51 protein-coding genes (1 of these 51 running past the window's edge) are annotated in these 57,671 nt (G+C 45.4%); 26 read left to right on the top strand and 25 right to left on the bottom strand.

Features of this window, described 5'->3' with window-relative positions:
- Positions 1-123: the start of a GTP cyclohydrolase II gene (locus tag H6F98_RS02825; protein ID WP_192217162.1), read on the bottom strand. 1,143 nt of this gene lie to the left of the window's left edge; only the first 123 of its 1,266 coding nucleotides appear in the window; its start codon is at positions 121-123; the stop codon falls past the left edge of the window.
- Positions 124-533: 410 nt separating this feature from the next.
- Here H6F98_RS02825 and H6F98_RS02820 point away from each other — a divergent pair, with 410 nt between their 5' ends.
- From H6F98_RS02820 to H6F98_RS02775, 10 genes are all read left to right on the top strand, one after another.
- The gene (locus H6F98_RS02820; RefSeq protein WP_192217161.1) at positions 534-1,316 is read left to right on the top strand and encodes a Uma2 family endonuclease; all 783 of its coding nucleotides are present in this window, start codon (positions 534-536) and stop codon (positions 1,314-1,316) included.
- A gap of 246 nt (positions 1,317-1,562) precedes the next feature.
- On the top strand, positions 1,563-1,970 hold the full coding sequence (locus H6F98_RS02815; RefSeq protein ID WP_313929784.1) for a prevent-host-death family protein: 408 nt from the start codon (positions 1,563-1,565) through the stop codon (positions 1,968-1,970).
- A gap of 3 nt (positions 1,971-1,973) precedes the next feature.
- Positions 1,974-2,864 carry a hypothetical protein gene (locus H6F98_RS02810; RefSeq protein WP_192217160.1) on the top strand — a complete coding sequence of 297 codons (891 nt, stop codon included), beginning with the start codon at positions 1,974-1,976 and terminating at the stop codon, positions 2,862-2,864.
- 199 nt (positions 2,865-3,063) lie between these two features.
- Positions 3,064-3,564: a hypothetical protein gene (locus H6F98_RS02805; protein ID WP_192217159.1), complete on the top strand. Its 501-nt coding sequence runs from the start codon at positions 3,064-3,066 to the stop codon at positions 3,562-3,564.
- A gap of 51 nt (positions 3,565-3,615) precedes the next feature.
- Positions 3,616-5,106, top strand: coding sequence for a TldD/PmbA family protein (locus H6F98_RS02800; RefSeq protein ID WP_192217158.1), 1,491 nt, complete (start codon positions 3,616-3,618; stop codon positions 5,104-5,106).
- A gap of 369 nt (positions 5,107-5,475) precedes the next feature.
- Complete coding sequence (locus H6F98_RS02795; RefSeq protein WP_192217157.1) at positions 5,476-6,705, top strand: RNA-guided endonuclease TnpB family protein; 1,230 nt, start codon at positions 5,476-5,478, stop codon at positions 6,703-6,705.
- A gap of 263 nt (positions 6,706-6,968) precedes the next feature.
- The gene (locus tag H6F98_RS02790) at positions 6,969-9,767 is read left to right on the top strand and encodes an EAL domain-containing protein (RefSeq protein WP_192217156.1); all 2,799 of its coding nucleotides are present in this window, start codon (positions 6,969-6,971) and stop codon (positions 9,765-9,767) included.
- A 219-nt stretch (positions 9,768-9,986) separates the two neighbouring features.
- Entirely contained in the window at positions 9,987-11,333 is a 1,347-nt protein-coding gene (locus H6F98_RS02785; protein ID WP_192217155.1) for a TldD/PmbA family protein, read from the top strand.
- A gap of 139 nt (positions 11,334-11,472) precedes the next feature.
- Positions 11,473-12,063: a Uma2 family endonuclease gene (locus tag H6F98_RS02780; RefSeq protein WP_192217154.1), complete on the top strand. Its 591-nt coding sequence runs from the start codon at positions 11,473-11,475 to the stop codon at positions 12,061-12,063.
- Between the two features lie 23 nt (positions 12,064-12,086).
- Positions 12,087-12,641 carry a Uma2 family endonuclease gene (locus tag H6F98_RS02775; RefSeq protein WP_192217153.1) on the top strand — a complete coding sequence of 185 codons (555 nt, stop codon included), beginning with the start codon at positions 12,087-12,089 and terminating at the stop codon, positions 12,639-12,641.
- A 33-nt stretch (positions 12,642-12,674) separates the two neighbouring features.
- Here H6F98_RS02775 and H6F98_RS02770 read toward each other — a convergent pair whose 3' ends face one another.
- Both H6F98_RS02770 and speD read right to left on the bottom strand, forming a co-directional pair.
- On the bottom strand, positions 12,675-12,971 hold the full coding sequence (locus H6F98_RS02770) for a DUF6464 family protein (RefSeq protein ID WP_192217152.1): 297 nt from the start codon (positions 12,969-12,971) through the stop codon (positions 12,675-12,677).
- A gap of 295 nt (positions 12,972-13,266) precedes the next feature.
- Positions 13,267-13,665 (bottom strand): adenosylmethionine decarboxylase, encoded by a 399-nt coding sequence (gene speD / locus H6F98_RS02765; protein ID WP_192217151.1) that lies wholly within the window; start codon positions 13,663-13,665, stop codon positions 13,267-13,269.
- Positions 13,666-14,035: 370 nt separating this feature from the next.
- Between speD and H6F98_RS02760 the strand changes: the two genes are divergently transcribed.
- Positions 14,036-14,380: a Dethiobiotin synthetase gene (locus tag H6F98_RS02760; RefSeq protein ID WP_192217150.1), complete on the top strand. Its 345-nt coding sequence runs from the start codon at positions 14,036-14,038 to the stop codon at positions 14,378-14,380.
- A 60-nt stretch (positions 14,381-14,440) separates the two neighbouring features.
- Here the strand turns inward: H6F98_RS02760 and H6F98_RS02755 are convergent, their stop codons facing one another.
- The 3 genes from H6F98_RS02755 to H6F98_RS02745 all read right to left on the bottom strand — a co-directional run bounded on the left by H6F98_RS02755 (position 14,441) and on the right by H6F98_RS02745 (position 16,584).
- Positions 14,441-15,148, bottom strand: a complete 708-nt coding sequence (locus H6F98_RS02755) for a hypothetical protein (protein WP_242058305.1) — start codon at positions 15,146-15,148, stop codon at positions 14,441-14,443.
- A 2-nt stretch (positions 15,149-15,150) separates the two neighbouring features.
- Positions 15,151-16,185: a zinc-binding dehydrogenase gene (locus H6F98_RS02750; protein WP_192217149.1), complete on the bottom strand. Its 1,035-nt coding sequence runs from the start codon at positions 16,183-16,185 to the stop codon at positions 15,151-15,153.
- Between the two features lie 195 nt (positions 16,186-16,380).
- The gene (locus tag H6F98_RS02745; protein WP_192217148.1) at positions 16,381-16,584 is read right to left on the bottom strand and encodes a hypothetical protein; all 204 of its coding nucleotides are present in this window, start codon (positions 16,582-16,584) and stop codon (positions 16,381-16,383) included.
- Positions 16,585-17,226: 642 nt separating this feature from the next.
- On the opposite strand from H6F98_RS02745, the gene H6F98_RS02740 reads away from it, so the two are divergent.
- Positions 17,227-20,223, top strand: coding sequence for a response regulator (locus tag H6F98_RS02740; RefSeq protein ID WP_192217147.1), 2,997 nt, complete (start codon positions 17,227-17,229; stop codon positions 20,221-20,223).
- Between the two features lie 87 nt (positions 20,224-20,310).
- Here H6F98_RS02740 and H6F98_RS02735 read toward each other — a convergent pair whose 3' ends face one another.
- The 7 genes from H6F98_RS02735 to H6F98_RS02705 all read right to left on the bottom strand — a co-directional run bounded on the left by H6F98_RS02735 (position 20,311) and on the right by H6F98_RS02705 (position 28,013).
- Complete coding sequence (locus H6F98_RS02735) at positions 20,311-21,204, bottom strand: prohibitin family protein (RefSeq protein ID WP_192217146.1); 894 nt, start codon at positions 21,202-21,204, stop codon at positions 20,311-20,313.
- 273 nt (positions 21,205-21,477) lie between these two features.
- Complete coding sequence (locus H6F98_RS02730) at positions 21,478-22,911, bottom strand: ATP-binding protein (protein ID WP_192217145.1); 1,434 nt, start codon at positions 22,909-22,911, stop codon at positions 21,478-21,480.
- A 54-nt stretch (positions 22,912-22,965) separates the two neighbouring features.
- Positions 22,966-24,360: an ATP-binding protein gene (locus H6F98_RS02725; RefSeq protein WP_192217144.1), complete on the bottom strand. Its 1,395-nt coding sequence runs from the start codon at positions 24,358-24,360 to the stop codon at positions 22,966-22,968.
- A gap of 85 nt (positions 24,361-24,445) precedes the next feature.
- A complete protein-coding gene (locus tag H6F98_RS02720; RefSeq protein WP_192217143.1) occupies positions 24,446-24,832 on the bottom strand; it encodes a type II toxin-antitoxin system VapC family toxin in 387 nt (128 codons plus the stop codon).
- Positions 24,832-25,062, bottom strand: coding sequence for a type II toxin-antitoxin system Phd/YefM family antitoxin (locus H6F98_RS02715; protein ID WP_192217142.1), 231 nt, complete (start codon positions 25,060-25,062; stop codon positions 24,832-24,834). Before H6F98_RS02715 ends, H6F98_RS02720 begins: the two co-directional genes overlap by 1 nt.
- Before the next feature lie 125 nt (positions 25,063-25,187).
- Positions 25,188-26,885 carry a response regulator gene (locus H6F98_RS02710; protein WP_192217141.1) on the bottom strand — a complete coding sequence of 566 codons (1,698 nt, stop codon included), beginning with the start codon at positions 26,883-26,885 and terminating at the stop codon, positions 25,188-25,190.
- 417 nt (positions 26,886-27,302) lie between these two features.
- Positions 27,303-28,013: a DUF2259 domain-containing protein gene (locus tag H6F98_RS02705; RefSeq protein ID WP_192217140.1), complete on the bottom strand. Its 711-nt coding sequence runs from the start codon at positions 28,011-28,013 to the stop codon at positions 27,303-27,305.
- 211 nt (positions 28,014-28,224) lie between these two features.
- Here H6F98_RS02705 and H6F98_RS02700 point away from each other — a divergent pair, with 211 nt between their 5' ends.
- The 3 genes from H6F98_RS02700 to H6F98_RS02690 all read left to right on the top strand — a co-directional run bounded on the left by H6F98_RS02700 (position 28,225) and on the right by H6F98_RS02690 (position 30,413).
- Positions 28,225-28,605, top strand: a complete 381-nt coding sequence (locus H6F98_RS02700) for a helix-turn-helix domain-containing protein (protein ID WP_192217139.1) — start codon at positions 28,225-28,227, stop codon at positions 28,603-28,605.
- Positions 28,606-28,779: 174 nt separating this feature from the next.
- Entirely contained in the window at positions 28,780-28,998 is a 219-nt protein-coding gene (locus H6F98_RS02695) for a hypothetical protein (protein ID WP_192217138.1), read from the top strand.
- A gap of 293 nt (positions 28,999-29,291) precedes the next feature.
- Positions 29,292-30,413 carry an endonuclease/exonuclease/phosphatase family protein gene (locus tag H6F98_RS02690; RefSeq protein ID WP_192217137.1) on the top strand — a complete coding sequence of 374 codons (1,122 nt, stop codon included), beginning with the start codon at positions 29,292-29,294 and terminating at the stop codon, positions 30,411-30,413.
- Between the two features lie 228 nt (positions 30,414-30,641).
- Here the strand turns inward: H6F98_RS02690 and H6F98_RS02685 are convergent, their stop codons facing one another.
- From H6F98_RS02685 to H6F98_RS02655, 7 genes are all read right to left on the bottom strand, one after another.
- A complete protein-coding gene (locus tag H6F98_RS02685; RefSeq protein WP_313929783.1) occupies positions 30,642-33,224 on the bottom strand; it encodes a phospholipid carrier-dependent glycosyltransferase in 2,583 nt (860 codons plus the stop codon).
- Between the two features lie 83 nt (positions 33,225-33,307).
- Entirely contained in the window at positions 33,308-34,546 is a 1,239-nt protein-coding gene (locus H6F98_RS02680; protein ID WP_192217136.1) for an RNA-guided endonuclease TnpB family protein, read from the bottom strand.
- A 195-nt stretch (positions 34,547-34,741) separates the two neighbouring features.
- Entirely contained in the window at positions 34,742-35,179 is a 438-nt protein-coding gene (locus tag H6F98_RS02675) for a GNAT family N-acetyltransferase (RefSeq protein ID WP_192217135.1), read from the bottom strand.
- 141 nt (positions 35,180-35,320) lie between these two features.
- Positions 35,321-36,976 (bottom strand): glycosyltransferase family 39 protein, encoded by a 1,656-nt coding sequence (locus tag H6F98_RS02670; RefSeq protein ID WP_192217134.1) that lies wholly within the window; start codon positions 36,974-36,976, stop codon positions 35,321-35,323.
- The gene (locus tag H6F98_RS02665; RefSeq protein WP_192217133.1) at positions 36,976-38,529 is read right to left on the bottom strand and encodes a glycosyltransferase family 39 protein; all 1,554 of its coding nucleotides are present in this window, start codon (positions 38,527-38,529) and stop codon (positions 36,976-36,978) included. Before H6F98_RS02665 ends, H6F98_RS02670 begins: the two co-directional genes overlap by 1 nt.
- A 41-nt stretch (positions 38,530-38,570) precedes the next feature.
- On the bottom strand, positions 38,571-40,229 hold the full coding sequence (locus tag H6F98_RS02660; RefSeq protein WP_192217132.1) for a glycosyltransferase family 39 protein: 1,659 nt from the start codon (positions 40,227-40,229) through the stop codon (positions 38,571-38,573).
- A gap of 289 nt (positions 40,230-40,518) precedes the next feature.
- Positions 40,519-41,028, bottom strand: a complete 510-nt coding sequence (locus H6F98_RS02655; protein ID WP_192217131.1) for an MAPEG family protein — start codon at positions 41,026-41,028, stop codon at positions 40,519-40,521.
- A gap of 133 nt (positions 41,029-41,161) precedes the next feature.
- Between H6F98_RS02655 and H6F98_RS02650 the strand changes: the two genes are divergently transcribed.
- The gene (locus H6F98_RS02650; protein ID WP_192217130.1) at positions 41,162-42,013 is read left to right on the top strand and encodes a helix-turn-helix transcriptional regulator; all 852 of its coding nucleotides are present in this window, start codon (positions 41,162-41,164) and stop codon (positions 42,011-42,013) included.
- 6 nt (positions 42,014-42,019) lie between these two features.
- Positions 42,020-42,805 (top strand): 5-formyltetrahydrofolate cyclo-ligase, encoded by a 786-nt coding sequence (locus H6F98_RS02645; protein ID WP_192217129.1) that lies wholly within the window; start codon positions 42,020-42,022, stop codon positions 42,803-42,805.
- 62 nt (positions 42,806-42,867) lie between these two features.
- On the opposite strand, the gene H6F98_RS02640 is transcribed toward H6F98_RS02645, so the two are convergent.
- Complete coding sequence (locus H6F98_RS02640; protein ID WP_192217128.1) at positions 42,868-43,248, bottom strand: hypothetical protein; 381 nt, start codon at positions 43,246-43,248, stop codon at positions 42,868-42,870.
- 263 nt (positions 43,249-43,511) lie between these two features.
- Here H6F98_RS02640 and H6F98_RS02635 point away from each other — a divergent pair, with 263 nt between their 5' ends.
- The 4 genes from H6F98_RS02635 (at position 43,512) to H6F98_RS02620 (ending at position 47,359) form a co-directional block, all read left to right on the top strand.
- Positions 43,512-44,801: a pentapeptide repeat-containing protein gene (locus tag H6F98_RS02635; RefSeq protein WP_192217127.1), complete on the top strand. Its 1,290-nt coding sequence runs from the start codon at positions 43,512-43,514 to the stop codon at positions 44,799-44,801.
- A 37-nt stretch (positions 44,802-44,838) separates the two neighbouring features.
- Positions 44,839-44,985, top strand: coding sequence for a hypothetical protein (locus H6F98_RS02630; RefSeq protein ID WP_192217126.1), 147 nt, complete (start codon positions 44,839-44,841; stop codon positions 44,983-44,985).
- Between the two features lie 123 nt (positions 44,986-45,108).
- Positions 45,109-46,263, top strand: a complete 1,155-nt coding sequence (locus tag H6F98_RS02625) for a mannosyltransferase family protein (RefSeq protein ID WP_199348256.1) — start codon at positions 45,109-45,111, stop codon at positions 46,261-46,263.
- Between the two features lie 136 nt (positions 46,264-46,399).
- Positions 46,400-47,359 (top strand): glycosyltransferase family 2 protein, encoded by a 960-nt coding sequence (locus H6F98_RS02620; RefSeq protein ID WP_192217125.1) that lies wholly within the window; start codon positions 46,400-46,402, stop codon positions 47,357-47,359.
- A gap of 129 nt (positions 47,360-47,488) precedes the next feature.
- On the opposite strand, the gene H6F98_RS02615 is transcribed toward H6F98_RS02620, so the two are convergent.
- Complete coding sequence (locus H6F98_RS02615; RefSeq protein ID WP_192217124.1) at positions 47,489-48,136, bottom strand: class I SAM-dependent methyltransferase; 648 nt, start codon at positions 48,134-48,136, stop codon at positions 47,489-47,491.
- Positions 48,137-48,378: 242 nt separating this feature from the next.
- On the opposite strand from H6F98_RS02615, the gene H6F98_RS02610 reads away from it, so the two are divergent.
- The 4 genes from H6F98_RS02610 (at position 48,379) to H6F98_RS02595 (ending at position 53,933) form a co-directional block, all read left to right on the top strand.
- Positions 48,379-48,984, top strand: coding sequence for a DUF1517 domain-containing protein (locus H6F98_RS02610; protein WP_192217123.1), 606 nt, complete (start codon positions 48,379-48,381; stop codon positions 48,982-48,984).
- A gap of 179 nt (positions 48,985-49,163) precedes the next feature.
- The gene (locus H6F98_RS02605; RefSeq protein WP_192217122.1) at positions 49,164-50,048 is read left to right on the top strand and encodes a hypothetical protein; all 885 of its coding nucleotides are present in this window, start codon (positions 49,164-49,166) and stop codon (positions 50,046-50,048) included.
- A gap of 400 nt (positions 50,049-50,448) precedes the next feature.
- On the top strand, positions 50,449-53,610 hold the full coding sequence (locus H6F98_RS02600) for an MFS transporter (protein ID WP_192217121.1): 3,162 nt from the start codon (positions 50,449-50,451) through the stop codon (positions 53,608-53,610).
- A 143-nt stretch (positions 53,611-53,753) separates the two neighbouring features.
- Positions 53,754-53,933: a hypothetical protein gene (locus H6F98_RS02595; protein WP_192217120.1), complete on the top strand. Its 180-nt coding sequence runs from the start codon at positions 53,754-53,756 to the stop codon at positions 53,931-53,933.
- 79 nt (positions 53,934-54,012) lie between these two features.
- On the opposite strand, the gene H6F98_RS02590 is transcribed toward H6F98_RS02595, so the two are convergent.
- Both H6F98_RS02590 and H6F98_RS02585 read right to left on the bottom strand, forming a co-directional pair.
- Positions 54,013-54,555, bottom strand: coding sequence for a Uma2 family endonuclease (locus H6F98_RS02590; RefSeq protein ID WP_192217119.1), 543 nt, complete (start codon positions 54,553-54,555; stop codon positions 54,013-54,015).
- Positions 54,556-54,649: 94 nt separating this feature from the next.
- Entirely contained in the window at positions 54,650-55,999 is a 1,350-nt protein-coding gene (locus H6F98_RS02585; protein ID WP_192217118.1) for a TMEM143 family protein, read from the bottom strand.
- Positions 56,000-56,182: 183 nt separating this feature from the next.
- Here H6F98_RS02585 and H6F98_RS02580 point away from each other — a divergent pair, with 183 nt between their 5' ends.
- Positions 56,183-56,839 carry a DUF938 domain-containing protein gene (locus tag H6F98_RS02580; protein WP_192217310.1) on the top strand — a complete coding sequence of 219 codons (657 nt, stop codon included), beginning with the start codon at positions 56,183-56,185 and terminating at the stop codon, positions 56,837-56,839.
- 62 nt (positions 56,840-56,901) lie between these two features.
- Here the strand turns inward: H6F98_RS02580 and H6F98_RS02575 are convergent, their stop codons facing one another.
- Positions 56,902-57,660, bottom strand: coding sequence for an RNA-guided endonuclease InsQ/TnpB family protein (locus tag H6F98_RS02575; protein WP_396810320.1), 759 nt, complete (start codon positions 57,658-57,660; stop codon positions 56,902-56,904).
- Between the last annotated feature and the right edge of the window lie 11 nt (positions 57,661-57,671).

Raw genomic sequence — 57,671 nt, 5'->3', positions numbered from 1 at the left:
TGGCCCCCGTTCCAGAGGGTCGCTTTTTCCCCAATTAATGCGTAGAGGTTTCGAGGCAAAACGACCGGGATGAGACGTTAAAACAATATGCTTCGGTTTGGATGCGATTTTCGGCTCTTGCATAAATGCCCCTAGTAGAATGCACAAATAACTACCGAATCTAGATAATTTCCAACTCGGTAAATTAAAAGAAGCTCTAATCATAGCAATCAGATTTTCTCTATTGAAGTATCCAGTGCATTAAAGTTTGAGGAATTGCTAAATGTCTTATGCAGAGGTAGTGACACAGCCGTTACGATACGTTTCGACTTTGCCTGAGCCGACTTCCCTGCCTTCCATCTCCCCACTCCCCACCTCAAAGAGGATGGCTGATGCTTAAATCCACCAGGCAGTTGACTGAATACCATAGTTTCATAGAAGCTCGCCAAGGCTAGGAGATTTCAGCCTCCACGCTAATTGTCAAATGCCTTCTGTTGAACTAGCTGTGCAGTCGTTACAAGACCTTATCCAAACTATAAAATCACGATATTGATATGAGCCAAATAACCACATCTGTAGATCCGTCAACTGATTTGTCTCCCACGGCTGGGTTACCAGCTTCGCTGCCGGATCATACCCAGCTTCCTGACTCGGATGGAAACTTTGTGAAAAACTTTCAAGAACCGCCAGAAGGAGACCTGCTAACTGACTGTATTACCCCAATTTTGCAGCAACGCCATCCTGATGGACAGTATTGTATTGGTCGGGATTGTGGGATTTACTGGGGTTTAACCGAACCACCGGAACCACCAGAAAAAGGAGCTGAGGCACCCGATTGGTTCTATGTCCCCGATGTGCCACCAACACTAAATGGAGAATATCGTCGTTCTTATGTTTTATGGAAGGAATTCGTAGCACCGTTGATTGTGTTGGAATTCGTTTCTGGAGATGGAACAGAAGAACGAGACAAAACTCGATATAAGGGTAAGTTTTGGGTTTACGAGCAAGCGATTCGCGTCCCTTTCTATGGCATTTATGAAGTCAAGCGATCGCAAGTGGAAGTATATCAATTGGTAAATGGACGCTATCAGTTAATGCCAGCGAATCAGCGAAACCATTACCCCATAGAGCCTCTGGGGGTAGAGTTAGGTATTTGGCAGGGGCAGTATCAGAATATGGTGTTTCCCTGGTTGCGCTGGTGGGATGCTCAAGGGCATCTATTGCTAACAGCGGAGGAACGCCTTGAACAAGAGCAACAACGTACTGAACAAGAGCGGCAACGTGCTGACCGATTAGCGGCTCAGTTACGGGCGTTGGGAGTTGAACCGGAAGTGTAGGAGATTAGGAAGCGATCACCTATTCCTTACAATTTTGGTCAACCAATCAAGATCTAGGGAAAAAGCGATCGCTTATGGCTGTGAGCTAGAGAACGTCTAAAGGTGAAACTCCTGCTGTAAAAGCATCATGGGCTGAAAATGTAAAACTTGACTACTTTGTAAATTAACGCTATGTTGTCTTACAAGCCTTGATTAAGTTAAATACCACAGTAGTACAAAAATACTACTAAATTAAGAGGAAAGCCTGTGAGTTCTTTCAAGCAGCTCCCACTGTCTGACCTAAGAGAGAGCCTGCCAAAATTTAAACGTCAGGTTCAGCTAGGGATGAAGAGAATTGCTGCTACCTATTACGGTCAAGTAGTTGCATTCTTAGTTCCTTTAAAGGATTTGGAAGAAGCTGAAAAAGATGGTGCAATCAGTAAGAGTGAGGAAATGTCTTTATCGGATTTCCGGCTACATATGACGGAATGTTGGGAGCGTTTACAGGTTGATGTTGATTGCATTTATGTGACGTATCACACGCGCAGAGCTGTTGCCTTTGTTAGTCCTCGTCTCGCTAATTATCTTCCAATCCCAATTTCAGAGGTCGCTCACAAACTTCTTGCCATAGAGAGCGGTCTTATTAAACTAGAAAATTTACTAGAGGAGAAATGATTGATGTTCAAAATTTGCGCCGATTCAGAGCTTCAAAAAAAGCTGAAACATCCAGAGAAGTATTTCCCTTCTGAAGTCTGTCAAGAGCTAAATCAGTTTCTAGAGATTCTGAAAAGGGATGGTCAATTCAGCAAGACAGATTTCTACGATGTAAACACCAATAAGATTTCTGGAGTAACTTGCAACTTATTCTACAGACCTGACTTTGCTAAGCATGAAGTGTTACTAATTGACGTGAAGGTGAAACCAGCAGACGTGTTTAGACAAAGATTTAAAATTGCGGACGACTGGGATGACAAGAATGTTGTAGAGTCCCACCCTCAGTATGATCAACCAAAAAAGATAGTTAAGGCTATTGTATTGGTTCATCAAGGGGTAACAGATTCATATGATTTGGGTCACGCACTAGGGCATAAAGGAAAAAAGAAAGAATATATTTCGCGGCACGGACAGTATGCAAAGCACACTTTAGAGCAACTCAAGCTGATTACGAAAAATCGGCAGGGTAATAAATGGATAACAAAAGTGACAGAAAAAGGAAGGCTAATTGCTGAAGCACCAAATGAGGACTTGCAATTCAGGTTACTTATTGAAGCTATGTTAAATTACCCTCCTGTTTGGCGAGTTCTTGCTGCTGTTTCCGAAAGAGGCGGGCAACTGCATGATGGACTTGTACTAAATGATGAACTAGTTAAAAATTTAGCTTTTCCAGAAATATTGCGAGGTGCTGATACAAGTAATCGCCGTTCGCAAACCTTGAAGAATTGGATAAAGTGGATTTCTCGATACTGTGGAATTCCTATCCATATTCATGAGGGTGGTGTACAGCTCACAATTCCAATGTTGTATGGCGAAGGTGGAGCAGATGAAGATGCAAACCCAGATAAAGAGTAAGATATATCCCTCTTCTGTCACTCTCCGGTTTTTCCTATTATTAATATTTTCTACAAAGGAGGTATATTAGGGAATACAGCGTTTGCCCATCTAATTTTGGCAATTTCCCTACTCGGATCAATTTCTATGAAGGAAAAAGTCTGCGATCGCCTACCATAGGTTAGTTCTAGACTTCAGCAATGGCAAAAGTTTTCGGAGAGTGACAGAAGAGGGATATAATTTCAAGAGCCAAGAATCTATAGGTAAACACGGTGAGGGAATACTTGATAAATGGCTTGATTCTGCTTACAAAATTTTAGATGTTTCTGGCATTAAGAAATATCAGGAGAATTGTATAGATAGAATCTTGATGCGTCCAGATGGAACCACAGTCAGTGTTGAATATAAGTTTGATTTAGCATCATCTAGAACAGGAAATCTGTTTTTTGAAACTGTTTCTGTAGATAATCAAGATATTCCTGGTTGGGGATGGCGCTCACAAGCTGACTACTGGATATTTCTACTTCCTTCGATGGAAATTCTGGTAGTTGAGCCGGGAAAGCTGAGAAACCTTATCTGGCGATATCGTTTGGAAGCTAAGGACAAAGAAGTTCAGAACGTAGGCTACAAAACTTTAGGCATTCCTATTTCCTTATCTAAGGTTAGAGAGGTTGCTTATTACACTGTTCAGCTAGATCAAGAAATTCCAGACTTGAAGTAAACAAATAGCGGAGAAGGGTAAAATACGACATAAAGCTGCCAAAAACTTCCTATGGTACAAGCACCTGACTCGCCGATTACGACTACTGACTTGCCGACGTTAGCGATCGCGTTAATTACCCGTGCTGGGTGTGAGTATGGGGATGTTCGTTTTTGCACTTACCGCACTCAGAATCTTTACGCACGCGATCGCTCTTTGAGCCAACTTTCAGATAATGTGAGTTCTGGCTTTGGGGTGCGGGTTCTACTTAATGGGGCATGGGGATTCGCCGCTAGCCCTTATAAAACCCCAGCCGAAGTTGAACGACTTGTCGCCCTTGCTGTCGATATTGCCAAAGGTAGCCGTCTTTCCCAACAAACACGGGTGCAATTAGTGCCAGTAGAAGCTTACCAAGATACTTACACCACTCCAATTGAAATTGACCCCTTCACAGTGCCGATTACCGAGAAAGCCGAGTTGCTGTTGCGGTTGAATGAGCAACTCTTAAGTTATGGGGAGCGTGGCATCAAAAAAGCTTATTCTTACCTGCGTTTCACTCGTGAAGACAAGATTTTCGCTTCTACAGAAGGCTCTCTAATCCAACAAACTATCTACCGCAGCTATCCAGGTATGGGATGTACGGCTGTTGCTAATGGTGATGCCCAAAGTCGTAGCTACGAACGTCCACCGCTAAACATTGGTTATGAGCATATCAATGCGCCAGACCTCTTGAGCCAGGTAGAGCGTGTTGCTGAAGAAGCGATTGAAAAAGTTCATGCCCCTAAGAGTCCCTCCGGTATTCGTAGCACCCTCATCCTCAAGCCGACTAACTTGTACCTAACCATCCACGAATCTGTTGGACATCCCACTGAACTCGATCGCGTGTATGGCTACGAATCTAACTTTGCTGGTACCAGCTTCGCCACAACTGATAAATTAGGCAAGCTTCAATATGCTGCACCTTGGGTTAACTTCCGTGCCGATCGCACCCAACCTGGAGGACGCAGTACCTTGGGCTATGACGATGAGGGAGTCCCTGCACAAGATTGGTTTGTTGTCAAGGATGGTGTTTTAACAGACTACCTCACTGACCGCGAAACAGCCTATCGTCTCGGTCGTCCGGCGAGTAACGGTTGTGCCTACGCCGATAGCTGGTATAGTGTGCCGATGGTACGCATCCCCAATCTTGGGCTGGAACCGGGTTCAGATGGAGGCAGCCATACAGCAACTCTCGCTGAAATGATTGCAGATACCGAGGAAGGAATTTTAATTGACGGTGTTGGCAGTTTCTCGATCGACCAACAACGGCGTAACTTCCAGTTTGGTGGCGATGCTTTCTGGAAAGTAGAGAAGGGCAAAGTAGTAGGGATGCTTAAGGATGTGACGTATCATGCTATGACCACTGACTTCTGGAACAGCGTCGATGCCATTGGGTCCGCTTCCGAACGAGAGCAATGCGGTACTAATATCTGCGGGAAAGGGGAGCCGATGCAAGTGGCTCAGATGTCTCATACGTGTGTGCCAGTACGAGTGCAGAATATCCAGATTGGAGGAGCTTCTTAGCTTGAAGTAGAACTTGCTTGAGATCCAGGAGAAACAGCTTTTGACCAAAGCTAGCCATCTTGTGAAAGAGATGGTACTTTTAGCACGGGTGACCATAAGGTATGTCCCCTAACTCAGTAATATCAAGTCCACTTATTACTAGCTCCTTACGGGAGCTGTTGCAAAGCGCGTTTATAAACTTGGGTGATTTGTTGAGTAGAGAGGCAGTGAGTTGCGCTCGTACAGGGTTTAGCTGCAACAAACACGCAAGAGATAACTTTTAACTTTTATGAGTCGTGATGCGTAAAACCGCCTCTATTTATAGGGCGGATCTAAGCGGATAGCCGAATTGATTCGGCATACTTATGCTGCTCATGGTAGCATAAACAGATGATAATTTATGAGTTTAAAGTTAAAGCAAAACCTGCACAATGCCGCGCTATTGATGAGGCGATACGCACATCCCAATTCATTCAGAACAAGTGTCTTAGATACTGGATGGACAATAAGGGTGTGAATAAGTATGAGCTCAACAAGCATTGCGCGGTGTTGGCAGCAGAGTTTAGCTTTGCCTCAGAACTCAACTCTATGGCACGTCAAGCGTCAGCCGAACGTGCGTGGAGTGCAATCTCTCGCTTCTACGACAACGGCAAGCGGAAGGTTAAGGGGAAGAAGGGGTTTCCCAGGTTCAAGCGCAACTGTCGCTCGGTCGAATATAAGACGAGTGGCTGGCGGCTTGATGACAACAGGAAAGCCATCACCTTTACCGACAAGAAAGGGATAGGTCGGCTTAAGCTCAAAGGCACTCGTGACCTTAACTTTTATTCACTTGAGCAGATAAAGCGAGTCCGGCTGGTGCGACGAGCCGATGGCTACTACGCCCAGTTTGCAATAAGCGTTGATGTACGAATCCAATCAGAACCCACCCATAAAGTGATCGGATTGGATTTAGGACTCAAATACTTCATTGCAGGTAGTGATGGCAGTGTAGAGCCTGTTCCACAGTTTTACCGCAAGAGTGAACGCCAACTGAGTCGCGCCAACCGTAAGAAATCGAAGAAGTACTCTCCAGAGAAAAAAAAGGAGAAAATCCCTCAATCCAAGAACTATCACAAAAGCAGGAATCGGTACGCCCGGAAACATTTAAGAGTAAGTAGGCAGCGAAAAGAGTACTGCAAGCGAATTGCATACTCCGTGATTCAGTCTAACGATCTGATTGCCTACGAAGATTTGAATGTTAAAGGGCTAGTGAGGAACCGACACCTGTCTAAGTCGATAAGTGACGCGGGGTGGTCAATATTCCGTCAGTGGTTGGAGTATTTCGGGCATAAATATGGGAAGGCAACAGTTGCTGTGCCTCCCCATTACACAAGCTCTGACTGCTCGAACTGTGGGACACGAGTCAAGAAAGCTTTGTCTACTCGAACTCATGTGTGTCCTGCTTGCAACTACGTGGCGGATAGAGATACAAATGCGTCTCGCAATATCTTGGAGAGAGGACTTTTTACCGTAGGGCATACGGGAAACTACGCTTGCGGAGATTTGCCCTCTTGGTCAATTGGCGTAAGCCTGTTGGCTAATGGCGAGTCTGTGAACCAAGAATCCCCGCTGCTTGATTGACGGGGAGTGTCAAAGGTTAACGATAGCAACATAAAGACATCGGCTTAGCTTAACGGCTACTGTAGAAAGCAGTAATCAAACGGATTTGATATGACATCACCCCTCAACCCATTTTCAGGTAGAACTGAAGCGATTAATTTCAGGTTGTGGCTTGATGAGGGTCATATTCTGGAAGCTTTCAGGAAATTTTGTAAATAAAAATTGCTTAAGCTTTTGTCAGTCATCCAGGGTTTGCTGCTCTGTGTGTCATAAAACTCTTTGTCATGGATAAAACCAGCGATTTAATTTTCACTCGCTCGGATCTAGCTTTGCTCGATATATTGCGATCGCCTATCTGGATTTTTGATATTGAGCAGATGAAAATGTGGTGGGCAAACCAAGCGGCATTGAGCTTGTGGAACGCTGGCAGCTTGGAGGAACTGCTTAATCGTGACTGGAGCGATTTTTCCGAGGGAACAAAAACTCGTCTTCAGGGCTATCTTGAAGAGCTTAAGCAAGAAAAAACAGTTATTGAACAGTGGACGTTCTACCCCAAAGGACGTGCTTTATCGGTGCGATGTGTTTGCTCTGGGATTCGGATTGAAGGCGGATACCTCGCGATGCTCATAGAGGGGGTTACCGATGTTGTAGAGCACATTGACTCGGATACGCTGCGCTCGATTGAAGCTCTTCGCCACACAACGCTGATGGTTTCTCTCTATACCTTTGATGAGATGCCGTTGATGCAAAATCCTTCAGCGCTGCGTTGCTACGGTGACGAAAAAAATGCGCCTCAGACAGACAACAAAGCGTTTAGAAGACGCTTTGTTGATGCTAGCGTCGCTGAGCAGGCAATCAGTTGCATTGCCACTGGAGATGTTTTCAGTATAGAAACACAGGTGAATACCTTGAACGGTATCCGGTGGCACAAGGTTGATGTACGCCGCACCAATGACTCTAGCACGGGAGTATTGATGATTCTGGTCAATGAGAAGGACATTACAGACCTACAGCGGATGAAGTTGGAGTTGCGTCAGCGCGATCGCTTATTAGAAGGAGTAGCCAAGGCAACAAATCAACTATTAACAATAGGCGATCGCAATCTAGGAATTAATCGAGCGTTAGAGGCATTGGGTCGAGCAACGGCGGTTGATCGAGTTTACATCGTTCAATATCATATCCATCCCCTGACAGGCGAACATCTGATGAGCAAGCGCTGGGAATGGTTAAGCCAAAGAGTAAGTGTCCAAATCAAAAAACCAAAACTTCAGAATCTCTCCTATCGAGCAATGCTGCCTAGCTGGTATCAAAACCTGGCGATGGGAAAACCAATTATCGGTTTGGTGCGAGATTTTCCCTCACCTGAACGAGAGTTTCTCGAATCACAAGACATCCGCTCAATTTTGGTAGTGCCGCTCCGGATCGAGGGGCAATGCTGGGGCTTCATCGGGTTCGACGATTGCTATAAGGAACATCAATGGTCTGAAAGTGAAACATCAATCTTGATGGGGGTAGCAGGAAGTATCAGTGGTGCGATCGCTCATTCCTCAGCTGTAGCAAAACTGGCAAAGTTAAACGCTGACTTGGAAGCAATCATTGAGGAACGCACCGCCGAGTTGAAGGTGGCAAATGAGCAACTACGTCAGGAAATCTGCGTTAGCGAAACTGCCGTCAAGCATCGCCAGCACATTGAAAAACGCTTACGGCACAACGCCTTTCATGACGCTCTCACCGGGCTGCCCAACCGAGCCTTATTAATCGAACACCTGGAGCGTGCCTTAGAGCGGACAAAACAACACCCCGAATATTTATTTGCCGTTCTGTTCCTAGATCTCGATCGCTTCAAAGTCGTCAACGATAGCATGGGGCATACGATTGGAGATAGACTTCTAATCGCGTTCGCCCAACGACTACAGCATTGCCTACAAGAAGATAACAGCCTCATCGCTCGTCTCGGTGGGGATGAGTTCGCCATCCTCCTAGAGGACATCCAAGAATTGAGCGATGCCAATCGAATCGCAGAGCAAATTCACAAGCAACTAACCCATCCTTTCCTCCTAGATGGACAAGAAATCTTCACCAGCGTCAGCATTGGTATTGCCCTGAGTTCAACAGGTTATAACCGACCCGAAGAGTTATTACGTGATGCTGATATCGTGCTGTATCGCGCTAAGGCTCAGGGACGCTCTCGCTACGAAGTATTTGATTTGGCAACCCACGAGCGTATTGTGGCGCTCCTGAAACTCGAACAAGACTTGCAGCGAGCAGTGCAAGACCTTGAGGCTGGGCAAATGGCAATTTGGGAACTCAACCTCATTCCTCAATTTCAGCTTTACTACCAGCCGATTGTGAACCTCAAAACAGGTCAGCTTGTCGGCTTTGAGGCGCTTGTACGCTGGCAACCGATAGAACAGGAATTCATTTCTCCTGGAGAATTTATCCCAATCGCGGAAGAAACCGATTTAATTGTCCCTCTAGGAGCGTGGGTACTCCGTCAGGCTTGCCTTCAACTACGAACTTGGCAGAAGCAATTTCCCCATGCACAGCCTTTAACAGTAAGTGTTAATCTTTCAGGGCGCCAGTTTTCCCAATCTGATTTAGTTGTCCAAATTGATCAAATTCTCCAAGAGACTAATCTAGATGGCAGGGCGTTGAAGTTAGAGATTACAGAAACCGTAATTATGGCTAATCCTGAGTTGGCAGCCGCCATGCTATTGCAGTTGAAACGCCGTAACATTCAACTGTGTATTGATGATTTTGGCACCGGATATTCATCCTTAAGTTATCTGCATCGGTTTCCTCTAGATACGTTAAAGATCGATCAATCCTTTGTGAGACAAATGGCAGTTGAGGCAGAACATACAGAAATTGTTCAAACCATTGTCACCCTTGCTCACAATTTAGGAATGGAGGTAATTGCAGAGGGAATAGAGACTCAAACTCAGTTAGAAAAGCTCCAAGGGTTCAACTGTGAGTTAGGGCAGGGATATTTATTTTCTAAGCCTGTAGATAGCCGAACAGCAACCCAATTCATTGCTCAAGCTTGGAATTTATCTCACTTAGGAATTGGGAGTGGGGAGTAACCTGATGGGGCGATGGGGTTTGAGTCGATATGTATTAGACCTCTTGCTCTCCCGAAAAAAATCTCTTGCCGATAGGGAGAAGGGGGAAGGGGAAACGAATGTTCATGCTTCCCTTTTTCCTTTTCCCTACTTCTGCAAGAAGTCTAAAGAAATGCACGTTAGGTTAGTTAGAACGTAAGCACATACTAGCAAGCAAATAGTAACGAATAACTTTCTAATATGACCCTAGCTAAAGCACCTACTCTTCTCAGTGAAGACCAAGCTCTATCCCTTGTAGACAAGGTTATTCAACAGTCAGAAGCAGAGGGAGTTTTTGTCAGTCTCAGCACTGGTGAAGAATCCCTCAGCCGTTTCTCGGAAAATCAGATTAGTCAAAACATCAGCCGCAGTCGGTTGAGTCTCAGTATCACTAGCTATTTTGGCAAGCGGAGTGCCTCTGCCTCAACGACGGAACTTGATTTAGAGGCAATAAACGAGACAGTCCACCGTTCAGAAGAACTCGCTCGGATTGCCCCGGAAGATCCAGAATGGGTGCCCTTACTGGAACCGCAAAACTATGAAGAGCGTACTCCTGCATTTGACGAAGCAACAGTTGCCTTTTCACCTCTGGAACGGGGAGAAATGGTTCAGCGAGTTTGTACATTGAGTACGAATGCCGGGGTTGAAGGGTCTGGTACTTTGAGTACAGAAGCCTTTTTGATGGCAGTTGGAAACTCACGGGGTTTACGAGCTTGCGATCGCACAACCGAGGCAGATTTTAGTTTTACGGCTCGGATTGATGATGGCTCTAGTTGGAGCCAACGCACGGCTTTTTCTATAGACCAAATACCGTTGGAGTCTCTGACTGAGCAGCTAATTGAGCGGGCGCTTGCCTCACGCCAACCTCGCGAAGTCAACCCAGGCGTATACCCAGTGGTTTTTGACGGTGCGGCTTTTGCTGATTTACTCAGTTGGGTTATTTGGAATCTGGATGCACGGGCGGCAGATGAAGGGCGCTCCTTTATGTCCCGTACTGATGAGGCAGGGTTACCTGCTGGTAACCGCTTGGGTGAGCAGATGTTTAGCCCTTTGGTGCAGGTACAGCGCCATCCCGCTCATCCTCTGTTACAACTGGGTACTTGCTTTGGTGATGGGTTGAGTAATCACTACACTGAGGTGATTAAGGATGGTACTCCTCAAACCCTGTCGTATAGCCGCTACTGGGCGCAGCAGCAGGGGAAAGAGCCAACCGGGGCGATGTTTCCGATTGTCATGTCTGGCTCAAATCAAAGTCTGGCGGACTTGATTGCACAAACCGAGCGAGGAATTTTGGTTAATCGTGCTTGGTACGTGCGGTATGTCAATCCCAAGACGTTGGAAGTTACGGGAATGACCCGCGATGGTACGTTCTGGATTGAAGAGGGTCAGATTGCTTACCCAATTAAAAACTTACGCTTTAACCAAAGGTTACCGGAGATGCTTCAAGAGGTTGATGCCTTAAGTAGCGTGCAGCGCTTTGGTAGCAGTGTTGTACCAGGAGTACGGGTAAAAGCGTTTAACTTTAGTAGCGTCACGGATAGTGTGTAATTCAGGAGTATAGGCGATCGCTCTTTTGAACTGAGAGGGGGAAGGTGCGATCGCTAAAACTCTAAAAGTTTAACTTGGAAGAAGTGACCGCAACAACTAGGATGAATCAGCAGCTTGAAGCGTTGGGAGTAGAAATTTCATGATTATGCAAGCACAAGAGCAACGGTATTACACGCCAGAAGACTATCTGGAAGTGGAAACCAACTCCGAGGAACGTCATGAATACATTGATGGTGAGGTTATTTCTGTGACAGGTGGCACTCCGAACCATAACCAAATTCTCCTTAATTTAGGAGGTGCAATTAACTTTACTCTCAAGCGGCAACCTTATCGAGTATTTGTTACCGACCAGCGACTGTGGATTCCTAAAAAACGTATCTATACCTATCCTGATGTGCTGGTTGTCCAGGGAGATTTGCAGCTTCAAGAGGGACGCACTGATACGATTACCAATCCTTTAATGATTGCAGAAGTGCTGTCAAAGTCCACCGCAGGCTATGACCGAGGCGATAAATTTGCCGCTTACCGTACAATTCCCAGCTTCCAGGAGTATGTACTGATTGAGCAGTACAGTATGCACGTCGAGCGATTTGTTAAAACTGAGACGAATCAGTGGCTACTCTCTGAATATGAAGGTGAGGAAACCACCTTCTCACTAATGTCGATTCCATTTGAAATTACCCTAGCTGATATTTATGACAAGGTTGATTTTGAAGCCGAGAATAATTGATAGCAGGCTATCTGAGTGAGAAGATGAGTACAATAACGCAATCTCTAACTCTGGAGGAGTTCTTAAAACTCCCAGAAACCAAACCCGCCTCTGAGTTTATCAACGGAGAGATATTTCAAAAACCCATGCCACAAGGGGAGCATAGCCGATTGCAGTTTAAACTCTGTGCGGTTATTAACGAAGTAGCCGAACCGCAGAAGATTGCAATTGCATTTCCAGAACTACGTTGTACATTTGGGGGAGATGCGGTTGTTCCAGATGTTGTGGTGTTTCGGTGGGAGAGAATTCCGGTTCGTCCTTCTGGGAGAATTGCCAATCGCTTCGAGATTCATCCCGATTGGTCAATTGAAATTTTATCCCCTGACCAAAGTCAGACAAAAGTATTGGGTAAACTGCTCCACTGCTCCCAACATGGCACAGAGTTAGGGTGGTTAATTGACCCAGAAGAGGAAAGCATCTTAGTTGTCTTTCCAGAACAGCGAGTGCAATTGCTCAGAGGAACTGCACCATTGCCAATACTTAGCGAGATTGAGTTGAAGCTGACGGTAGAGCAGGTTTTTAGTTGGTTAACGCTGTGATGTCTCCTAACTTGAGCAACAAATAGAGAGGCATCAATCCTTCGGTTGATAATGATGACACTCGTCACAAGGCCCTGAGGGATTAACCGCGCAACGAATGTAAGCAGAACAGGCATTGAATTGGCAGGTAATATCACCGATTAAATAGCCAAAACCTTCAAGATAATACTGGTCTAGAGGTATCTGATTTCTTTGTATTGCCCTAGCCGCAGAGGCTTGCATTGCTGCTCTCAACCTCGATTGCGCCCGTTCCTTTGCTCTTCTCATCATCCATACAGAAATCACTGACGGTGCCAAACCCAAGACAAGAACTAAGATTGCCTCTAACACGCTCGTTATCCTCCGGGGTGACTCTACCTGATGCTCTTTCTCAAGCTACTTAAGGGTCTTACAAAAACAACGCCACACGTTTTAACACGTTAACTAGAGTTCGCTGTCAGTGGTCTGTGTTGAGTTACAACAGACAAAAAATCAGGCTCTAAAATGGCGTTTCATTTTTGGACGACTCCTTAGAAGGCACCCACTGCCTCTAATACTTAATTTAGGGGTTTCTAAATATAAAGGACAAGGTTTGATTTGCCTTGCCCTGTTAATGACTGAACTACGTTGTTTGGGAAAAAACAGCTTACAGAACCGAATGGTAGGCAGGTTCTCCCAGCCGCTCATTGATTTCTGAGAGTTCATCAAAGCCACGCGGAATCTCTCTCACTCTTGCTTGTTTAGCTTGAAGCGCGGTTTGTAAAAGTTTCATTGCCTCATCCGGTTTGCCACGACCGCAAAAGAACAAATCCGCAGCAAAGTAGCCATGCTCAGGCCAAGTATGTATGGCGATATGTGACTCTGCCAACGTTGCCGTTGCCGTAACACCGTGAGGGCTAAACTGATGCACACATAGATCGATCAGGGTTGCTTCACCAGCTGAAATCGCATCAATCAAGGCGCGGCGAATTCCTTCAGGATCATTAAGAAGGTCTTGCGGCGCTTGCCATGCGTCAACGACCAGATGAGTTCCCACTTGTTTCATTCTGCCTGATTTACTCCACCGGAAAGGTTTCAAAGATTTCCTTTATAGCACAGATTTACTTGGGTTCTCAAGCGCACTGTCTAACGTAATAGTAACGATTTATTTATGGAGTAGATCGAAGATTGAGTGCGATCGCTTTTTGTCTCGCAACAGGCATATTGCGAACAAGAGGGGAGAACTCAAACGGATGTGCTACGAGAATTAGTTAGGACCCTCAAGCGGAAAGCCAAGAAGACTGACGGCGCTTAAAAGCGCATATCGCCACATCCCACCCTTGAAAGTGATGGGCTTTGCTCTAATTTCTGTAAAAATTGAAGTCGTTAACCGAAGTCAACCTCCATCCGGGAAGCTGGCAATCAAGAATTAATTAATGGATTACAAAACTGCCTGTGGCTTTCTAATCAATCAGGGAACGACATCTGACCAAAATCCCGATGCCTTCCTCGTGCGTTTGAAGCAGGGAAAGGCACCAGTACCGGGTCAGGTGACTAATATCTTGTTAGCCCTAAAAATTGTATTTGAGGCGCTACGCACTGCCCCAACCCTTGACCGAGAACTCGTTTACTCACTATATCTCTTGTCTTTTGAGAGCCGAAAACTGTTTGACGCTGGATATCAGGCAGGAGTCAATTGGCCTCCGCTACTTGATGAAGACCTAAAGCGAATCAATAGAGCAGTTAAGAGTATTTTTGCGGGAGTTTGGCACAGTCAGTAAGTGATGAGTTAAGAGTTTAGTCATTAGCTAACTGACCAATGACCAGGGACTGATGCGTAATTAGCGATCGCGTAGTTCTGTTTCTAGCTTGTCCAAATCCTCTTTTAAGAAAACTGTCAATTGTCCATTGAACGCCTTACCTTCCTCAGTTTTGGTGATTTCCCACCAATAAGCAAAGCGTTCTCCTAAGCGCAGTTCACCCTGTCGTGCTGCTAAAAGCGGACGATTCTGTCGCCGTGCCAACTCTGCTATGTCTGGTGTTGGATAGTAGTACACGATGCTTGCTCTGTCGAAATCTTGATAAATCGCAGAACCATAGATGGTTCGCAATGATTCTTCAAGTCGCTCAGGTGTAACGCCATTAACCATGTCATAGAAAGTAAGGCGCTCAGTGCGAATTGTCCCTCTGTCTCTCGGCAAAGTCACTCGTCCTGGAGGTAACACCGTCGCTTGAAAGGTAAAACGTTGGGCAGGAGTGCTAGTCTTTTGCACGAGTAGCCCATCTCCAATACCCGGTCGCAAGGTAGGATGAGCATTAATCCAAGCCTCAACGGTATCCGTCGTCTCACCCGGTAGAGCGTTAGCGGTTGAACCAAGAAGAAGAAAAGAAAAAGGAACAAGGAAGAGAGGACTCCACCAAGCACAGGATAGCAACCCTTTCTTCCTGGAAAGATTTACTTTACTCTTAGAACATCTTGTCTCGAAATCTGCCAAATTCCCAGCCGCCATTCCTGAATCGCTACTCACTCTTTTTATTACCTTTTTCATCGCTAACTCCCCGGTTCAATGGCAACTTTAATTGCCTTTCGGTTTTTCATATCTTCAAATACCTGTTCTAAATCTTTTAAGGGTCGGTAGTCACTAATCAGTAGCTCAAAGGGTATGACTCGACTCGCTAATAGGGAGAGAGCCTCACGTACATATTTGGGTGTATTGTGAAAGACACCTTTGAGGGTCAAAGCATTATAGTGTAGCTGTTCTGTACTAACCGTAATCGTGGTGTCTCGTGGACAGCCACCAAATAAGTTAATCGTTGCGCCAGGACGACCACACGCGATCGCACTTTCCCAAACCGCAGGAACACCTGTTGCTTCGATGACGATATCTGCACCCCATCCTTCTGTTAAGTCTCGCACCACTGTCGGTACATCACTCAACTGATGGTAATTAAACGTTCGAGATGCCCCTAACTGCTGCCCGATTTTCAGGCGTTGGTCATTTCCACCAAACAGAAATACTTCTGCGGCTAATTGCTGGGCAAGCACCGCGACGAACATTAGCCCGATTGCCCCATCACCAATGACCACGACTCGATCAGCAGATTGGACATTAGAACAGGCTACCCCATGCAGTACACAAGCGAGTGGTTCTGTCATCGAGGCTAGGGCATTTGGTAAATCTGGAGGAACTGCTAACAGATTGTGTTGCACGATTGGTGCTGGAACTTTGAGATATTCCGCAAACGTGCCGTTATTGAAGATCAAGTTCGGGCAGAGCGAACACTCACTGCGGTGGCAGAAAAAGCAATTCATACAAGGAGCAGAATTGTTGGCAACAACGCGATCGCCAACATCCCAACCTGTGACCCCTTCTCCCACCAAGACAATTTCACCAACGGCTTCGTGACCAAACAACGTTGGGGGTCGTAGCATTCGGGCATGACCACCACGACGCCATACCTTCAGATCGGTGCCACAGGTCGTTGCTGTTCCTACTTTAATCACAACCTCACCCATAGCAGGCATCGGTGAGGGGACTTCTTCTAAACGTAAATCTTCTTGACCGTAGAGCAGCGCAGCAAGCATTCTGAAGTGTCTCGAACCCTAGATTCACCTAATCTTAACAGGGTCGATCTCATCCTCATGCCATATATAGGTCATTCAACGTAGCCAATACTTAATAGGAAGGGGAACGGGGAAGGAGTGATTGTCATTATCTTGGAGATTCCATGCTCATGCTCTTCCCTGCTTCCCCTGTTGCCCCCCTTTCCCTTAATTACATCAGCGCAAAGGTAAAGAATTCTCTAACGTCATCGAAGTAGCCGTGCGTTGCTGCTGTTTTATGGCATCAACACAGGTAGGCAACTGACCTGAACTGAGGGGCATCATTTCCTGGTGGCAGGAGGTGCAAAACCAATAAACACCCTTCCGTCGTGCATGGCGCAATAAGGCACTACCACAACAAGGACAAGAGTTAGCCCGCATATTTTGTGATCTCCTAGTTCTTAAAATCTTGTTAATTAAAAACCTAAACTGGGTCTAAAAGAATTCTCTCATCAACAAACTTACCTTGTAGTAACTGTCGATACCGAGTTCTCACAATGTGATTCGCTTGGGCAAGTTAGTCAGTTTTACAAGTAGCAATCTCAAGCTCCTAACAATATCTAGAATAAATCTAGCTTTCGTTCCTCTCATCTATCTCTAGAAAGAACTTGTTATAGGCGATCCCCAGCTTGATATCATCAAATTAAAGCCTTTTTTCAAGCAAACGCAAGTAGTGTTTATACTACCTGTTTATAGTCTTTAAAAATGATTAAGCACTTAAACAAACACTAAGGACTGTGCTAGCACATTGACTTAAGGAGAGAGCTTGTTGGGCGTACTAAGTTGGAGGGAAGGACATTGATCAGAAATACTTTATGGTTCAAAGTGGATATCCAACTATAAGTTAAATAACCTTGTACTCCTGAATACATTCGCGGCTTGGTCAGAATATGTCTAAAGCTTGTAATCTACGCTACCTGTTAATATGACCTGTCTTGAGTGAAGGGCAGATTCAGAAATCTAGTTAGCTCGTGCCAAGACTTCTGGTTGACAATTAGTCATGGTGCTCGCCGAGTAAAGCCCATGCCGACTGAAACCCTGACAATTTTGCTGGTAGAGGATAATTCCGCAGATGCTTGTCTAGTGCAAGAAATGCTGGAGGAAGTAGAGGCTCCTCAGTTTCAACTGATTCATGTTTCAAGACTGGCAGATGCTCTGATTTGCCTTGCGACTAAATCATCCATTTCTGTAATTCTGCTGGATTTGTCGCTACCTGATGTTCAGGGGTTGGATACGGTGAAACAGTTGCGGCTGGCAGCGCCGGATATTCCGGTGATCGTGATGAGTAACCTGTGTGATGAAGCGATCGCGCTTCAAACGTTACAACAGGGGGTTCAGGATTACCTCGTCAAACGTCATACCAATACTCACCTCTTGGTGCGATCGATCCGTTATGCCATTGAGCGGCAACGGTTGCAACAAGCTAATGCTAGTTATTCGGCTCTTGCCTCCGCTTTGATTTTTTACAATGCCCAACAGCGTCAACAACTTGAACAATTGGTGCAGGAGCGAACCCAGCAACTTGCTCAGGAAAAAGCCTTACTGGAGGTGATTGTTAATTCAATTCAAGAAGGGATTTGTGTAATGCGCCCTGATGGTCAGGTTGTACTCACAAATCCTGCTGATAGTGAGATGCTGGGTTTGGAATCAGAAGGAACGCCAGAGCCACTACACAAACGGCTGAGCCGCTTGCACGTTCAAGAGCCTGATGGTTCGGTACCAACTGCTGAAGAGTTACCAATCAGTCGCGCCCTACGAGGCGAAATCGTAAAAGATTATGAGCTGGTTGTTGGTTGTCCAAATGGGGAACAAAAGTGGCTTAGTATCAATGGGGCAGCGGTTCGCGATCGGACAGGGAATGTCGAACTCTCAATTAATACAGCCAGAGACATTACTGAGCGTAAGCGGACAGAAGACGCGCTACTCAGACACGAGCGTTTACTGAGTGGTGTCACTGAGGCTATCAGCCAGCTTTTGATTGCAACTGATTACCAGAGTGCCTTGATGCGATCGCTAAATGTTCTCGGTGTCGCGGCTGATGTCGATCAAGTTCAAATCTTTGAAAATCATCTTCAAGAAAAAACTGGCGAACTCCTCACAAGCCAACGCTTTGTGTGGGTAAGGAATCCCATCGCGGTTGCCAAAACTCCTTGCCTCCAGAATCTTTCCTACAAAGCCTGGTTCCCTCGCTGGTACGACAGTCTAGCAAACGGTCAAGCGGTAAAGGGATTGGTGCAGCATTTTCCTCAAGTCGAGCGGAACATCCTAGAGCCTCAAAATATCCGATCGCTCCTAATTGTACCGATCATGACGGAGGGTAAGTTTTGGGGTTTTATTAGTTTTGCAGATAGCTCAGGCGATAGCGAAGCGCTGCTGCAAAGCGCAGATCGCCAGTGGACAGACCACGAGGAATCTATATTAACTGTAATGGCGGCAAGTATTGGCGGGGCAATTGTCCGCTCTGTCAAGGAGGAAGCGCTCAGAGAGTCAGAAATTAAGTTTCGGACTCTTTACGAATCAACCAGTGCAGCCGTATTGCTCGTCGATGAAAACAGAATCTTTGATGCCAATACTGCCGCCTTACAACTATTTGGCTGTACTCAGCGTCAACAGCTATGCGACAAACACCCTTATGAGTTTCTTCCTCCAGTACAGCCAAACGGTCAAGAGTCGATCTCACTTGCCAAAGAGTACGTTGCTATTGCCCTGCAAAAAGGCAGCTACCGCTTTGATTGGGTTTACCGCAAGCAAGATGGTCAAGATTTCTCTGCCGAGGTAACCTTGAGCCTGATTAAGCTAGGAAACCGAAAAGTTTTGCAAGCCGTAATTCACGATATTGCAGAGCGCATAGCAACGGAGAAACAGCTACGGCAAGCCAAGGAAGCCGCAGAAGCCGGAAGTCGGGCAAAGTCGGAGTTTTTAGCAACAATGAGCCACGAACTCCGCACTCCCCTAAATGCAGTGCTGGGACTCTCTCAACTGATGCGGCAAGAAATCTTCGGGACGCTCAATGACAAGCAAAGAGAGTATGTTGCCTGTATTCAAAGTAGTGGGGAACATCTGCTCTCACTGATTAACGACATTCTCGACCTCTCGAAGGTGGAAGCTGGGAAAGAGCAACTAAACTTTGTGCCTCTGGACATTCAGGAGTTATGCGAATCCTGCTTAACGCTAGTGCGTGAACAAGCTTATGATCAAGGACTAAAAGTTACGCTTAGCATTGACCCTAAAGCTCGTATCTGTATTGCGGATGAGCGACGATGCAAGCAGATGTTACTCAACTTGCTTTCTAATGCGATTAAGTTCACGCCAGCAGGTGAGGTTTGCTTGATTGTGACAAAGGAGGCGGAAGGAGTTTCCTTTAAAGTCACAGATACGGGAATTGGGATTCCTGCTGACAAATTACCACTACTTTTTGAGCCATTTCGCCAGCTTGATAGTGGCTTGAATCGGCAGTTCCCTGGCACAGGTTTGGGATTGGCGTTGACACAGAGCCTGGCCCAGCTACATGGTGGTGTAGTTACAGTGGAGTCAGTTCTGGGTCAAGGTAGCCAATTTACCCTCTATCTCCCAGATTTACCCTCAGAAGATCTATTCGCCGCTTCATCCCCTCAAGAGTTAGCTGGCTGTGAAGGGCAATGTTGCTCACTGGGAACAAGATCTCGCATTCTCCTTGTAGAAAATGATGAGCGCAGTGCCCTAGTGTTGAAGGACTATCTACAAGTAATTGGTCACAGAGTTGAACATTTAAGGAGTGGCGAGGACTTTCTCACGCAAGTGCGAGCCTTCCAACCGAATCTAATTTTGATGGATGTACACTTACGAGGAGATTCCACAGGATTTGATTTGCTGGCTACACTACGTCAGGAGCCGGATACAAAGAATCTAAAGGTAGTGATGGCAACGGCACTGGCAATGGCAGGCGATCGCGAACGTTGTCTCGCTGCTGGTGCTGATGACTACCTCAGCAAACCAATTGGAATTGCTCAGTTGGAGGCAATTTTGATGCGGTATCTCTGAATTGGGGATTGGGAATCGGGAATTGTCGCTGATAATGAAGGAATGAAAATTTTTCTTACTCCTTCTGCCTTCTGCCTTATTTTCAAGTTAAGGAGTTGAGGGAGTATCTAACTGAAGATTCAGTGGTGTCCCGCCTTGCCCACCCCCAATAATTACGACTTTGGCATTCTCAGAGCCAGCAAGCTTCTCCGTGGCTTCAATTGTCCTCAATTGTAATACTTGCTGATTCAGTCCTTGAGCGACAATCTTTTGGGAATCGGAAATACCTTTTGCTTCAATGCGCTTGCGTTCTGCCTCTTGCCGCGCTTGTTCAAGTGTAAATTTCATTTGTTGGCTCTCCTGCTCGGTTGCTAGCTTCTGCTGAATCGCATCTTGGAGCTTATCGGGAAGTTCAACTTCTCTTAGCAAGGCTTGCTCAACAACAAAACCGAGAGGGGCTAGCTGTTCGCTAAGTGCTTGGCGCAGTCTATCTGCTAACTCCTGCCGTTTTGTTGAGTAAATCGCCTCGGCTGGGTAGCTGGCAGTGATTTCGCGAACGATAGAACGGAAGCGGGAAGTCACGATTTCCTGCTCGTTGGTGCCAATGGTTCTATAGAGTTCTGCGGCTTTGTTTGGTTCTAGCCTGTACTGGAGACTTACCTCAATATTGAACGCTAATCCTTCCTGGGATGTTGCCTCTACTTTTTCCTTGATATCTCTAAGCCGAGTCGGAAAATTTTCGACCTCAGCAAAGGGATTAACCAGATGGATACCAGGATTGAGGGCACGAGAGGAGACTTGCCCGAATAATTCCACGACACCGACATTACCTGCTGGAATGATGGTGAGGTTTTTCAACAGAGCGGCAAACGTAGCGATAACGGCAATTAGTAGTGCGATCGCACGCACAGCTAACTGATTCTGCTTACTGGCAATCTTGCCACTAGAAAGATAGACGAGGATTGAGATCAGGCTAGTGAGGAGCGATGCAACGAATGTCATGAGCTTCGGTTCCTTAAGTTTGAACAAGTAGGAAGTTCACTGTCGTTGAAAAACTGTTACTTGTGAACCTCTACTACTTACTCAGGAGCAAGCTGCTAATTTATGATAAAAAACAGAATTTTGTTACCTTCCGAAACACCAGGCATGAATTTAACTTAGCTTTCTTTGGCTTCTAATCATCAATGCAGCAATGACGGCACTTGCGATCGCAAGTCCAACGGCAATCAGCATCACCAAGCGGAAACTATCGATAAATGTTGAGTGTCGATATGGCTATTTGGTCGCACTCTCAGACTTGTGAATGGGTAATCGGACTTGAAAGCGGGTATCTCCTGGCTTTGAATCAACCCGAATATCGCCTTTGTGTTGTCCGACAACAATCCGACGGGCAATGTCTAATCCCAATCCTGTTCCTTTGCCCACTTCTTTGGTAGTAAAGAATTGCTCGAAGATGCGGGGTTGAATTTTTGGGGGAATGCCTACGCCATCGTCAGCGATTTCGACAACAATGCGTGAAGCAGAGCGATCGCTACTAGCTGAATCACCTTCCTGTGAGGTGCGTATCCAAATATGTCCTTTACCACCTGTTGCGTCGATCGCATTATCAATTAAATTTGTCCACACTTGATTGAGTTGGCGACCATAAGCCGTGATTCTGGGCAAATCCCCATACTCTCGCTTCACAACTACGCCCTGCTTGAGCTTAAAACTCAAAATCTTTAATGTACTTTCAATCCCCTCATGGATATCCACGTCTTGCAGTGGCGCTTGATCCATGTAGGAGTAATCCTTCATCGCGGCGATTAACTCGGAAATCCGTGTCGAACTGAGTTTAATTTGGTCTAACAGTCCCACTCCCGATACTGTCACCTCTAGCCAACTCAGCACATCACCAAGACAACTCGGATCGATATGAGTGACAATTTTATCCAACTCTTCCGTATCCAGTCCGGCAGCAACTAGCGTCGGTGCAAGTTTCCAGCCATCAGCAACATCGTGCGCGTCTAGCCAATCTGTTACCTCGTCTTCAGCTTCGCTTTGCGCTAGGGGGTCAAGATGGGTGCAGCGTTTAGCCGATGCAGTTGCTCTCTGGTACAAGTTAGATAGAAATGTCCTGTGTTCTTCGGTAATGGGTTGCTGATGTAGCTTTAGCGCGAGAGTTGGTAACTTTTGCAATACTTCTTCTAAGTGTTCCACGCCTCTACGGGCAGCAGCAGCAGGATTATTTAACTCGTGTGCCAGTCCGGCAGATAGGGTACCAAGGGAAATTAGCTTCGCTTGCTGTTGCGAGACAGCTTCGTGAATTTGCGATCGCTCTGCCGAAATTTTCAGGATACGCCGAGGAATTGAAGGACAGGTACACAGCATCTCCCAAAACATCTCAGGAGTCAGCTTGTACAGATGAACGTCAGTTATGGCATATCCACTCGTTGGATAAGGTTCATCTAATAGCAGGATAAGTTCAGCAAAGACATCGCCCGCTTCCAATGTGACAGCATGAACAGCTTGCTCTCCCACTGTTCTTGTCCACTCAGTTTTACCGTCTAAGATGATGTAAAAACCATCCGGAGGGTCTCCTTGCTTAGCAATTTGCACTCCTGGTTGTAGCCAAATTTCTTCACCATGTTCGGATAACCACTGCAACGTCTCTTGGGGAAGTTTGGCAAACAGTGGTACCTGACGTAAAGCCTCTTCGAGGTCGATCATTGCAATACCTCAATCAATAGCCTGACTATTGTGAATGCGATAGCGTTATGAGTTCTAGGCTGTTTGAGAACCGATTGGTAAACGGACTTGGAAGCGGGTTTCTCCTGGCTGCGAAACGAAGCTGATATCGCCCTTATGTTTGCTAACAATACGGTAGGTCACATCTAATCCCAATCCAGTTCCTTGCCCTACACCTTTCGTAGTGAAAAAGGGTTCAAAAATACGAGGCTGGATGTCTCGTGGAATACCGGGTCCGTTGTCGGCAATTTCTACTAGCACATGGTCATACTCACACCAAGTACGAATCCATATCTCCCCTTGTCCGTTCATGGCTTCGATCGCATTATCAATCAGGTTCGTCCACACCTGGTTGAGTTCGCTGCCGTAGGCGAGTAGGCGCGGTAAATTGGGGTCATATTCACGGGTTACTGTCACACCTGTTTTGAGTTTATAACTCAGGATGGTAATTGTACTCTCCAATCCCTCATGCACGTCCACGTCCTGTAGTGGTGCTTGATCCATGTAGGAATAATCTTTAATCGCTTTCACCAATTGAGAAATGCGCGACGATCCGTGTTCAACTTCGGATAACACGCCAACCCCTGTTAACGCCGTTGAAATCCAAGTCAGGATATCGTTGAGACATTCAGGGGGTACTTTCGTGGCAACAGTGTCTAGCCATTCGGTATCTAAACCTGCACTGACTAGAGTTGAGGAGAGTTTCCAGCCATCTTTTACATCGTGTGCGTCTAGCCAGTCATTGACTTCCTCTTCGCGATCGCTTTGTCTAAGAGGATCGAGCCGTGGCGCTGTTTTTGCACGTTTCACCACTTCGCACTGCAAGTCAGCAAGAAACTCTAGTTGAATAGGTGTCATCTGTTGCTGATTTAGCTTTAGCGAAAGACACGGCAATTCTTCAAAAATATCTTGCAAGTGCCTTGCCCCCCTGACTACAGCCGCAGCCGGGTTATTCATCTCGTGCGCGAGTCCAGCCGCTAAGGTACCAAGTGCCGCTAGCTTTTCACGCTGTTGGGATAAGGTCTGAATGTCTTGCATCCGACGCGCCATTGTGCCTAAAATTGCTGTCATTACGCAAGAACAACTTGAGAGCAATTGCCAAAAGGCATCTTTTGGTAGCTCGAAGACATAGGAGTGTGTTACGGCGCGTCCACTTGCCCAAAGATATTCGTCACCCGTCAAAACAGGCAACTCGCCATACAATTCGTTGGGTTTGTACGTGGTGAGTACGACTTCTTGCTCATCCACTTTTTGGTAAATCCGAATTTCACCCTCAAGCAGCACAAATACATGATCGGCAGGACTGCCTTCTCCCCGGTGCAGTTCACCTGGTTCTAACCAGACTGCTTTACCTGCTTGGGATAACCACTGCAACCGATCCTCTTGTAATTTTGAGAAGACTGGCACCTGACGTAAAGCTTCAATTAGCATCACAACACCTTGCTGAGATTTTATAAACAATGGAAGCGAAGTATAGGCGTGAGATTCTATTCTTTCTAATAATGCTTTGTGCTACTTACCATAGGCGATTAATTGAATAGGCATCAAAGGCAGAATCAGCACTCAAAATCGGTATCTGCTCCGCCATAGCCTGTGCAATTAAAAGCCTATCGAATGGATCGCGATGATGAAAAGGTAGTGTCGCCACAACAGTGATGTGGTCTAAATTGATATCCAGTAACTCGGTACTGTTACGACCAAGTTGCTGCTCTATAAATTCCCGAAAGGGCAGACTAAAGCTTAGCTTTCCCGTACTTTGTTTAATTGCCATTTCCCAAAGGCTAGCTGTACTAAGTAGCTTTTCGTTATTCTCATCCTCAATTAATGACCGTACTATGACACTCAGTTTAGGGTTGTCGGTAACGAACCAAATGAAAGTATGAGTATCTAGTAGTAGCCTCATTACATATAGTCCTTGAAGTCTTCTAAAGGCTCGTCAAAATCATCTGATATTGTGACTAAGCCTTTAGCGCTCCCAGCCTTAGCCGGCCAACGTTTTTTCACAGACGAGACGGCTACCAGTTTTACAACAGGTTTATTGTCTTTCGTGATTATGATTTCTTCACCCTTAAGTGCTGCTTCGATGAGGTCAGAAAGATGTTGAGAGGCTTCAGTGAGAGTGATTTGGGTCATGGCTGTAAACTTTTTAACTCCAATATGTCCTTACATCAAATATTTGTTTCTTACGCTCAATCTGGGGAACTTTGCTGATAAGAGCGATCGCACAGCGTTGAGGTAGCGATCGCACTTATTACCCCTTACACCACTTTGCTGAGATATTGATGGACAAACTGAACACAAATCGAACCCTCCCCTACTCCAGAAGCGACACGCTTCACGGAACCGGAACGGACATCACCGACAGCAAAGACACCAGGGATGTTTGTCTCCAGCAAGAAGGGGTCACGGTCTAAAGACCATCCCCGTGGACGGTTTTCAGATATACGGTTACGTGCCGCCTGAATTTCACTGACACGCTTGAGGTCAGGCCCTGTCAGGATAAAGCCGCGCTCATCTCGCTCAACTACTCTGTCTAACCAAGCGGTATGGGGTAAAGCACCGATGAAGATAAACAGGGAATTCGCTGGAACGGTCTGCGTTTCACCCGTTTGTGAATTTTCGATGACCAGTGCTTCTAGACTTGTCTCACCTTTGGCTTCAATCACGCTTGAATGCGTTTGCACGGTGATATTGTCTGTTGCTTCGATTTGGTCAATTAGGTACTGGGACATACTCTTGGTTAAAGAGTCACCCCGTACTAACATCGTAACTTTACGGGCATATTTAGAAAAATACATCGCTGCCTGTCCGGCCGAATTTGCCCCGCCGATAACGTAAACATCTTCGTTAGTACAGGCAAGTGCTTCAGTTTGCGCTGCACCGTAGTACACACCTGCGCCAGTGAGCTTTTCAACTCCTGGGATATTCAGCCGTCGCCACGACACACCCAAGGCGAGGATTAAAGCATGGCAGCTAATTTCCTTACCATCACTTAGGGTAAGAATCCGGTATTGGTCTTGAGTGCGAATTGCTGTTGCTTCTTGGGGGGTAAGAATTTCCACACCGAAGCGTCTTGCTTGAGTAACCGCACGTCTAGCTAAATCACCTCCGCTTAAACCAACTGGAAAACCTAGGTAATTTTCAATTCGGGAACTGGTTCCTGCTTGTCCACCAGGGGCTTCGCGTTCAATCATTACGGTATGCAAGCCTTCCGATGCCCCATAAACAGCGGCAGCTAGCCCAGCAGGGCCACCACCGACGATAACTAAGTCGTAAAACGGCTTCTGTGCGATGGTTTGGAGTCCAATTTTTTCGGCAACTTGGACATTAGTCGGCTGAATCAAGCGATCGCCATTCGGAAAGAGTACCAGTGGTAGTTTACGGTTTGGGCACTCTGCATAACTAACCAGGCGTTGTGCTTCGGTTTCTTGCTCGATGTCCAACCACTGATATGGGACTTGATTACGAGCAAGGAAATCTTTGACTTGGTGAGAATAAGGACTCCAGCGATCGCCAATTACCCGAATTCCTTCAAAGGGTGAGCGGAAGTTGGCTTGCCAGTCATCTAGTAAATCGTTGAGTACTGGGTACAAGCGTTCCTCAGGAGGTTCCCAAGGCTTCATCAGGTAGTAATCAATGTTCGCTGAATTAATGGCGCGGATTGCCGCATTAGTGTCAGCATAAGCGGTGAGTAAGACACGCTTCGCGTCTGGGTATAGCGTAATTGCTTGTTCGATGAACTCAACACCGCTCATCTGCGGCATCCGTTGATCGACGAGAAACAGCGCAACTGCCTCGTTTCTGAGTTTTAACTGTTTGAGTGTGTCTAGCGCAGATGCGCCAGAGTCAGCACGCACGACTCGAAAGCGATCGCCATACTCGCCTCGTAGATCACGGGCAACGGCTTGTAAAACTTCCGGGTCGTCGTCCACTGTTAAGAGTACAGGTTTCGCCATAGCTTCCTAATTGTTAGGGTTGGCAAATTGATTAATTGGAATTGTCTACTGGAGCCAGCTCATTCATTGAGCTTACTCAAACCATACCGCTTTTTTTTCAAAGGATAGCTGTATGAAGCAATTCAAAATTCTCGCATTCAAAATTCACAGTGAGAAAAGCTAAAAGTAACAAGCGCTACTGCAATTTGAATGCATATTAGCGTATGTCTAATCAAAAAAAATGCTCTCCTGCCTTCGATCAAGAGAGCACAATAGGCTTTTGTTGTTTGGACTCTGAAGCCGACTTATGTCTACTCCATCTAAAAGCTAATCAGTTAATGTGACGCAAAAGTGACAACGAGATGGCAAAGATGCGATCGCTTATGGCGGGAGGTAGTAGGTAGTAGGCAAATTTTCCTCTCCCTATCTCCCCATCCTCTAAATCGGAAAGCTTTGCACAAAGGTTGTCTGCACTACACCCTCATAAGTTGGTTGAGTCATGTCGATTAGCACAACGATGTTGCGTCTATCCGGTGATAGGCGTACCTCTCGGATTGAGTATTTCTGTACTGCATCGCGGTAATTGTTCAAATCGCCAATCGTCAGGCGACTATTGTTGTAATTAATCACGAGCCGCATGGAAGCACGATCTACAGTAAACTCGCCTCCTGGATCGATTGGTGAGAGGTAGCGCTGCTGAAGTAGAATCTGCATGGGTTGAGTTTGAGTACTCACCCGCACTTGAACTGTTTCGCTTCTATCAGGACTTGTTTTACGAGAAATAATTGGCAGCGGCAGTCCGACTTTTAGCTGGTTTAACCTCAAACTCTGGCGAATTGATGCTGTTCTTTGCAGTAACTCATCTTCTGCGGCTTTATTGCTAAGATTTGCCTGGTCTTGAGTATAGTCAGTTTTCAGACAACCATTCCTCACACACGCATTATTTGCCACGTCAATAATTTGTATTTGTGCCAGTGGAATCTCTGTCACAGAATTGCGAGAGCTTTCGAGGTAAATATAGTGACGATTATCTATGGAGAAACCAGACAATCGTCTGGATGTTCTAAAAACTGCTGCCAATCCCACTAAGTCAACCAAGACGAGGGTACTAGCGGCAAACAGGACTGGAACTAATAAAAAGCGTTTCATACCAACAATGCTTTCCCCCGGACAACCAATTTGAGGATGTAGGGTCTGACCCCCTATCAAGTGACCACCAGTATCCTACAATCTGGGTTTTCATAGCTAAATATAAAGCTTTGTATAGATGCACATATACTGCAAGTCCTGGCAAGATAACTCCTTAAAGGTTCCAAAACGGACTTTTCACTATCAATCCCAACCTTGAGAGCTTCCTAGTATGCAACTTAACCCACTCTTGGAACCGATCGCCCTCCAACCTCACCTAAGTATTGACGAACTGGAAATGCGCTATCGTCAGGCAAAGGTTCCTGCTGAACGTAGTCAGCTTCAAATTGTTTGGTTAGTTGCTCAGGGAAAATCAACGGAAGAAGCCGCTAGTATCACAGGCTACAATCCTCAGTGGGTTTATCAACTCATCTGCCGTTATAACCAACTGGGTTCAGAAAAATTTATAGATAAACGGCATAAAAACCTTGCGTTGCATTTTATTCGTTTACTAACACAGGTTAATGCGTCTTCAACAATCAATGATGATTTTGTACAAGAAGGATTTTTTTCTGAGCTGAGAGCCAATTCCACCTACTTAACTCTTTTGTAAAATAGCAATAAAGTTTCAAGGAAGAGAGTCATTTAATACACCTATTGATAGAATTAGCTCAAACTTTGTTATCTCTGTGGCAGTAACGGCAAGAGGTTAGGGTTCTCGCCTTTGATAGATTCCGGCTCAATTTTATAACAATAGGGTTGGGGATGTAGGGTTAGAATCTACACTATGAAAAATCCTAACTTGTGTAAAGTTTGTCTTCTACCAAATGCGATCGCAGATTTATGTGCGGACGTGACTGAAGATGGCAAAATTACTCTTCCTAATCGTTATGGCTTGATGGCATCAGTATTAGATAATTCTCTAACTGAAGAAGAGGAACAATCAGTTAACCGTCTACTCTATGCTGTACGCAGAGGACGGTTAAAGGTGGTAGATGAACTTTAGATTTATGCTCTTGATCGTGCTAGGCTAACTAAATTTCCTAACATTGTATTTTCTCTATCATTAGGAGGATTCCTTAGGGTAGATGATTACTTTTATTTCCTGTAGTAAACTCCAATTAATGCAAATGCCAGGTAACGAAGGCATTGCTACTGATAGGACATCAGGCTTCTAGGACTTCCTCTGGGAGCCTTTCTAATATTTGAAGGGCATAAGCGGCTGTAACACAATCACCACATCCCTTTGACAACATTTACTCTGTGCTAGCTTGGACTGAGCCGTCAGCCCACAGATAGATGCCTAAGCTAACAACAGTAGTCTCAAGAGCGGTCAATTCAGCTAAATTCTTACTTGATATTGCAGCTAGTGGTGCCGCGATCGCAACAGTGCTGGGTTTTGCTGGAAGTCTTTGGTGGGTTTTCGAGCTTATCGAGCATCTTAGACCACAATACTGCCTGGTTCTAGTGACGGCGTTGGTCATTGGTGGCATTTCACGTAGAACGTGGAGCTTTGTGTGGTGTTTACCATTAGCGCTTAATCTCGCTCTCCTCGCCCCCCTCTTTTTTGCATCCGCTCAAGGCTCCTACCTAGAGCAAGCTAACCACATCCCTGGCAGTACGTTTCGCCTTCTCTACGCTAACCTTGACCATAGCAATAAAGATACGAGCCAAGCCATACGGTACATAGAAGGACAAAATGCTGATCTAGTTTTGTTACAAGAGGTCACATCAAGATGGCTGACCACACTGGAATCAAATCTCTCACGATACCGAGTAGTTACGTCTTTTCCAAAAGAGGACTCCACGGGTCTTGCTATGCTTGTGCCGATCGCTCCATCAAAGTCACTTGAGCTAGTTGCGACACAAATTATCGCACTGCCGCCTTACTCAGGACAACCACTGGTTGAAACAACGCTCCGGTGGGAAGGTACAGAGGTTGTAATTCTTGGCTTAAGTATAATCCGCCCACAGAGCCGCGATTCGTCAGCTTTTCAAGATGTAGAGTTCGATGCCGCTGCTGAATGGAGCCTTCGTCAGCAAAGAGAGTACAAACGTGAGGTGGTAGTTATTGGTGATTTTAATAGTACCCCGTGGTCAGGTCGGTTTCGTTCGTTTCTACACGAGAGCGCTCTTCACAATTCACAGCAAGGGTTTGGTTTGCAACCGACTTGGCCTGCTGGTTTCCCGTCTGTGCTGAAGATTGCGATCGACCATTGTTTGCACAGTAAGTCGATTACAACCATAAATCGTGCTACTGGGTTTAATATTGGCTCAGATCATCTGCCGCTTTTTGTGGAATTACGCTTTGGAAACGCTCATTCAAGTAGCTCAACGGGACGTAACCTGGACTCTCGCCAACTACTGAAACCTTGCCAGCCAATATGCATCCCTTCTGACTTGAAAGTGCCACTTTCATGATTAGTTGTGAGCGAAGCGATCGCCCATGACGGCTGCATTCTGCCCTTTGCCTTTTACTATAACCACAGCTTGTTTAAAGGAAAAACTAATACCCTTCTCAACTTTTCTCCTGTGAAGGGCATTAGTGAAAGCAGTGAGCTGATTGTCTCAAGAAGTCGTGAAGAACTCGAAAAGATAAACCTTTAGAGTTTCGCATCAAAAATTTACTAATGAGTAGGGAATGAGGGTTCAAAGGTCTAGTTTCTGAAGGACCCTCCAAGCTTTAAAAATATTACCTTGTAGGAGTGCGGCGGCACCGGAAAGAGCTTGGATTTCTGGGATATTAGGGTTGAGGGCAAGGGCAGGTTGGAGTGCTTCTTGGGCAGCTTTTCCACGCCATTCATAGAGGTAGACGAAGGCAAGATAGGCGTGGGCAAAGGGATTTTGGGAGTCTAATTGCACGACTTGTTTTAAAGCTGCGATCGCACCTTTGGTATCTTCCTGCAATACCCTTGAAAAGGCGAGGGCATAAGCTAAATCTCGGTTTTGTGGTTCCTGCTGGAGTCGATAGGCGAGAGCGAGTTCGGCTTGTTTGGTGTAATCTTGAACGGGGTCATACTGGTTGATTCGCCCAATTTCATCAAAAATTGGGTCGATCGCTTCTCGCCCTTTCGGTAAGCTAGTCGCTAACGTTCGCAGTTGGGTGACTAAATCTAATTCTGGAGCGGGTAAAGCAGGGGTATTGGCAGCGATATTGAGCGTTACTGCTGGTACAGTGATCGGGTAATTCTCGCCCGTTTCCCGGTTGAGGTAGGTTGCTTCTAGTGTGTAGTTTCCAGGGGCAATGTCTGCTGGGGGAAGCATGGCAATCTGTTCGCTGACTCGAAAACTTGCTGGGGATTGCTGAGGATTTGAGCGTCCAGAATACAATTCACCCATTGCAATGCCGTGGTCATGTAACCATCGTGTTTGGTTCGAGTTTGAATTTTGACTGCTGGTGCTTTTCCACGTTAGCAATACGATACCCGATCGCAATTGCTCCCAAGCACCTGTCCATTCGTAGGTTACTGGGACTGGCATTCCAGGTGGGGCTTGTAGGGGTACGGTGACTCGCTCTAAGCTGACTTGGGTAAGCGGTTGCTGTAGCGGTTGGACTTGGATTGGGGCGGGGGTGCGATGATAGAGCTTTAAAATAGTGTGATCGGGTAATGTCCAATTTTTTTGTAACTGGAAGTCTGGGCTTTGCTCAATGGTTTGAACTGTAAGGGCTTGGGCTTCGCTGCGTGTTGCTTCATCACCAGTTTTAGTGAGGAACCAAGAAAGCGATCGCACATCTTTCGCCTGATAGCGCTTGCGGACACCGACTTCACGCCCGTACACCTGAAAATCTTGCAATGCCCCGTAGTAATTAAAGGTATTGTGGTTAATTTCTGAGGTTTTCGGCAAAACGCCCAATGTCGCTTGCAGTTGGGGCTGAGTACGGATAATTTCATCAATTACCTGAGTATGAGGCCAGGCTTGCGCTTGTTCAGGATAGCTATGAGAGTTAGGACTCAGGGCTTTTACCAGATAATCTCCTGGTACACCACCGATGCGGAAGAGGTTGAGGCACATGAGGAGGAAGGCTAAGCCCACTGTCCCCCAACGCACTGCCCAAAGTCGTCTGGGCCATAGGGTTAAGCTATATGCCAATACCACGGAGAGAATCGGTAGTAAAGGCGCGATATAACGCAGGTCTTTGTTAACATTTGCTGAGCTGATCAAGTAAGACCCAACTAAAAACAGTGCTAACCAACGCAATGCTGAGGTTGCATGGTGGGTGTTGTTTGTGCCATCGCGGAAGCTAGGAAACACGCGACTCCAGTACAGCAACAAGCCAACTAAGGAGACTAAGAGTAACGGCCAAGTTACCGCACGGGGAAGGTCGTTCCAGTAATATGTCCAGGCAGCAAGGGTATTGAGAGGGGGGTCACCTTCTTTCAGTGCGGGAATGACAATGCTGGTCTGCTGGGCGCTGAAGACGAATAACCAGTTCGTTCGGTACCAGGGACCAAAGATGAATACGGATAACAGGAAAGTGCTAATGAGTTGGAGGATTCGTCGCCAAGCACGTTGCCACAATAGCGTCCCAAAAAGCCACAGCAACGGCACGAATAGAAAGAATAGGATAGTCTGCTTTACCATCATCGCTAGACCAAAGCAGACTCCGAATGCTAATGCCCAACCCCATCCCTGACGCGGCGTTTTCGTATCCCGCCACACTGTTAGGCACCAGAAGTTGGCGGCGACAAGTGCGACGAGCGGATAATCGATCACGTAGTGCAGCCGGATGATGTAAAGTCTGGGGAGTAGTACACATAGCCCTGCTGCCCAAAGTCCTACCTGGGTACTAAATAGGTGTTTACCGATGCTGTAGATTGAGACGAGTAAAACCGCGCTAAATAATAAATTAACGAGCAGCGCTTGGTCAGGCCCAGTGCCAAAAAGATGTTGAAAAGGAGCGGTAGCAATATAGGTTAGGGGTGGATACTTAGAAGAGAGCATCCACAAGCTTGTCCACCATTCCCCAGAAAACCACTTGGCGTGTTGTAGCGCATTGAGATAATTTAATGAGCCAGTGAGGTGATTCGTTGGGTCCCAAGCGGGGATAGAGTGGTCTAAGGCTAACCAAAGGCGATCGCACAATGCCCCTACGAGCCAAATTGCCCCTAATATCAGTGGTACAAGTGGAAAAGAATTCTTTTGCCAAACGGAGAGACTCTCTCCCTTATCAGCCGTTTGCCGTGTATCTTTCACCTCTTGCCTTTGATTACCTTGGTCTTGCTGTGCCACGAAATTCACCTAAGTTCTTCCAAGCGCTTCCTCATCTTGATTAGAGCATGAGGATTGCCAGCTACTTTGACATCCTCCCCACCTTACTTGGTTGAAGGTGGGGATTCCAAAGATTGCTCTTTAGGCTTCCTGCTTCCACGAGTCGGCTTACACTGAATTGTTTCCTCTTCAGTGCAGAGGTCGTTCTCTCCGCAGGCGTAAATTCCCGTGTGCCCCACGGTATTTAAGGCTTTAGCCAAGATGTTAAGTGCTGCGTTCCAGTCTCGGTCGGCGATGTAGCCACAGTGCGGACAAATATGAGTCCGAACGTTGAGAGACTTCTTAACTGTCTGGTTGCAATTTGAGCAGTTTTGCGAAGTATATTGCGGTGCAATGGCGATAACTGGAACTCCGTAGAGTTTACCAAAGTACTCTAGCCATTGCCGGAACATACTCCAAGCCGCATCACTAATCGATTTAGCTAGATGGCGATTCTTCACCATGTTGTGTACCTTCAAGACTTCGATGGCTACCAAGTCTGCCGACTGGATGACGTGCCTTGCCGTTTTCACTTCAAAGTCTTTCCGTTGCCTCTCTACCTTCAGGTGTTTCCTACCTAATCGATTGATAGATGCGCGCCTATTTTTAGACCCCTTTTTCTTCCTCGATACCCGACGCTGGATGCGTTTAAGAGCCTTCTCGCTTTTTCTGAGGTATCGGGGATTTTCTATTTGGTTCCCGTCACTGTCGGTCAGGAAATGGGTCAATCCCACATCCAAGCCAACCATACGGTTTTTGAATTCGTGTGTCTCTACTCGTTCCACATCAAGGCAGAACTGAGCGTAGTAGCCATCGCTACGACGCACAACTCTGATTCGCTTGATTTGGTTTATCTGGTAGAAATGCAAGTCACGAGTTCCCCAGAGCTTAAAGGTTCCTGCTTTAAAGCCATCTGTAAAGGCAATGAATCGCCTATCCTCAGATAGCGTCCAACCCGATGTTTTGTATTCAACGGATGCTCTGGTTTGCAATCGCTTGAACTTAGGAAATCCTTTCTTCCCTGGAGTCTTCTTGGCACAGTTATCGTAGAATCGCGCCACTGCCGCCCAAGCCCGTTCAGCCATCGCTTGACGAGCCATTGAGTTGAGTTTTTTTGCCCAAGGAAATTCTGGATTATCTGCAAGAACCTTACAGTAACGGTTTAAGTCGTTGCGACTTTTTCCGTGACCGTCTAGCCAGTAGCGGAGGCAGCTATTGCGAATGAAAAGACCAGTACGAATGGCTTCGTCGAGCCGCTCGTACTGGTCTTTTTGTCCTTCTAACTTTGCCTCGTAAACTAGCATACTTATCACCAGTTTCTCGTGATAAGTGTAGCAGGGTGTTTGCAAGAAGTGGAGGTATCGTAGCTTGCTTCCGCGTAGCGGTACCCCCACTTCTTGGGGCTTTACATCCCCACTGTATAGACGGATGGGGTATTACGGCGATTTGATAAAAACCTCGCCTTCCTGCTCAAAACATAGTTAGAGTGCCCTGACCCATTATCTTAAGTGTTTAATCATCTTGATATGGGAAATCCCCGCTTCCTCAAATATGCCCCCTACTTGTTCAAAACCCAGTTTTTCATATAAGCCTTTGACATATTCCTGAGCATGAATCATCACTTTTGAAATCTCTTTTTGTTCTATGACTTCTATTGCCTTTTCCGTCAGCTTCCTCCCAATCCCTTGCCCCCTTGCTGCCGAGAGGACGGCTAATCGTTCTATTTTTGCAAGCTGATTATCTAGATAGCGAATTCTGAGAGTGCCAACAGGTTGATTATCTAAATACGCCAAAATATGCTCGGCTGTTTCATCTAAACCATCAAATTCTAAAGCAGGGTCAACACCTTGTTCAACTTGAAAGACCTGAATTCGTATCGGTTTAATTTCAGAGATTTTGTCTGTATAATTCACTAATTCTAAACTGATTTGATTCATAGTAATTTATCCAGTTGAGTATTGGTTCACTAGCTATTAAAAAAATGTATCTTTTAAGCTAAAACATTAACGACTTCTCTAATATCGTAAAATTACCTAATGAAGCCTTTCTCCAATTTCCAATCCTTTATGCTTTATCTTCTAGCGCAAAGGAGTAGTTAGCTTCCAGAGGAAGAGAAAAGAATCATTGAACAGGAGATTCATCTTGGTGTCGTACTCTTTCTCGATTTTTTCACGGAATTGGTCAGAAGGATTTAAGACAAACACATCGCTAAAACCTGAAGGTATCTTTGGGATGTTTAAGTAGTCGGGTTGAGTATTACCCGTAACAATCTGAAGTTTTACTTTTGGGTCAAGTATGTAGCTAAGAGCGAAGGTATTACCAAAATTAACGCCAAATGAGCTACTAATGAGTAGAGGAACCTGAGCTTGATTGATTATCCGAGCAACTTCGAGATTATTATAACTAATTACTTTATTCCAAGACGTTACGGCTTGAGAACTCATTCCACAGGAAATTACTCCTGCTGTAATGACTATCGCCATTACGATTCGCCAAAACTTTTGTTTGAAGAAATTCGCAGCGATAATTTGCGTAGCTAGCAAATAAGCAATAGATAGCTGAACTCCTAAATAAAAGGGAACTAGATATCGCCCTGCTGTTGAGCGCTGTCCACCTAAAATTAAATCTGGTAATAATAAAAAGAGGCTGAGGGTTGCCAGTAAGGTTAAGACAAATAACCAAACCCTTACAGGTGTATGACGACAGAGAAAATAGATTGAATAAATAGTTAAAGCTAAAAAGAAAGGTAGCGTGATATAAATCAGTGGTTCATCAAATCCGAAATCTCCAATCGTTAGAATAAATGCCCGCTCAATATGAAGTCCCCAAACTTTTAGTAAGGTTACGAATGGAATTGGTACAGCTGTCCAGGTTGCACCTGTTTGTGTCCAAGTACTAAGCGTAACGAGGAGCCAAGGTACAAATGAGAGAAAGGCAGTTAATGATGCGAATAGATAAGCAATTACCGATTTAGTTACGCGAAAGCGTTCAGTTACAATTACATAAATTCCATGTCCTACTCCTACTAATCCGGTAAAGGGAAATGTATAAAGTCCTAAGGCGATAGCAGATGCATAAGTTCCCCACATCCCAGTAATATGAATTGCCTTTCTTCCTTCAGCGTGAAATCGTAGTGCTTTGAGTAATGCCCAGCTTGCTAGAAGAATGAGTAGTGTCCAAAGGCTATACTCTCGCGCTTCTTGTGCGTATAATACGTGGAAAGGTGAGATGGAAATTAATGCGATCGCAACCCATCCTACTAAGGATGAGTCAAATAATTCCAAACATAGAAAATACACGCACGGGAACACCAACGCGCTAAAAAGTGCAGATAAACTTCTTGTTACAGTTATAGAATTACCAAACCATCGCACCCAAAGCCTTACTAGAATGTAATAAAAAGGCGGATGTTGGGCATCATCAATCTCTAGAGATTTAATCGTATCTCTTAAGCTTTTTTCGGGATTGATGCGCTGATATTTTTCTAAGTCTTTAACATTTATAACCTGACCATTAAAAACTTGCTCACCGACTTCCCTACTGGTATAGCCTGCAACCCGCAGTGAAGTATAAGCCTCATCATGCCAGTAGATTTTGTGATCGAGATTAACGAAACGAAAAAATATACCAAGTACCAATAGGACAACAAAGAAAAACTTAAGGTTAGCTAGAGGAAGTTGCCACGCTATTTTGAGTCTATTTAACCAATCGCTTCTAAATCGTGCCTTATTCATCACGTTTTGATTAATTTGAAAATCTGAAGGTTTCCTGGGGCAACAGTCTTTATTGTGTAGTTCCCTTCTGCCTCAAGCTTTTTTCTTAGAACCTTAGATGGATTGAAAATCAATATATCACTAAATCCTTCTGGTATTTTTGGAAGATTGGGTTCAGTTACTAGCTGAAGTTTTACTTTTGGGTTGAGTAGATAGCTGAGAGTCAGGATTTCGCCAGGGTTGTAACGATTATTACTACTAACTAAGAGAGGGCGAGAAAATTGGTTAATGACTTGAACATTTTCAGGCGTATCAAAGCGATTTTTCTTAATCCACCAAGTCTCTGCCTGAGAGCTAACTCCACAAGACACAATCCCGCCAATAATGAGTAACAAAAATCCAAACTGCCAGATTCTATAACGAGAGAGGCTAGGGTTAGCCAGTTTAATACTAAAAAGATAAGCAACAGCTAGTTGAATTCCTAAATATGAGGGAATTAAATATCGACTAACACTTGAACGTCGTCCCCCTATTATTAAATCTGGTAGTACCAAGACTAATACAGTCACTCCAATCAAAGCCAAAATAAATACGAATACAGGTTTTGAAGCTTTGCGGCAAAGAAAATAAATTGAGTATCCGATTAGCCCCCATAAGATAAGTAGAGGAAGTACGATAAATATAAGATTAGATTTGGAATCAAGATTTATATCAAAGAAAATTCGGGTTGGGTTAGCAACCCAAGTTTTAACTAGCGACAAGAACGGGATTTTATCACTTGTCCATGAAGTTCTTTGGTCGAGTTCAGAAAAGTTATTTATAATGGCAAAAATCCAGGGTACATAGGTTAGCAGTCCTAGTAAAGAAGCCAGCAAGTAATTAGTGGTTACCTTACTAAACTGAAAGCGTTCTCTAATTAATACATAAAGTGCTTGTCCAATCATTACTAAGCCTGAAAACAGAAAGGTATACAGACTTAAAAATAGAGTTACAACATACAAAATCCAGCTAGATATCGTATTAAGCCGTAAGGCTCGTAGTAGTGCCGCGCTAGATGCAAGAATGGTTACAGTCCATAAGCTATATTCTCTCGCTTCCTGAGCATAGAGAACATGAAAAGGTGAAACAGCTATTAGTGCTACAGCTATCCATCCAACCAGTGAAGAGTTAAATAGTTCCAAACATAGCCAGTAGATACAAGGGAAGGCAAGCAAGCTGATTAGTGCAGATAGACTTCTCGTTATAGCCACCTGATTACCAAACAGTTGCATCCAAAATCGCACCATTACATAGTAAAGCGGCGGATGTTGAGGTTCTTCTATAGCTAATGAATTGATAGTATCTAGGAGATTTTTCTCAGGAGTGGGATAACGATATTTTTGTAAATCCTTAACATCAATAACCTGACCATTAAAGACTTGTTCAACCATCTCGGCTTCGGTATAGCCAGAAACCCGAAGCGAGGTAAAGTTTTCATCATGCCAGTAAATTTTCTTATCTAAGTTGACAAAACGAAAGAACACGCCCAGTGTTAATAGAATAATGATTAGAAATCGAAACCATGATTTATGCATGAATTCAACAACTTCAATTACATTCAAAATTTAAAGTTCTGCTACCTTGTCAATTTCCAGAGTAAAACTCCATTCTCTCCCTTGTAAAGCGGCTGGACTGTATAATTTTGCTCTTGATTAAGTGCTTGTAACCACGCCGCAGAAGGTCTAGGTTTGAATAAGAAGATTTCGTTAAAACCTTCAGTAACATTGGAGAGATTTGGTTTATCCTCTACTTGAGAATTGATATGGCAAGTGTAGCACCTTGGCTCTAATTGAAGTTTTACCTTGGGTTCAAGATAATAGCTTAGAGATAATAAGTCAGCGACAGATGCATCACTAACGACTAAAGGTTGAGAAGCTTGGTTAATAATACGACCAGCTTGAGGAATACTATAACTCATAGATTTGTGCCACCACCCTTCGGCTGGATAACTGGCTATACAGGACAAAACGCCTCCTAAAAATAGTGCGATCGCAACAGATTGCCATAACTTCTTTTTCCTAAAATTTAAATTAATCAAGCTAAGCTTCTTGGCAAGAAGGTAAGCAATAGCTAGCTGAATTCCTAAGAAACAGGGAATTAAATATCGAGCCGTCGTTGAGCGTCTCCCGCCAATAATTAAATCTGGTAACACTACGGCTAAGCCTGTCACAGCAATTAAAGTAATGATAAACAGCCATGTAGGTTTTGAGCTTGTACGAATAAGGAAATAAATTGCATAGCAAATTAAAGTAAATAATAGTAAAAATAACACTCCGAAAACTAGCGATATCCCCCAAGGAGTTCTAGAGTCAACATTAAAATCAATAAAAGAGCAGCTAATGCTACGCGACCATATCCGAATCCACGCTAACCGCGACATTGCAAGATTAGTCCAGCCTAAAGTTTTATCAAACTGGGAGGAGCGATTAATTAGGACTAAAATCCAAGGAATAAAAGTTATAAAACTGCTCAGAACAGCTAGAGAGTAAGCACTCAAAGCTTGCGTAAATCGAAATCTGCCTACTATCCAGATGTAGACTCCATGCCCAAAGGTAACTAATGCAGAAAAAGGGAACGTGTATAGTCCTAAGGACACAGTTGCTGCATAAATTCCCCAAGCAGAAACTTTACGGGTGATACTTTTCTTTTTATTGAATTGTAGAGCTTTTAAAAAGGCTACACTTGAGAGTAAAATAGTGACAGTCCATAAGCTATACTCTCGTGCTTCTTGAGCATACAAAACATGAAAGGGTGAAACAGCCATTAATGCGATCGCTATCCAGCCAACTGAAGACGAGTTAAACAATTCCAGGCATAGCCAATAAAGGCAAGGAAGTGCCAGAAGACTAATTAGAGCTGTTAAACTTCTAGAAGCGGTGATAGAATTTCCAAACAACTGCATCCAGAATCGTGCAATCAAATAATACAGAGGTGGATGCTGGATGTCTTCTAAAGCTAAGGAAATAATTGTATCCTTTAAGCCTTTATCTGGATTAATGCGCTGATATTTTTGTAAATCTTCGACTCCAACCATAGGAGTTTGAGAAAGCTGCTGAACAACTTCTGCCTCGGTATAGCCAGAAAGGCGTAATGAGGTAAACGCCTCATCAAACCAGTAAACTTTTTTATCGAGATTACCAAAGCGGAAAAAAATCCCCAATAGTAATACTACGATTATTAAAACTCGTAACCCAGTTGGATTAAAATCCCAATTCCGTACAAATTTATTCTTCACGTTTGAGCGTCAATTTCGGCAACAAGATGGGCACCCTAAACTGCTACTTCAATCGATGCAAACCCTGATAGTCGATGTGTTATGTAATTGTACGCGCTAGGAGAGAATTGCAGTAGATTATCGAACTCATCCAAGTTCTGAAAGCAGGGCAGAGTATTGATTGGTGGGTTATTTATACAGAGATAGTGTAGCGATCGCACAATCCCCAAAAGATTCGGGAACTCACACAAATGTTGCTGGCAAAGGCGTTCGCGTTATTAACTCCTTGGCTAAAACCAGCAAAAGCACGTCAAATCAAACTGCCAGCGCTGTAGTAAAGACAGGCGATGCTGCCGACTATATAAACAAACCAAGTTAGGAAAAATCCTATTGCCCGCCCAATAGAAGGACCATATTTCGTAATCACTCCGTAAGCATGGGCAACTCTAGCAACTGTAAGTGTACCGCCGAGAAGCCATATCAGCCCGACTTGAGCGTTCATTAACTCTAGCGCCACAAGGAAAAGCAACCCTTGCGGCACATATTCAGCAAAATTCCCGTGAGCGCGTACCTTACGCTGTAGTATTCCATCATCTTGAACCTTTCCTAGCGACAGCTTTTGACTCAGACGCTCAATTGTCGCCACCCAAGCACTAGGATTAGCAAGCGGATCGGGTTGTGTGGTAACGTCCTCTTTTGACTCACCATGCCAAACTCTCGCTCTTGTCCGTTCCGTCGCTGCAATGTAGGAAAGTGCAAAGGCGAGGATACCATTCAACCCAATAAAGAGTGTCGATATGGGAATCAAACCTGTATGCATGGGTTACTCTATGTCCTTTAATAAACTTAATAGAGCCAACTATACAGATACAGGCTTAAGCTGTCTTTTCAGTTCTTGCGGGTGAAGAGTGGACATTCTAAAAGAACAGAAATTTATATCAGCAGAGTACAGAATGCCTCTGAACCATGCCCCCTTATGCGAGTTGCCGAAGTGGGGACATTGGCTAGAAACACCGAGTTTGATTGTTGCTCTAGTCCCACCAGGGAATTTAGAGGTTAATATCACCCCTACCTTTGAGCTGATTTCAACTCGGTTTGAGATCGGTCGTGGAATTGCCGCCTTTAACTCCGATAAGCTAGAGACTTATTGTGCCGAACCAGGTGGCTTCGACGTTGTGCCCTCATCTAGCAGTTATCGCTCTATCGAAACCACAGGTTTCTTTATCGTCCTTGCTTACAAGCAACCGCTAGCCTCTCGAATCGTTGCTGAATACAGCAGTGACAAAGATGTTGATCTAGTACCAGGACAGATTCAGGCAAGTGCGAAAGGCTTAAGTCTAGCTCAAGCAGTTCGAGACTTTTTTGTACATAGACATGTTGGTGGAGCGCTCTATCTAGAGTCAGTAGCGACACTGATCATGGAACACGTTATCCGTCATCGGTCGAATGTATCTCGTCAACTCAAGCGCGTCCCTGATTTCTTAGCCCTCAAGATGCTTAAAACGGCGATTGAGTATATTCAAGACAATCTTCAACGTGAGCTAAGTCTTGATGGAATTGCAGGAGTTGTTGGATTGAGTCCCTTTTACTTCGCCCATTCGTTTAAAGCAACAACAGGAATCCCTCCTTACCGATATGTCCTGCAATGTCGTATCGAACGAGCGAAAGCATTGCTTCGTGAATCGAGTCTATCCATTGCTGAGATTGCCTACGAAGTAGGTTTTGGTAATCAAAGCCACATGACAACAGTGTTTCGCAAGACTCTGCAAGTAACTCCCAATGTCTATCGCCAACACGTTAAATGAAATTCAATGTCTAACACTATCAAGACAAATTGGAGTGGTTATCATCCCGATAAAGACAATCTGAGAACTGAGATTTGGTCGTTGCTAAAGGAACAAGGGGCAGCTATTGGTGACCCATTTGGTCACATCCCAAACTTTGTTGGTGCCCAACAAGCGGCTGAAAAACTCGCAGCTTTACCGATTTGGCAACAGGCAAAGGCGATTAAGTGCAATCCCGATTCACCACAAATTCCAGTGCGGCTACGTGCGCTGCAAGAGGGAAAACGCCTATACATGGCTGTACCCCGCTTGACGAGTACCCGTTGCTTTGTTGAATTGACGGCTGAGGATTTGCAGCAGCGTAACATCTTACTTGAAGACGCTGCGAGCGCAAACAAGGCACTGACTTATGGGCGATTGGTGACGTTTGAGGAAATGCAACCCATTGATTTAGTGATGGTAGGCTGTGTGGCGGTGACCCGCAATGGGGGTCGGACTGGGAAAGGCGCTGGGTTTGCTGACTTGGAACTTGCCATGCTTTATGAGTTTGGGTTGGTGCAACCCGATACGCCAATTGTGACGACGGTACATCCCTTGCAGATTGTTGAACAAAAGTGTTTGCCGATGCAAAGTCATGATTGGGCACTCAATTGGGTTGTCACTTCTGAAGAGATCATAGAGACAAAGACGATTTATCGGCGCCCCTTAGGTTTGGACTGGGATAGCATACGCTCTGAGCAATATCAGAAAATCCCGATTCTGCGAAAACTGAAGGAGCAGTTTGCAAAACAACAGGCGCTAGATGAATCATGATTCTGATATGCGATCGCTCTTTTGAATACTAACACCAGGAACGTAGCTTGGAGTGCTGTTTCTCAAGGCAAAGATGCGCTAAGAACTAGTCCCAATATAAGCCCGATTACTGCAAAAACTATAGCGATGATTAAAGCCCAGTATTGAAGAGCATAGAGTTTCCTCAGTTCACCGAGGGCACCCATAAGATTTTCAATATCATTCCCCTGAGTCTCTACGATCAGCTTGAAAGCAGATGCGGCTTTGCTAGTCCAAACCCCAATAATGACTTGAACAACTCCGCTAATGATGCTACCGACACCACCATTTCTCAATGCCAATAATCCACCGATTGCCGTCAGAACTCCTACACCAATTAGGAAGTAGCCAACAAATCGCATTTTGTCAGCTAGCTGTTTAATCAGTTCATTCTGGGAACTACTAAATTCATATCCAAACTCCATTTGACATCCCTCTTGCGGCAGTTATACAGATTTTACGTCATATCTAGCTACCAGATAGGCATGGGGAATACAGCGATCGCTTAAATCAAATTACTTGGGTTGCGCTTGCTAATAAGAAGCTTGACAAAAGCCTTAAAACGTGAGTTTACTCAAAACAGCGGTAAGCCTTTGAACAGGCAGACGGCTCAAATTGTTGCTTGGTTAAAATCATCTAGGTATATATAGGCAATATATCCCGCCATGCCCGCTTTACTTGGAAGACGATGACAACTCAGCCTGATTCTCCCCAGTCCAGTCCGTCAGTAGATAGTCCAAACGGTGAGAGTGGCATTAGTACTGCTGCCAATACCTCCGGTAATGGTAAATCCCCGCTAGCGATCAAACCAACTAAACAGCCGCCACCTGTATCTACCGGGGTGCTATCCAGGCAAACTAGCCAACCGAGTCTTGCTAATCATCCCTCAGTCCCAATACTGACCCTGATTGCGATCGCAATTCTGGTTTTGGGGTTAACGATTGATAACTTCTGGATTGGGATGGCGGGAGCAATTGCTACCTTGCTGATATCAGTGCCAGTTGTTTGGGTACCGTTGCAGCAGTGGTTAAGTGAGTCAGTCTCTCCAGTCGAGCAATCACGGTTTGTTGCTATTTTTGGATTGCTAGCGGCAATCTTCGGTTTGGCAACCCTAACAGGTGTCAATCGAAGGTTTGATGCTGTACTGGAAAAGCTAAACTCCGAAGCCATTGGCTCACTAGCAGAGTGGATTGGAGCGTTAGGACAAATTCTCATCGCCGTCCTCGCTGTTTACATTGCTTGGCGACAATATGTAATTTCTAAAGACCTAACCATCCAACAGAACACAATTACCCAACAGCAAACCATTGATGCCTACTTTCAGGGCGTTTCTGATTTGGCATTAGATAACGAAGGATTACTAGAAGATTGGCCACAGGAACGGGCATTTTCAGAAGGACGCACAGCCGCTATTTTAAGTAGTGTAGACGCTCAAGGGAAAGCCAAAGTTATACGGTTTTTGTCCCAGTCTCGGTTGCTGACACCATTAAAACGCGATCGCCACTTAGGTCGTCCAATGCTGGATGGTAACGGAGGTTACCTAGAAGACCGTGATGATGGTGTGCGTGTGATTGACTTGAACGTGATGTTAGCTGGAGCAGACCTTGCGGGTACAGATTTGCGCTGGACAGAATTGAGCGATGCCAACATGGTGAGAGCCAATCTTAGCGGCTGTGATTTAGTAAAAGCCAACTTAGCTCGAACAATTTTATTTGAAGCTAATCTTAGTGGTGCTGACCTATTTGGAGTTCACCTCTTCTATGGTTCAGTAGAAACCGCCAGTCCTCGCAGCCGTACCAAACCCCCTAATTATGAAACAGGCGCCCACACGGGTGCTGTGGTTGAAAACGCTAACTTTACGGGTGTCCTGCGGCTTGAAGAAGAACAACGCTACTACTGCTGTGCTTGGTGCGGGGAAAATTCCCGAAAGTCAATTCCCGGTGGCTGTGACGGAATTCCTAATAAACTAGGTCGTTGACAATAGCTAACTCAGTGCAAGAAGGCAGGAGGCTTTTATGCAGAAGGCTTTTATGAATATTGCTTGTACAGTCAGCTTTTTCAACTGGATAGTTATTTCCACCACACTGCACTCAGTAGGATGGCATTCAACGCAAGTACAAATCTTTGGGTTTTGGCGATCTGCGATGGGAAGGCAGCCGTAGTCAGCAGTAACCGAAGAATCTCTCTTTAAGAAGAGCAAAATTCTATCTTTAGAGTGTAAGTTCAGCTTAAATGTTTTAAGACTTTTGGCTTAGCTTGCCTTCTAAACTTCCAGATTTTTGGCTATGACACCGATAAGGTCGAGGGAAATTGTAGATTCAGAAGACAGGCTCCCGAAAAAAAGATGGAGCGAGGGCTGGATTTTTGTCTTAGCTATGTGGCTTTTGAGCCGACTCGTCATCATTGTAGCGATGCAACTCATTGCTCCTTTGATTCAATCGCCACCGACAGACTACGACTACACCCCACTGGGCTTTACCCACAATTTTGTGCCCAAAGCAGGTTGGGAACTCTTTACACATTGGGATGGGGCTTGGTATCGGCAGATTGCAACGACTGGCTACGACTATGCCAATGATGGACAGAAATATCCCGTCGCCTTCTTTCCTCTGTTTCCTTTAATTACCCGTGGGGTGATGAGTCTCGGCTTACCGTTTGACGTAGCAGGTCCCTTAGTCAACAACCTAGCCTTGCTTGGGGCATTATTTTTTCTGTACCGTTGGTCTGAAGAACGCTTTGGTGTCAAGGAAGCTAGGTGGTCAACGGCTGTATTGGCTTGGTGTCCCTTCTCTGTATTTGGAACAGTCGCTTATACCGAAGGTTTGTTTCTACTAGTGACTACAGCCGCTTTACGAGCCTTTGATAACCAACAACATGGCAGGGCAGCGTTTTGGGGAGCATTAGCGACTGCAACACGGGCAACAGGGGCGGCGTTGGTACCCGCCTTTCTTTTTGTGGCTTGGAGGGAAAAGCGACCTAAGATTGCCTATGCAGCAGGTTTAGCGTCAGTCGGAGGGTTACTGTTATTTAGTGCCTATTGTGGACTTCGTTTTGGAGACCCGATCGCCTTCATTCATGTACAGGAGGCATGGGGCGATCAACCGACTTGGGGGTATATAGCTAGCCATGCTTTATCAGGGAACAAAGATAGTTTAATTAAATTAATCATGTTCCTGGGGGGTGGTTACTTACTGTGGCACTTACGAAATAAGCTTCCCTTGGTCGCACTCGCCTACGCTGTTTTCTCATTGGCGATCATTGCTTATTCTGGTGCCCTCCAATCTGTCAGTCGCTATGTTTATGCGATCGCATCCCTCTCCCTCGCACTGGGTTTAGTGCTTGCCAAACATCCTCGTTGGGGATACGCAATCATCGGCTTTTTTGCACTTCTCCTCGGACGCTATGCGATTCGGTTTGCCTGGTGGGACTGGTTTTTTTAGGCTGAATGCCATTTCACGGCTGAGAACAGTGATTAGCCCCTTAAGATGAGTTTTAATTTAAAGTCAGGTATTAAGTACGCGCTTATGCTCAAATCCATCACCATACTCCAACCTTTTAAATCAATATGGATGAACTATGCCCCCAAAGTATTCCTTAATCGTTCCGATCTATAACGAAGAGGAAACGATTCTTGAGATGTACCATCGCGTTGCTGCTGTGATGGATCAGCTAGATGGTGCAGCGGAATTAATCTTAATCAATGATGGTAGTCGCGATTGCTCTCTTTCGTTATTACGCGACCTCCACCAAAAAGACCCACGAGTTTGCTACATTAGCCTCGCCCGTAACTTTGGCCATCAAATTGCTGTCACAGCGGGTCTTAATTTTGTACGAGGTCAAGCCGTTATTATTCTCGATGCCGATTTACAAGACCCGCCAGAGTTAATTCCTCATCTTATCGAAAAGTGGCAACAAGGCTATCAAGTTGTCTATGCCCAGCGTACCCAACGGCGTAAAGAAAGCTGGTTGAAGCGCCTTCCTGCTTATGTGTTTTATCGCCTCTTGCGGCGTCTTGCCGATGTTGATATTCCCCCAGATACGGGCGACTTTTGCTTGATGGATCGGCGAGTAGTCGATATCCTCAATGCGATGCCAGAACGCAACCGCTACATCCGAGGGCTGCGTTCTTGGGCAGGCTTACAGCAGACTTCTATTCGGTTTGAGCGTGACCCACGTTTTGCCGGGGAAGTAAAATACACCTTTCGCAAATCCCTCTCCTTAGCGGCAAATGGGTTGGTTTCTTTCTCTAGATTGCCGTTACGCCTCTCAACCTATGTTGGCTTAGCAGCGGCTGTAGCAGCAATTCTGATGGCTGTGCTTGTACTGTACTGGCGTATTGTCTCTCCAAGTTCACCTTTAACTGGCTTTGCCACGATTATGATTGCAATCTTCTTTCTCGGTGCTGTGCAGTTAGTCAGTATTGGGATTCTGGGTGAATATGTGGGACGAATTTATGAGGAAGTGAAAGGGAGACCTCTATATGTCTTATCGGAGATGGGAGGGTTTACTGAAGAGCTTCCTATTTATAAGCGTTAACTGTCCTACCACATCGAGTGCAGATGTGGTAAGCCATGGCTTCGTAAAGGAAAGACTTCTATGTATGTTGGAATGAATCGCTAAGAGTAATTACACTTTTTCACCTGTGGTTGGGATTCTCTAGCAACTTCAGCCTAAACGTTGGGCAATTACAGCATAGAAGGGGTCACCACCACCGACACCAAGCATCTGGAGGAAGTTGGGCACAGAGGACTGACGAGTAATGACTTCTGGAGGACTAAATCCTGGAACGGATTGAAAGTAGCTTTTGACTAACTCAACTCGGCTAGCTTCTGTACCATCTCGCCAGGCAGTAATGGCTTTCTGGTAGAACATCCGGTTGGAAAAGCTGATGATTGCAATGCCGCCCGGTTTGAGGATGCGGTGAATTTCGGAAAATATAGCATCTGGATATTGTAGATATTGCACAGAAACACAGTTGAGAACAGCATCAAAGTCTTCATCTGCTAGGGGAAGACTGGGATTTTCGTTGAGGTTTTGAACAAAGTAATGATTCAGTCGAGGATTACGAGCAAGTTCTTCCTCATTCAGCCCGTGTCCTTCGACGTGAGCAAATTCTATCTCCTCTGGGAGATGGGAAACCCAACTGCTCATCATGTCAAAGATACGGGTATTTGGTTTAAGGCGATCGCGATATAGTTGGGTCAGCTGATCGATAAAACCTTCGTCCACATGAGTGACGAAGCGTGGCATCGCGTAAAAGTCTGTGTCATTGGTATCGTCTAGCTTTGTACGTTGATGGGGTCGAAGCAACATAATTCTGAACTGCAAATAGCTCTACAATTCTCAGTGTAGAAAAAATTACGAAATGTTAAGCATTGGTAGTACAGATGCGAAGTGTGCTTTCCCTACTCTCATGAAGGCACATCGTGCTTACTGAACTACTTAGGTAGTAGAGAAAGTCATACCGTAGTCAATCTGATGATAGATGGCTTACGTCACTTGCCTTCTTAAAGTGAAGACTGGATAGTAATTGGCATTTAGTAGTAGAGGGAGTAATGAATTCTTGGCGCGATCGCATTAATCAGCTAGGTGGTCGAACTCGATTTGTAATCTGCCGTGTTTTCATCCATTTGTCTGGCGCAGAAGTTGCTCCCCTACTAGGAGTTCTCAATCGTGCAGCACGAGAAGCTGTTGATGAAGACGGAGATATGCAAGTCTTAGGAGAAGGACTTGTTGATATTTGCCAGAATCTCCTTCAGTTAGATACTTATTGGCAATCTGCTGCCAATGAAGGTGACGTTTTCTGGAGTGAAGGGGAAGCTGAAGAGTATGTAACCGAGTTATTTACCGACTCTGCTCAACGTTATCTGAGTGAACCTGACTTCAGCCAAGCGACACCTAATCGCGATGAACCCCTAACCTTGCCAGTGACTCAGAACTTGATTGTGATGATTACAGTGGCTTACGAAGGTGAAGTTCCTGATTTGGAAGCTGATTTATCTAACGTAAGTGCGCTACAGGCGGGTTTAAAAGCTTTAATTAATCTGCACTATCAGGGACGATTACGTGCAATCCAAGTTCACTTCTCTCCAGCACAGTTTGGTGAAGAATTAACAAACGATCAAGTGTTAGTCAATTTCCCTGAACTCATCCCTCTATAAGCGTTTGTAGGGTTTAGTTACTGGCTTGGGTACTCTTAAATCCTGCGACGAATTCAATCAAACTAAAGAGTTGGTGTTAGAAATACAGGGGTTAAATCCGCCCTAGTTTTGGGGAGGAAACCAACCACTTGAATCACAGTTACAAGTTACCGTTGAATAGTGTTAGTTTTTTACGATTTATGTTTCGCAAGTTAACTATCATCTTACTATCTCTGAGCTTATGTTGGACTACATTAGCGTGTAGTACACCTAACTCATCTCAGTCTTACGGAAACCAGAATAATACAAATAGGACTACCTCAGCTGCACCAACACGGGTGAGTGACGGTCGTTATCCTGTGCAACAGGCAACCTATGACGACGTTAATGGCGAGTACACCCTAATGCTGCTAAATACCCAGCCTGGGACTCCTCCGACATTTCGCACGACAGACTTACAAATGGCGCGTCTGACTGACGAAGAAATTGCAGCCGGACAGAAGAGTTATTTGAATGTTGAGAATGGTCAGCCAGCGTTGCACCTGACGGAAGACTTCAAAATTGAATACGTCCACAACGTTACAGAAAATCAGGTTAACCCTCAAACGGGTCAACAAGAAACGGTTGTAGTGCGTCAGCAATCTAGCTTTTGGACTCCTTTTGCTGGAGCGTTAGCAGGTCAAGCCGTTGGTAGCTTGCTGTTTTCACCACGCTACTATGTGCCGCCAGTTTATCAACCCGGTGTGATTATGACTGGATATGGTGGTTATGGCAACACATATGGTCAAGCTGTTCAGCAATACCAAACCCGCTATCAAGCGCCACCACCAGCCGTCAAAAATAGTCAAAGTTTTCGGACAACAGGCCGTTTAAGAACTCCTTCATCGAGTCAACGGACAACGGTACGCCGAGTACCACAAACCGGGACTCGCTCCACGGGTTCAGGTTACGGTTCCAGTACTTTGCGCCGCTCTAACCAACCTTCTTCAACAGGAGCTAAGCGCTCACCCAGTTTTGGTAGTAGTAGTAGGCGATCGAGTCCTTCAAGGGCACCTAGCTCATTCGGTAGTCGCAAACGACGCTAGAGTAAAAAGCAGTGAGAGACATGCCTAGGTGTGTCTCTTTTTTGATTTGTACAATTTGGCACTCAGTGCAGCTTCGCGGAAATAACTATGCAGTTGAAATCCCCTATGTCCTCATCTGGTGCGAGGAACTGCTTAAAAACTTCTACGATCCTGCACTCAGCCTTTCTCCGTTTCCCTCTTTAACTATCTTTTTTCAATAACCCGCTGCAATAATCTAGCTACCTCTCATGGTAGACATTCTCCAAGACCTTGAGAACTTTCTCCCCTTGGGGAGATGATCATAACCCTCGTAAACAACGATTCTGTCGTTTAAAGACTGTGATTTTTGCCGAAGTAGGGCGAGCTATTCCAGCAATCTTTAGACTTACGCGACACATAAACATTGAACGAGGAAGAAATCATGTTTCAGAGTGGGGGAATGGCACTAAAGCTTAGTAGCTGGGCATTGTGGTTAGCACAAGTGCCAGTTAATCCAGATATTGATACGGCAGAGGATGCGGCATTGGTCTTTAGTGGACCACAATTCTTGACTGCCTTGATTGCTGGAGTATTGCTGGCGTTTGGCATCCAGCTATTATTAACAAATTTATCTGTTGCCGCTGGTATTTCTTACTTAGGGCATCAATCAGACTCGGATAATACTCACGATGATAAAGGCGGTAGTGTAGGCGGTACGATCCGCAAAATCAGTACAGGTGTAGGGATTTGGACTCTGATAACGGTCACGATCGCTTTATTCCTCGGTTGTTTATTGGCGGTGAAGCTGAGCTTGCTTGAGAGTGCAGGACTAGGGGCAATTGTTGGCTTAGTCATCTGGGCAACGTACTTCTCGCTGCTATTTTGGGTCAGTTCAACAACTGTGGGTTCTCTAATCGGCTCAGTGGTGAATGCCGCGACTTCCGGTTTTCAGGCGATTGTGGGAACCGCCGCCGCCGCAATTGGGGGCGGGGCTGCAAGTCGCCAAGTCGTTGCCACAGCAGAAGCCGCCGCGTCGGCAGTGCGTCGTGAATTCAGCTCAGCGATTGACCCAGTTAGTCTTCGGGAGAACGTAGAGGACTACATCCAAGCACTACGACCTCCAGAATTAAATATCCAATCAATTCGGCAAGAGTTTGAAAACTTACTGAATGACCCGAATTTAAAGCAAATTGCTGGCAGCGATCACCTTCGCAATATTGACCGACAAACCTTTGTGGATTTGATTAGCAGCCGGAGCGATTTATCCAAGCGGGATATAAATCGGCTTGCAGACCAACTCGAAGGCGCGTGGAAGAAAACAGTGAACCAACTGCCGACACCACAAGGCGATCCCATGGCAGGCTTCTCCGACTTTATTAGGTCAGCTACCCCTGATCAGTTAGTTGGCAATCAATTTACTCAGAAGCTGGAGGAACTGATTTCAGAAGTGCGCCAACTTCGCCAATCCGGACTCCCTGGTCAAAGCAGTAGTGGTGATCAGGCTCAAAAATCCACGGGTCCTGTCGCTCAGGCGATGACAATGGGTGTTAACAGCTTGATTGGGATGGTGATGGGACGCACCGACCTCTCCGACTTTGATGTCGAAAAAATTGTCGGTCAGCTAAAAACAGTTAGAGACCAAGCGGGTGATCAGGCGGGTAAAATTGCATCTCAGGTGAATCCAAATACACCAGCACTCCCTCCCAGCACGGTTCGGACAGATGTGGAAAACTACTTGCTCAATACTCCTATCTGGCAGTTGAAAGGGGAAAGAGTTGAGCGAGACTTCCGAGATGTTCTTTATGACCCAGAAGCAGATCCAGAAGTTGTGGCTCAGGAATTGGAACAGCTAAATCGTTCAGATTTTGCTGATGTGCTGCAACAACGGGGTCTCTTGACTCAGGACGAAATCCGATCGCTGTCTACCCAGTTAGAATTGATTCGCTTAGAAGTTTTGAATACAGCAAGGGCAGCCCAAGAGCGTGGGCGATCGCTTGCTATATTGCGCCAGGTAGAACAATATCTGCTCACCACTCCGAAACAAGACCTGACTCCAGAAAAAATTCAGCTCAACCTCACGCCAATTCTGGAAGACTCGGATGCAGATTTTGGACAACTGAGCAACCGTCTTGCCCAGTTTGACCGTTCTACCTTCGCCCAGACTCTGAGCCAGCGTGGGGACATTACACAAGAAGATGCTGACGTAATTCTTCCTCAGCTTGAAACAGCACGCGATCGCGCTTTGAGAGAATCACAAGAACTGCAAGAAGCGGCTAAGGCACAAGCCGAAGCGCAGTGGCTCAAGGTTCAATCCTTGCTACGCGATACGGGTAAAGCTGAACTGAATCCCGATCACATTAATCGGGAACTGCAAATGCTATTGGATAACCCACAAGCTGGACTTGCCGCTCTCCGCTCCCGTGCATCTCGCTTTGACCGCGATACCTTGGTACAGCTTTTGAATCAGCGTCAAGACCTGAGCGAGGATCAAATTAATCGAACGCTCGATCAGATCGAAGGAGCGTGGACTCGCATCAGTTACACGCCTCAAAAACTAGCCGGAAAAGCGAAAGAGCAATACGATCAGGCAACATCGACAATTGCCAATTACCTACGCTCCACGGGTAAGTCGGAACTAAATCCTGAAGGGATTCAGCGTGACTTAAGCAGACTGCTCAATGACCCGAAAGGTGGAGCCTTGGCGATCAGAGGACGTTTAGCCTCGATGGATCGAGATACCTTAGTGAAGTTGCTCTCTCAACGGCAGGACTTGAGTGAGGAGCAAGTCAATCAGATCATTGACCAGGTACAATCCACCATTCGCGACATTGTTAAGGCTCCCCGTCGTCTTGCTCGTCGGACTCAGCAGCAGGTGCAGGATTTCCAAGGTGCGATCGCAGATTACCTGCGTTCCACGGGTAAGGATGAACTGAATCCCGAAGGGATCAAGCGTGATGTCCAACTCTTGCTCAATGACCCTCGTGCTGGCGTGTCGAGCCTGAGCGATCGCCTTGCTCACTTTGACCGTTCTACCCTGGTTTCCCTTCTGTCCCAACGGGAGGATATCTCTGAGCAGGATGTGAATCGCATCGTTGATAATATCCTCGGTGTTCGTGACCAAGTGATGTCACAACTGCGAGATTTGCAACTCAGCATCCAGTCTGTAGTTGACCGCATCTTTGCGAAAATCCGCAACTACCTCAACAGCCTTGAGCGACCCGAACTCAACTACGATGGCATCAAGACTGACTTGCGTAAGTTGTTTGATGACCCACAAGCGGGTTTTGACGCGATGCGCGATCGCTTGAGTCAGTTTGACCGCAACACCTTGGTTGCAATTGTGAGTTCTCGTGAAGATATCTCAGAGGCAGACGCGAACCGAGTTATTGACCAAATTGAGCGTACTCGCAATAGTGTGCTGCATCGGGCAGAACGCATCCAAACGGAAGCACAACGACGTCTTGATGAAGTCAAGTATCAAGCGCAAAAACAAGCAGAAGAAACTCGCAAAGCGGCAGCGTCAGCGGCTTGGTGGCTGTTCTGGACAGCACTTGTTTCTGGAGCGGCTTCAGCAATTGCAGGTGCGGTAGCTGTTGCGGGTTAATACTTATATCAATTTGATGAAATACTGCTACAGTTGACCCCCTGACCACTCCTTATAAAGGGGGAACAAGAAAAGTCTTTGTAGCAAGCTTTTAGGAAATTGATATTAACCTCCCCACTCAATCTCAATCTAGAAAGCCTCTCATGTTGAGAGGCTTTTTTTATAACGCATCTCAATGGCGTAATCGGATAATTGCCCAGGTTATCAGCAGCACTCTGAAAGGAGAGAGCAAAGATTTCTGGATAGAACTGTTGGATGTCCTGGCATCAATTCAAGCTATGGTAAAGAGCGATCGCATATCAAGCGGGGATAGACCGAGCTGATTTACCATAGAGGAACTTTCACTTCTGATAGATGAAAGAATAATTAAGAATTCTGTGCATCTAGTAATGACAAGTCCTTTTAACTAAAAAGCCTGTCTACCGACACGGCAATTTCAGGAAATGCCAGTGGAACTAACTCTCCCTGACTTATCTCATATTTAAGGGAGTAATCGTTTTCAATAGGCTGACGAAAGACGGTCAAGCTATTAGCTTTCACATTCATTACCCAATATTCGCTAATTCCAGCGGCTGCATAAATTTGTTTTTTCTTATTTAAGTCAACAGTCAACGTTGTATCAGAAATTTCGCTCAGCCAAAAAATATCTTCAGAACCTGGATGGCGCTCATCATATCTAGATTCTGGTAACCTCACAATTGCAATGTCCGGTTCTGGTTCAGATTGTTCGAGTGTAATCGGATGCGCTTCAGACACCAGTGCTAAGTCATTGAGAAGACTGCGGAGGTAGTTAGCAACTTTTCTAATGCGCGAGGCGTGTAATGACCCTTCTGGACTTATCTGGACAATATCTCCAACTAGCAGTTCCACACGCCGAGCGCACAAAATGCCTGCTGCAATCATGCGATGATAATCTTCGACTGACCATTTAGCTAATGTGGTCATCGAGTGAGGACTCCTACTTGCTTGACCTAACAATATCGTAGTGCGATCGCCTTTGCCAGAAAACTACTTGCGATCGCATTCATCAACAGCTTTTCTACAAAGGTGTTCCGTTATATCGAAAGGCATTATCCCAAACCCAATCGATCACAACCCTAGCATCCTTCAGTGGAAGAACGTGGCAATATCCCTGGTTATCATAGGAAAGCAATGGCACTTCAGGCGCATCGGCATCTTTAACATCCGCGAACACCTTTCCCCGCATATCTTGCAAATTGTCCAAGGGGCCATGAATATCAAAGTTAATTTTGGTGCCTAATTTCTCCTCCATCCAAGTCTCAATTCGAGAGTCTAGCTGTTCAGGATTGAGTGGCTTTGGGCTAGTCAGGAGATGGTAATACACCAGAATAATTTCCTTGCATTCTTCTTCCTCAGCAATATCAATAAGCATCTGAAAGACGCTAGCATTGTTGGCTAAGTTCTTGAAGAACAGCGTATCAGTTATGTCTTTCTGAAATTTGATTCTCTTGCTTTTGTAATTGCTGTATTGCTTGAAGGCAAATCCACCCAATGCCATTGCCAATGATAGGGTTGCTACTAAAATAGGCATTACATTCCGCAGCTTATCCTGTTCAACATTCAATAAGTTCACCAGGGATGGTGCATTGAACACCAGCAAAATGGCAGCAATGAGCAATAAAATATTCGGCAATGCTTTGAGAATTAATGGAATTGCAGCCCCAATAGCAGGAATACCAAATAGCAGCCGATCCTTCCAAGTCATACTGGTTTCAATATTGGGGAAGAGTAGGTCAACATCGTGCTTCGGGATATTCTTGTAAAAGTAGACATACATCTTACCCGGAGTAAACTTCAGTTCTTCTGAATTATTTTTATTTGGCTTTTTAGCACGAAAGTATCCTGCTCCTTTGAACTTAATCAATAAAACAATTCGTTCAAAAATATCAATTGTCTTTTCTTCCTTCCAGAAGAAGAGTTTTTTAACTTTAATTGTCTTCTCAGTATCACCCCGGTAATAGTAGAGAACATCGTCAAAGTCATTAAAATCAACCTGGGTTCTGAGGTTAATTAGAGACTTTTTACCTAAGGCGTGTTGTATGATCGATTCTGGCAAGGGAATATAGTTGGCTCTTTCTAAAATATGCTTGAACGCATCAACTACTTTCGCTTCCATCTCGTCGTACTGATCGAGACTCGGTTCGTTCAGGGGGTGAACGTCCGCATTAGGGTTGAATACCACATAGTTATCTTTGATAATTTCTAATGTTTTATGGAAGCGAAAGTGGTAGAAAGCAGATAGAATTTGACAAAAATCTTTAAATGTTTCAGTATCAGCGGTATCTAACTGACCATCTTTCAGGCAAAGATCGATGATATCGGTACGACGGTAGGGTATATATGCTTCTCGATTTTCGGAAACTGCCATGAGCTAAAATTACTCAAAATTTAGCGATTCTTCTGAATTCAATTCTAATTATTGCTTCTGCTTCGGCTCAAGCCTATCAGAAGGAAGATTTAATTAGTAAAAGGCGATCGCAATAGCAAATAAGCTGGAGAGGACTTACCCTAAGTGAAAATAGTTAAGTTCCGACCAAGCCACACAGCCCAGATGAATGAGTCCCTAGATGCTCGACAGTATGCCCTTGCCACACAACGAAATCGAGAACCCATCCTAAATGTACTTTTACAAGTACTGCCACCCACAGGTACAGTGCTAGAAATCTCTAGTGGGACAGGAGAACATGCAGTCTTTTTTGCGCCCCGACTCCAACCTCGTAAGTGGATTCCGTCTGACCCAAACCCGGTGGCACGAGCCAGTATTGCAACATGGCGAGAACACTGTCCTGCGGATAACTTGTATCCCCCAATCGCGCTGGATGTCCGCGACCCAATCTGGGAAGTGGAGCAGGACGAACTACCGGAACCGTTGCAGGATATAGACTTCAAATGTAACCCGATTGTGGCGATCGTCAATATTAACATGATTCACATTTCCCCCTGGTCAGCCTGTCTCGGATTGTTGGCGGGGGCAAGGCGGATTCTTTCACCGAATGGCATTCTGTATCTCTACGGGCCCTTCAAACAAGGGGGCAAGCATACAGCACGCAGCAATGCTAATTTTGATGAGAGTCTTCGGGCGCAAAACCCGGAGTGGGGTGTGCGGGATCTAGATGAGGTGGTGGCAGTTGCTCAAGCCCAAAATCTTTCGCTAGTCGAAACCTATGCTATGCCAGCGAATAATCTTTCCGTTATTTTTCAAGCGTGAGTGTTTTAAGGCAATTGAGTAAACTACCTACACCAACCTGAGTACAGGTATAGAGTAGGCTTTCAGTAGCCCTGCACTACATCAAATAAACTAAGCTGGAAGTACTCAACTTTCTGGCTTAACTTACAAAATAAGTACGAGCCTCCGGGCTGGTTTACAGTCAGCCCCAAAACTTTAATCATGCTTGCCCCATTAAAGTCAGCATCACCTTTCCATCCACAATGTCCACATTTTAAAGTCTTGCCACTTCGGTAGGAGTTTCCCTTTATTGGATGAATGTGCAAACATTTGTGGCAAGTCTGGCTGGTATAAGCTGGATTAACTTTAAAGACTTCCACACCAACCCCTAGCGCTTTGTAGTCGATAAACTGACGCAATTGATAGAACGCCCATGAGTTAGATCTGCGTCGTTCTGTCTTACTTCTAGGGGCACGATTGGTGCGTTCTCGAATGCCTGTCAAGTCTTCAATGGCAATCGAGCATCCAGACAGACACGCCTTGCCGACAATGTGCTTACTGACGTTATGGTTTACCCACGACTGAAAGCGCCTCTCCCTGCCAGATAACCGTTGCAAAATCTGCCTTGCTCTACGGCGAGTAGATCTTGTGCCTTCTGAAGCTTTCTTCTGGATGGATGCTCTTACTCTTGAATGTTTGTCCCTGACTTGCGTTATTTGCTTCCCTGAAAAGCTTTCTCCCTCACTTGTTACTGCAATGTCATTAAACTCAGCGAGACTGTCGCCAGCCCCGCTGGTCTTCAAAACCGTGCATGAGACTTTCACCTCACACGGCTCCTCAATGATGTGGTGCTTGTCATGCATACCTCATTACC

It is taken from the genome of Microcoleus sp. FACHB-SPT15, from assembly GCF_014849525.1.
Classification (GTDB): Bacteria; Cyanobacteriota; Cyanobacteriia; order Cyanobacteriales; family Coleofasciculaceae; genus Symplocastrum; species Symplocastrum torsivum.
The sequence above is the reverse complement of the archived record's forward strand: the minus strand, read 5'-3'. Positions and strand labels throughout refer to the sequence as shown.

What these genes read in the sequence shown, in the direction of transcription:
- H6F98_RS02740 (WP_192217147.1), top strand. Translation starts at nt 17,227, where the DNA reads ATGCCGACTGAAACCCTGACAATTTTGCTGGTAGAGGATAATTCCGCA.
- H6F98_RS02590 (WP_192217119.1), bottom strand. Translation starts at nt 54,555, where the DNA reads ATGACCACATTAGCTAAATGGTCAGTCGAAGATTATCATCGCATGATT.
- H6F98_RS02700 (WP_192217139.1), top strand. Translation starts at nt 28,225, where the DNA reads ATGCAACTTAACCCACTCTTGGAACCGATCGCCCTCCAACCTCACCTA.
- H6F98_RS02810 (WP_192217160.1), top strand. Translation starts at nt 1,974, where the DNA reads ATGTTCAAAATTTGCGCCGATTCAGAGCTTCAAAAAAAGCTGAAACAT.
- H6F98_RS02720 (WP_192217143.1), bottom strand. Translation starts at nt 24,832, where the DNA reads ATGAGGCTACTACTAGATACTCATACTTTCATTTGGTTCGTTACCGAC.
- H6F98_RS02600 (WP_192217121.1), top strand. Translation starts at nt 50,449, where the DNA reads ATGTTTCAGAGTGGGGGAATGGCACTAAAGCTTAGTAGCTGGGCATTG.
- H6F98_RS02575 (WP_396810320.1), bottom strand. Translation starts at nt 57,660, where the DNA reads ATGCATGACAAGCACCACATCATTGAGGAGCCGTGTGAGGTGAAAGTC.
- H6F98_RS02755 (WP_242058305.1), bottom strand. Translation starts at nt 15,148, where the DNA reads ATGAAAAAGGTAATAAAAAGAGTGAGTAGCGATTCAGGAATGGCGGCT.
- H6F98_RS02655 (WP_192217131.1), bottom strand. Translation starts at nt 41,028, where the DNA reads ATGCATACAGGTTTGATTCCCATATCGACACTCTTTATTGGGTTGAAT.
- H6F98_RS02615 (WP_192217124.1), bottom strand. Translation starts at nt 48,136, where the DNA reads ATGTTGCTTCGACCCCATCAACGTACAAAGCTAGACGATACCAATGAC.
- speD (WP_192217151.1), bottom strand. Translation starts at nt 13,665, where the DNA reads ATGAAACAAGTGGGAACTCATCTGGTCGTTGACGCATGGCAAGCGCCG.
- H6F98_RS02725 (WP_192217144.1), bottom strand. Translation starts at nt 24,360, where the DNA reads ATGCTAATTGAAGCTTTACGTCAGGTGCCAGTCTTCTCAAAATTACAA.
- H6F98_RS02650 (WP_192217130.1), top strand. Translation starts at nt 41,162, where the DNA reads ATGCCTCTGAACCATGCCCCCTTATGCGAGTTGCCGAAGTGGGGACAT.
- H6F98_RS02735 (WP_192217146.1), bottom strand. Translation starts at nt 21,204, where the DNA reads ATGACATTCGTTGCATCGCTCCTCACTAGCCTGATCTCAATCCTCGTC.
- H6F98_RS02795 (WP_192217157.1), top strand. Translation starts at nt 5,476, where the DNA reads ATGATAATTTATGAGTTTAAAGTTAAAGCAAAACCTGCACAATGCCGC.
- H6F98_RS02705 (WP_192217140.1), bottom strand. Translation starts at nt 28,013, where the DNA reads ATGAAACGCTTTTTATTAGTTCCAGTCCTGTTTGCCGCTAGTACCCTC.
- H6F98_RS02790 (WP_192217156.1), top strand. Translation starts at nt 6,969, where the DNA reads ATGGATAAAACCAGCGATTTAATTTTCACTCGCTCGGATCTAGCTTTG.
- H6F98_RS02630 (WP_192217126.1), top strand. Translation starts at nt 44,839, where the DNA reads ATGCAGAAGGCTTTTATGAATATTGCTTGTACAGTCAGCTTTTTCAAC.
- H6F98_RS02745 (WP_192217148.1), bottom strand. Translation starts at nt 16,584, where the DNA reads ATGCGGGCTAACTCTTGTCCTTGTTGTGGTAGTGCCTTATTGCGCCAT.
- H6F98_RS02635 (WP_192217127.1), top strand. Translation starts at nt 43,512, where the DNA reads ATGACAACTCAGCCTGATTCTCCCCAGTCCAGTCCGTCAGTAGATAGT.
- H6F98_RS02645 (WP_192217129.1), top strand. Translation starts at nt 42,020, where the DNA reads ATGTCTAACACTATCAAGACAAATTGGAGTGGTTATCATCCCGATAAA.
- H6F98_RS02675 (WP_192217135.1), bottom strand. Translation starts at nt 35,179, where the DNA reads ATGAATCAAATCAGTTTAGAATTAGTGAATTATACAGACAAAATCTCT.
- H6F98_RS02695 (WP_192217138.1), top strand. Translation starts at nt 28,780, where the DNA reads ATGAAAAATCCTAACTTGTGTAAAGTTTGTCTTCTACCAAATGCGATC.
- H6F98_RS02595 (WP_192217120.1), top strand. Translation starts at nt 53,754, where the DNA reads ATGTTGAGAGGCTTTTTTTATAACGCATCTCAATGGCGTAATCGGATA.
- H6F98_RS02690 (WP_192217137.1), top strand. Translation starts at nt 29,292, where the DNA reads ATGCCTAAGCTAACAACAGTAGTCTCAAGAGCGGTCAATTCAGCTAAA.
- H6F98_RS02640 (WP_192217128.1), bottom strand. Translation starts at nt 43,248, where the DNA reads ATGGAGTTTGGATATGAATTTAGTAGTTCCCAGAATGAACTGATTAAA.
- H6F98_RS02715 (WP_192217142.1), bottom strand. Translation starts at nt 25,062, where the DNA reads ATGACCCAAATCACTCTCACTGAAGCCTCTCAACATCTTTCTGACCTC.
- H6F98_RS02760 (WP_192217150.1), top strand. Translation starts at nt 14,036, where the DNA reads ATGGATTACAAAACTGCCTGTGGCTTTCTAATCAATCAGGGAACGACA.
- H6F98_RS02750 (WP_192217149.1), bottom strand. Translation starts at nt 16,185, where the DNA reads ATGCTTGCTGCGCTGCTCTACGGTCAAGAAGATTTACGTTTAGAAGAA.
- H6F98_RS02820 (WP_192217161.1), top strand. Translation starts at nt 534, where the DNA reads ATGAGCCAAATAACCACATCTGTAGATCCGTCAACTGATTTGTCTCCC.
- H6F98_RS02680 (WP_192217136.1), bottom strand. Translation starts at nt 34,546, where the DNA reads ATGCTAGTTTACGAGGCAAAGTTAGAAGGACAAAAAGACCAGTACGAG.
- H6F98_RS02610 (WP_192217123.1), top strand. Translation starts at nt 48,379, where the DNA reads ATGAATTCTTGGCGCGATCGCATTAATCAGCTAGGTGGTCGAACTCGA.
- H6F98_RS02785 (WP_192217155.1), top strand. Translation starts at nt 9,987, where the DNA reads ATGACCCTAGCTAAAGCACCTACTCTTCTCAGTGAAGACCAAGCTCTA.
- H6F98_RS02730 (WP_192217145.1), bottom strand. Translation starts at nt 22,911, where the DNA reads ATGATCGACCTCGAAGAGGCTTTACGTCAGGTACCACTGTTTGCCAAA.
- H6F98_RS02775 (WP_192217153.1), top strand. Translation starts at nt 12,087, where the DNA reads ATGAGTACAATAACGCAATCTCTAACTCTGGAGGAGTTCTTAAAACTC.
- H6F98_RS02580 (WP_192217310.1), top strand. Translation starts at nt 56,183, where the DNA reads ATGAATGAGTCCCTAGATGCTCGACAGTATGCCCTTGCCACACAACGA.
- H6F98_RS02800 (WP_192217158.1), top strand. Translation starts at nt 3,616, where the DNA reads ATGGTACAAGCACCTGACTCGCCGATTACGACTACTGACTTGCCGACG.
- H6F98_RS02585 (WP_192217118.1), bottom strand. Translation starts at nt 55,999, where the DNA reads ATGGCAGTTTCCGAAAATCGAGAAGCATATATACCCTACCGTCGTACC.
- H6F98_RS02670 (WP_192217134.1), bottom strand. Translation starts at nt 36,976, where the DNA reads ATGAATAAGGCACGATTTAGAAGCGATTGGTTAAATAGACTCAAAATA.
- H6F98_RS02710 (WP_192217141.1), bottom strand. Translation starts at nt 26,885, where the DNA reads ATGGCGAAACCTGTACTCTTAACAGTGGACGACGACCCGGAAGTTTTA.
- H6F98_RS02625 (WP_199348256.1), top strand. Translation starts at nt 45,109, where the DNA reads ATGACACCGATAAGGTCGAGGGAAATTGTAGATTCAGAAGACAGGCTC.
- H6F98_RS02665 (WP_192217133.1), bottom strand. Translation starts at nt 38,529, where the DNA reads ATGCATAAATCATGGTTTCGATTTCTAATCATTATTCTATTAACACTG.
- H6F98_RS02605 (WP_192217122.1), top strand. Translation starts at nt 49,164, where the DNA reads ATGTTTCGCAAGTTAACTATCATCTTACTATCTCTGAGCTTATGTTGG.
- H6F98_RS02780 (WP_192217154.1), top strand. Translation starts at nt 11,473, where the DNA reads ATGATTATGCAAGCACAAGAGCAACGGTATTACACGCCAGAAGACTAT.
- H6F98_RS02620 (WP_192217125.1), top strand. Translation starts at nt 46,400, where the DNA reads ATGCCCCCAAAGTATTCCTTAATCGTTCCGATCTATAACGAAGAGGAA.